Below are 57,671 nucleotides of genomic sequence, written 5' to 3' on the forward strand. Positions count from 1 at the left end.
TCGGCGCAAAAAGTCTTCAAGATTAGCTATTTAATCTTCTACTTTTTGAATTTTTGAGCAACAGCTTGCCTGAGATTCAAAGGTGGCTACTTTTAGCTGCGCTCATTTTTTAGTCTAAACTACAGTCTTTAGAAAGATTGATTCTCCCGCCTTTATCCAAATTGATAGACATTTGCTCTCCTGTTCGCAACATCTTTGATATTATTTAACAATTATACGCCAAATTTTAAATGTCAAGTATCATATGTCTTCTGTTTGAACGATTGATTTAGGAGCGATCGGCACATGGCGATGTCAATTCACGGATTCATCTTGTAAATGTGCCAAAATCCGATCGACCGTTTCTGGAACCGTGAGATGGGTTGAATCCAGCCAATAACCGAGATGAGGGGTTTCGGTGCGGAGGATGCGATCGAATTCATAAACCATGGTTTCGTTGGCATATCCAGTCTTCGATCGTGCTGCATCCCGTGCCGCTACAACCTCTGCCGAGGGACACAGGACGATCGCGCGCAACGGCACATCATGAAACGAGGCAATTACCTCAGCTAGTGCCGAACCAATGATAATGTCTTGATAGACAACGGTAAAGCCAGCCTGGAGATATTGTCGCGCTGCCATTGCTGCCAGGTGATAGCGCAATTGAAGTTGCTGATATGCCTCTGCTGACAAATTTAACGTCATTTGGGCCTGCCCATTCACAATTAGGCGACGAAAGATATCCCCGCGCAGGTGAATACTTTTGGGAAACCTTTCGGCAAGTGATTGGGCAACACTTGATTTTCCAGCAGCCATATTGCCAGTAATTAAAATAATTTGTGGCTGATGATTTGCAGGTTGTTGATTGCTATTCATGATTTTAAAACGTAAACCTTTGTGAATAAAGACTGCTAAAGTAGGTTGATAATTTGCTTTTGGTACTCATCTTCAGTCATTAGTTCTTGCATACTTTCCACCCTGTCTAAAAACACGATGCCATCTAAATGGTCGTGTTCGTGCTGAAAAATCCGAGCTACAAAATCAGTTAATTCTTGTTTGTGAAGTTTGCCGTCTCTACAAGTGTATTCAATTTCGATCGCCCTGCTTCTCGGCACTAACCCCCGTATCCCCGGAATACTCAAACAGCCTTCCCAGTCTTTAACTTTTTCTGTCGATGCAGCGACAATCCGGGGATTGATCATCGCTGTCGGTTCCATGTGCGGCGCTTGGGGATACCGCAGGTTGGGACGGGATGCGACGATAAACAGCCGATCGCACATCGCAGCTTGAGGGGCGGCAATCCCGACTCCGTGCGCGTGTTGGACGGTAGCAATTAGGTTGTCGATTAGCTGTTGAATGCGATCGTCCTTCACGTTTTCGACAACTTGCGACGGTTGCCGCAGTACGGGATTTCCTAATTGTGAAATTTGCAATATTTCTGACATATTAATTGGTTATTTGTTTGTAGTGAGGACTTCAGTCCTCAGCAGAATTTTACATACAAAGAAGGACTTAAGTCCTTACTACGAACCTTACAAAGAAGGACTTAAGTCCTTACTACGAACCTTACAAAGAAGGACTTAAGTCCTTACTACGAACCTTACAAAGAAGGACTTAAGTCCTTACTACGAACCTTATCAAAGAAGGACTTAAGTCCTTACTACGAACCTTATAAAGAAGGACTTAAGTCCTTACTACGAACCTTATAAAGAAGGACTTAAGTCCTTACTACGAACCTTATCAAAGAAGGACTTAAGTCCTTACTACGAACCTTATAAAGAAGGACTTAAGTCCTTACTTGGAACGGTTGGTTAATTTAACTGTTGACTGTCAACAATTTACTGAACTTTTTGAACAGGTAAACTCCCCGGCTTAACACTCAAATTAACTATTTGCCCGTTGCGGTTGATTTCCACTTGCAAATTGCCGCCAACTTTCGCATTTTGCACGAACTCCTGAACAGCTTCCGACTGAATAATCGGCTGATTGTTAATCTTTTGAATCACATCTCCAGCCCGCAAACCTGCGGCGGCTGCGGGAGAGTTAGGAACCACACTCACAATCGCCACACCCCGATCGACTGCAACTCGCAGATTGCTGTTAGCATTGCTGTTAATTTGCTGCTTCACCTCTGGAGTCAGTGTCGCCATTTCAATGCCTAAATAAGCGTGTTCGACTTTCCCCGTCGAAATCAGTTCCTTCGCCACCTCTTGCGCCGCCTGAATCGGAATCGCAAACCCCAATCCTTGAGCACCTTGAATAATCGCCGTATTCATCCCGATAACTTCCCCCGAAGCATTCAGCAGCGGGCCGCCGGAATTCCCCGGATTGATTGCAGCGTCTGTTTGAATAAAACCAATGCGCTTGTCGGGTACGCCCACCTCGGTACTCGATCGCCCTGTAGCGCTAATTATCCCGGCTGTCACCGAATTGTCCAAACCCAAAGGATTGCCGATCGCGATCGCCCATTCCCCAGACAGCAGCTTATCAGAATTGCCGATCGTCACCACAGGCACATCATTCGCCTCAATCTTCACCACAGCAACATCCGTCACCTTATCCGCCCCCAACACCCGCCCCTGATAGCTGCGGCCGTCCTTGAGGGTGACATTTACTGTATCTGCGCCCTCCACAACGTGAGCGTTAGTGAGAATCACGCCGTCAGTCCCGATCGCAAAACCAGAACCAGTACCCCGTTCGATTCCGCCCCGCCCGCCCGAATTTGGTTGTCCGCCAAAAAAATCCTCCGGCGAAATCCCTCTATTTCCTGGTTTCACCTTGCGCGAAGCATCGATCCGCACCACAGCCGGGCCCACTTTGGCCACCGCAGCCACAATAAAATTCACATTAGCCGCATCCCCCGACAAGGGAACAGACGGCAAGACTTTGCTAGCTTGAGGCTTCGTACTAGCAGGCACTTGCAATCTCGGTTGCAGGGTTGTTTGTCCCGCATCCCCCGAATTTGCACGCAATTGAGAAACTGATAGTCGATCGCCCAACATGGCGGCTGCGGCTCCCGTTACCAGCAGCAATATGTAAATTGCCGGTTGCTTCCAAAATTTGCCAGTAGAACTCTTCATCGCTACGTTTTAAGGCTTTCGGGCCAAATTTAAATACTTGCCTAGCAGCTCTTTGATACCTGCTATATCCACAGAGCCACAAACAAAATTTTTGGGCGATCGGTAGACTTTTATAAACTGTAACATTCGGCTTCTCATTTTGGATTTTCGATTGAGAGCTGTCACAGGTCAACTGTCAGCTAAGAGGGCAGGCCCGCACCATCCACTGCCCCTACAACGAACTGTCAACTGTCAACTGTCAACTGTCAACTGTCAACTGTCGGTCTAGCTTCCCAACCACGAACTCGACTAAACTGAAATGTCTGGACTAGAGAATCTCTTGAATGCCGATCGGCAGAGGAAAGCAGTGGACATTACGCTCGAAAGTCTGTGGAATCAGATACTTGAACGTCTCCAGGTACAACTTAGCAGACCTAGCTTTGAGACGTGGATCAAAACTGCCACGGCCGAACAACTCGAAAATAACTGTTTGATCGTCAGCACCCCCAACCCCTTTGCTCGCAATTGGTTGCAAAAATACTACGTCAAAACCATCGCCGACGCAGTTGAAGAAATTCTCGGCTATCCCGTAGAAATCTACTTGACAATTGCCGGTGGTACCGAAACAGGTGGCAGCAACGACTCCGCCATGATTTGGCCCTTTTCGCCGATCGCCGATAGCCCCGAAAGCCACTCGCTACACCCCCCTAAACCTGCCCATTTAAACCCCAAATACGTATTTTCCCGCTTTGTCGTCGGTTCCAACAACCGCATGGCCCACGCAGCCTCCCTTGCAGTAGCCGAGTCTCCGGGCCGAGAATTCAATCCCCTATTTTTGTGCGGCGGCGTTGGTTTGGGCAAAACTCACTTAATGCAGGCGATCGGTCATTATCGCTTAGAAATCGACCCCAGCGCCAAAGTTTTTTACGTTTCAACTGAAAAATTCACCAACGATTTAATCGCAGCCATTCGCAAAGATAGTATGCAAACTTTCCGCGATCACTATCGCGCAGCCGATGTTTTATTAATAGATGACATCCAATTTATAGAAGGCAAAGAATACACCCAAGAAGAGTTTTTCCACACTTTTAATACATTGCACGAAGCCGGGAATCAAGTGGTTTTAGCTTCCGATCGCCCGCCGCAGCAGATTCCCCGCCTGCAAGAGCGCTTGTGTTCCAGATTTTCGATGGGATTAATTGCCGATATTCAATTGCCAGACTTGGAAACACGCATGGCAATTTTGCAGAAAAAAGCCGAATATGAAAACATGAGGCTGCCGCGAGATGTCATAGAATATATTGCTTCTAGTTACACTTCCAACGTGCGGGAATTAGAAGGTGCTTTAATTCGAGCCGTAGCATATCTTTCTATTACCGGTTTGCCGATGACTGTGGAGAATATCACTCCGATTTTGAACCCGCAAACTGAAACCGTAGAGGCGACACCCGATGCAGTCATTGCAGTTGTGGCTGAGGTGTTTGATGTTTCTGTGGAAGACTTGAAAGGTGTTTCCCGCAGGCGAGAAATTAGCTTTGCCCGTCAAATCGGGATGTATTTAATTCGGCAGCATACCGATTTAAGTTTGCCGAAGGTTGGCGAAGTTTTCGGCGGCAAGGATCACACGACAGTGCTTTACAGTTGCGACAAAATTGCTCAGTTGCGGAATACCGATCCGACTTTAGCCCAAACTTTGCGTCAATTGAGCGATCGAATTAACGCTGTCAGCCGCAAAAGTTAAGAAGAAGAAAGAAAGAAAGAAAGAAGCCATGACAGGATTCGGACGAATGCATCTCAATGAGTGCAAATATAGCGGTTCTCAGAAAGATTCGCGGACGTTGTTGGGCTTGGGCCCTCTTGGTTTAATTGGTTATATAAGCTGTCAGTTATACCTCATCTTTTTGAGAAAGGCTATATACTCGTAGGGGCGAAGCATTCCGGCAGTAAATCTCTGATTCTCACTAATAAATTGTGTGCCGGAATGCTTCGCCCTTGCAAAGTAGAGATGCACCCAAGGCTGTTCTATTATTACAATTTTACAGCCTGCGGTAAAGACGCTAACCAATCTTCCCAGAACTTTGCTGCTTGAACTGATAAATGTCCAGCATAACGAATCGTATCCTCTCGAAGTTTAGCGACTGTGAGATCGGGCGTTGCTCCAATTTCACACGCATGACCAATGAACCACCGTTCTAATCCTTGAGCTGTGACTTCTGGATGAAACTGCAACGCCAATCCTCCTTTTTTCCATGAAAAAGCTTGGTTTTGATAGATCGCGCTAGCCGCTAAATGAGTGCTATCAGTAGGCAGATCGAAGGTATCTCCATGCCAGTGGAGAACGGCTATTTTATCTCCTGCTAAGTGAGCGAGTGGTGTTTGCTGACCTGCTAGACTCAAGTTTAGAGGAGACCATCCAATCTCTTTTTGCGCTCCAGGATAAACCTTCGCTCCTAAAGCACGAGCCATCAACTGTGCTCCTAAGCAAATTCCTAGCGTAGGCAAATCGTTAGCCAGACGATATTCTAATAGACGTAACTCATCAATTAGAAACGGATAATCCTGCTCATCGTAAGCTCCAATTGGGCCTCCCAGAATTATCAGCAGACTTGTGTTGCGATCGATCTGAGTCAAATCATCCAATCCAGCTTCTAAATATCTGACTGTGTAGTTTTGCTGATTCAATACTTCAGCTAAACTTCCCAGATCCTCAAAGGCAATATGTCTAATGACAGTGGCGTGTTTCAAAGTAGTCATCCTTAAATCAATTCGTAATCTGCGAAAACTTGCTCAATTGTACGATCGTCCAACACTCCAGCGGCGGCAAACATTTTTAAGGTTGGATTGGCAGCTTGTTGAACAAATTTAGCAATTTGGCTGGGTACGTAAACCTCTTCTAGAATTCCTTCCGAATCCTTTGCATTAAAGCCTAAGCGCCTCAGAATACTGTATTCGAGTTGGCGATCGGGAGCCAGAAATGCCCATACCAGTTGTGGCAGTAATTGTCCCATTTCCTCTTGCTCATAGGATGCAAGGCTTTGCCAAAGGACGGGGAACAAGCCACGAAAATAAACGCTGTGCAACGCTTCGTCAGCCGCATGATCGCCGATAACCGCACGGACAATAGGAGAGACTTGAGGATCGTGGGGAACATTGTTAAGAACCTTTGTCACCAGAGTTTCTGAGATTGTGACAAAAAACAGTTGAATGAGATGGGGCGACAGCCGAGTTTGATGTTCAGCAATAATTTTCTCGATGATGCGATCGAAGTGTGGACGACCAATAACCGATCGATCGAGTCCGAATGCCTCCTCCACCTGAGTTGAAAATAATTCAACAAAGAGAGCGTGTCCTCCTTCATCGCAATAAATTCGCAGAGCATCATTGCGCTGAAGCGTGCTTAAAAAAATGGGTGCATTTCCTTGAGCCAGACTGCTGCAAACAGGATTGACATGACTCAATTCCAACAAAGTTGTGAATTGTAAATGGGCAAGGAGTCGATAAGCTAGAACCGTTACCCGATGAGTTGAATCTGACGCAATGGCAGGATGATCGGCTAACGGGACGAGATCGGGAGAAAAGGGTAAACCTTCAATGTTACCTTCCCGAAGAGGTTTGTTCCGTATCCAACTTGATTCATTCCATCGGCCCAAAGGGCTTTTGTAGTTTTCCTGAAAGATAGATGCACCTAGCTTGTTCACTGTCATCATGAAAAAGTTCCTTGACATTAAGGGAAACAACGTTACAGACAATCAATGTTTACAATTCCTAATCAACTCCGTTTCATTAGTAACAAACATTTACTACTATATATGATGTGGCGTCATTGGAGCTAACTAATGCTCCAATTAAAGATATTTTGAGTGTACCATTGCTGGAATATTTCGTCTTGTATGATTTCTAACGAAAAAGGATACTAAAAATCTAGCGATACCAATCCTAGTATCAACACAACGCCCAAATATATGGTGCTTTGTATGGGCAAACCCTCTAGTGGTTACTATCCATAGGATGCTTACCCTTAGTCCTAAAAGTTTCGTTGAAAGTTCGAGATTTATTAAGTAGTCCGAACTGTACTTTTGCCCTTTGTGGCAAATTGGTACACAAAAAATATCCAAGATTGGCTCATTACATAAGTCCATTACTTAGGTATGATGGCATCCATTGCACAAATTTTTCTTATGAGTTTGATAGATACGCCCTATTTAGTTTCAATTCAAGTGGGTTTGCCTAGAAACCTAGGGACAGAAAGCGCTCTTAATCCAATGGATCGTCCTTGGTTTACTGGATTTTTTAAAGAGCCGATCGATCGCTCTGTATGGCTAGGGAAAACGAATTTAGATGGTGATGGACAAGCAGATTTACTCCATCATGGCGGATCTGAAAAAGCCGTACTTGCCTACGCGACTGAACATTATCGCGAATGGCAACGGCAATTAATGCTTCCAGAGTTAGGCTATGGAGCATTTGGAGAAAACTTCACAATCGTTGGACAAACAGAGTCGTCAGTCTGCATTGGTGATACCTATGAAATTGGTGATGCTTTAGTTCAAGTTTCCCAACCCCGTCAGCCATGCTGGAAATTGTCGCGACGATGGCGCATCAAAGATCTCGCGTTGCAGGTGCAACAAAACGGTCGGACTGGCTGGTATTTTCGGGTTTTACAAGAAGGATATGTAGCACCAAACCAAGTTGTCACTTTAGTCGATCGCCCTTATCCACAATGGACGATCGCCCGTGCTAATGAAATCATGCATCAACAGATCAAAGATCGCGAACTGGCCGCCTCCCTAGCTATATGTCCACTGCTGGCTCCCAACTGGCAACACACCTTAGCAAATCGAGCCAATCGAGGCATCAATCCCGATTCTAAACCTCGGTTGATTGGTGAAAATGAATAGGTGAATTTAGAGGATTAAACCATATGGTAGTAATAAATATGTAGTGAATTTTAATTACTGTAATTGAATTCATAGGATATTTTTATAACTCACACAATCAATTTTTGTGACTTTAATATTTTTTTGCGCGCTCGAATGTAGATTTAGTTACACTTAGGCTATCATAAGTGACTATTACTTCCATCCTTGATATCTACCAACACTTATGGAATTCTCTACCTCCTGTATATCGACAATGTGCTGTTTGCTATACGGATTTTTGGGGCGCATATGCTTGTATTTTTCCAAGCAAACGCCATCAGCCAGTTGGTAAAGACAGTGGAAAAACTAATCACATTTAAAGATTTAATAATACTTTGCGCCAACGTGTTTCTCGTTTAGTAAGAAAGACTCTTTCATTTTCTAAAAATTTAGAAAACCATATTAGTGATATTTGGTATTTCATCCATCATTACAACTATATTTTGAGCTAATAAAATCTAATCACTACATATTTATTACTACCAATCTCTGGTTATCACTAATAAATTATCTGTCGGAATGCTTCGCCATTAAAAAATACCAGATGCACCAGATCATTATCAAGAACTGGCTCTCCGATCAGTTCCACAATAAAGCTGATTAAACTCATATGGAGGCGCGAATTATTAATTTCCTCCGTCCAGGGAACTCTGTGCTAGATTAATTGGTCTAATGTCACGATCTAATTAGTGGCTATTTTTATGTACCAATATGCTGCATATCGATTTAGATAAGACCTCTAAACATCTTCCGTATTACCTACAAATATTGGAGCAGATCCGCAATGCGATCGCCTCTGGTACACTAACTGCTAATACACCGCTACCTCCCAGTCGTCAATTGGCGATCGAATTGGGAATTGCTCGTCGAACAGTTGTTCTAGCGTATGAAGAACTGTGTGCACAAGGGTACTGCACAGGCAAAGTAGGACATGGTACTGTCGTTACTCAAATTCCAGTCTTACAACCAGAAGACAAGATTCGCAACACACAGGGATTTCCGAAGTGGTTATTAACTGAAGCCTCCTATACCTTTCAAGCAGTCGATCGCGATACAGACAAAATTTGCTTCACACCAAGCCTTGCTCAAGTCGATCGCCTACCACTCAAGACTATGCAGCAAACATTGAATCAGATGATTCGCCAAGCTATTCCTGAATTGAGTCATTACAAGAAAGATAATGGAGATTTAGAACTCATTCAGGCACTCTGTCAAAAGGTTCTACCAACGCGAGGTATTCAAGCTGAACCGAATCAAGTTTTAATTACTCATGGATCGCAGCATTCCTCTTCTCTCTTGAGTATCTTGGTTGCGCCTTATGGTGGCAGCATTAGCTATGGGACTCCCGGTTATCTAACTATTCCTCAAAATTTCATCACGCGAGGTATGAAAGGAATTGCTTGTCCCGTAGATTCGGAAGGAGTTCGCTTAACTGAGGATGCCTATTCTGCTCGAATCCACTACGTGATGCCCGAACATCATTTTCCTCAAGGTGTAACTCTGTCGCCCAGTCGTCGATCGGCTTTGTTGCAACTAGCTGAAGTACAGGATGCCCTGATCGTTGAAGATGATTACGATAGTGAGTTTTATTACGATCGGCATCCATTACCTGCATTAAAAGCTGGAGATTTTGGAGGACGAGTCGTTTACATGGGCACTTTTTCCAAGCTATTGTTTAATAGTTTACGACTAGGGTATATTGTGGCTCATCCAGAAATTATTCGGCGCCTAGTTGATATTCGGTGGCAGTTGGATGGTGGGACGAGTTTAGTCTTGCAACGTTGGGTCGCGAAACTGTTAGAATCTGGAGCAGTGGAACGTCACCTGCGACGGATGCGAATTCATTATCGTCAGAAACGAGACTCGATCGCTACGTATTTACGAGAGTTGTTTCCAGAGTGGAGTTGGCAACTCCCTGGTGGTGGTATGCAGTTTTGGATTAAGCTTCCACCTAATCAGCCCGCAGACGAGATTGTGGATCTCGCAGCAGAACGAGGAGTGGGTTTGTGCTCAGGGGCAGCTTATTTTGAGCCTGATACAAAAGAGGCAAATTGTTATTTGGTGCTTGGATATGGCGCAGTTACAGAATCTGAAATTCATCAAGCATTCAATATACTTAAAGGTTTGAGGCATTGATGGTAAACAATGATGTCCTCACTAGAATTAGCTGGATGCTTAAGTAGGGAGGCGACTTTTTTGTTAAACAGATTCTATGATATCGAGGTTTGGCGACTGTAATATCAGGCGTTGCTTCAATTTCAAATATATCTCGGCTGAATAAGCTGTTTCGCATCTAAATTGTATTTTTCGGGCGGGCTTTCTGGCCCACCCCACAGAACTTTTTTTAAACTTGACTATACAATTTAAATGCACTTCAGCTTGTCTTGCTCGAATGTAACGATCGCCAATTGTAGGGAAACGCTACACCGTCGTGTCCTGACTGTGGGTAATCTCAAATCCGGTGGCATCGGATTTGAGATTAGCTGTGGAAAAACCTGTGGACAAATCACCGTAAGTTTGTGGAAAATATCACGGATGCTTTTAACCTGGACATTCTTCGATATCATCGACACCCTAAACATCCTTAACTCTCTGGCTGAAAAAAGTTTTTGAGGATCGAGGGGCGGGCGATCGACTTTTTCCAGCTTTTCCACAAGTTTTCCACAGGCAAAAAGCAACTACAAGCCTTTTCAGACAAGCATTTAATTTTGTTTTCCACAGTTTGCACAGAGCGAACCCCAGAAAAATAATTCAACAAATTAAAAATGAATCTGGTGCTGTGTGTACACCTACACACAGAAAAACCGAGCCACCTACTTTCTGTGATACGATTTGTTTCTATCTCAAATCCGGTTAATTAACCTTCATCTCATGAAATTGGTTTGCACCCAAAGTGACCTCAACGCCAACCTCTCGTTGGTAAGTCGGGCCGTTCCCTCCCGCCCGACACATCCCGTACTAGCCAACGTGCTCTTAGTAGCGGATGAGGAAAATCAGCGGGTTAGCTTAACAGCTTTCGATCTCAGTTTGGGTATTCGCACCAGCTTTGCAGCAGAAGTGACTGGCGGCGGTAGTTTTACCATACCCGCGAAATTGCTCAACGATATAGTTTCCAGACTCCCAAATGGAGAGATTACTTTAGAAGACGAAGCCGGAGATACCGTCGCTTGTCTCACTTGCAGTTCTGGCAGCTATCAAGTCAGAGGCATGGGCCCCGAAGAATTCCCAGAATTGCCCGCAATCGAAGCAGGAACAATCCTGAAATTGCCGCCCGAAGCCTTGATAGAAGGACTCAAAGGAACTTTATTTGCTACTAGCCCCGACGAAGCAAAACAGGTACTGGCAGGCGTGCATTTAAAGGTACTGAAAGATTGCTTAGAATTTGCAGCTACAGACGGCCACAGATTGGCAGTAGTTCAAACTGCCAACGAAAAAGCAGAAGGTGAAGAAACCGAAGAAGAATTTGAGGTGACTGTACCCGCTAAAGCATTGCGGGAAGTAGAAAGAATGCTGGTGATGCGACAGTGGACTGAACCAGTCACCCTACATTTTGAACACGGTCAAGTAGTGTTTGAATGGGCCGAGCAGCGCCTGACAACCCGCACCTTGGAAGGGCAATATCCCGCCTACCGACAGTTGATTCCGCCCTCTTTTGAGCGGCAAATTACTCTTGAGCGGCGATCGCTCTTAGCAGCAGTCGAAAGAATTGCAGTGTTTGCCGACCAAAAAAATAATATCCTCAAATGTAGCATCGACGAGGAAAATCAGGAAATCACTTTGTCAGTAGACGCCAAAGATGTCGGCTGCGGTAAAGAGTCAATGCCGGCACAGATTTCGGGAGAAAGCATAGATATTGCTTTCAACGTGAAATACTTAGTTGACATTTTGAAAACGGCTCAATCTCCCGAAATTCAACTGCAATTAAATGGTGCTCTTGCCCCTGTAATTTTTCAGCCTTTGGGCGGAGTCAATGCCACATTCTTAGTAATGCCTGTTCAGCTTCGACCTTAATTGCTCGAAGAAGGTACGTTGTTGCGCTTCAGCGCTCTATATGAAAGAGCGCTGAAGCGCAACAACATACCATTTATTCTTTTTAGGTACGTAGTTGCGCTTCAGCGCTCTTTCCGGTATCACAAGAGCGCTGAAGCGCAACAACGTACCTTATTTAAATTAATGGCAACAAGATCTCAAATTCCGTACCAGTACCGGGCGTTGAATGCAAATTCAACTTACCTTTATGCTTCTCCGTAACAATTTGATGAGTAATTGCCAACCCCAAACCAGTACCTTTCCCCGCTGGTTTAGTAGTGAAAAATGTCTCAAAAATCCGCCGCTGAATTTCGGGCGCAATTCCCGGCCCGTTATCGGCAATTCTGATCGCTATCCAAGCATTATTGGGATTTTTTCCCGCTGCTTCTGGGCTGAAGTCTCCATTTGGGCTGGCGGACGATAGCAATTTTGCATTTTGTCGTAGCTTGCGGGGCCCGACGCCATCGCCCAAAACATAATTTTGGATTAATTCTGAACTTACGCAGTCTCCGTCAGCACTGTTTATTACCTCAGTTTGAATAGTAATCGCAGGCACAAAACCTTTTGTTCCTTTTAGATCTTCCAAGGCGTCCATCGCATTGCTGACAATATTCATAAATACCTGGCTCAACTGACCAGAATAACACTTCACCAAAGGTAAATTTCCATAGGTTTTAACTACCTTAAAACCGTATTTGAGACGGTTTTTCATAATTAGTAGCGTACTGTCAATACACTCGTGGATATTAGATTCTTTCAAGTGGGTTTCGTCCATGTGAGAGAAGGTGTGCAGGCTGGTGACAAGTTCCGTCAGTCTCTCGGATGAAACCTTCATACTTTTGAGTATTTCCGCCCAATCTTCTTGTAAAAAATCAAATTCTATGTCTTCTTTGAGTTCGTCAATTTGTGCGCTAGGGCCGACAATTTGTTCGTAAGCAGTCAGCAATTGCAAGATGTCTTTTGAGTAGTTTGATAAAAAACCGAGATTTCCGCTGATGCAGGTGACGGGGTTTCTAATTTCGTGGGCAACTCCAGCAACCATCTGCCCCAAACTGGCTAGTTTTTCGGTTTGAATTAGTTGAGATTGAGTTTGCTGTCTCAGTAATTTTGTTGCTAGTTCGTGAATATTAGATTGGGCTACTAGCAGTTCGTGTACGTCTACCAAACTATAATTTTGAGGCGACACTTGAACGACAATCGGTTCATAAAGCAGTTCTTTCGATCGCAGCAGCGACTTCCGGGCTGCATCCACGATTAAAGTATTGCTGGGGAAAATTAAAGTCTCAGTTTGGGCAAAGCGGTACAAAGCCCTCACAGGCCGCTTTAAAAATAATTCTCGCCCAAAAGGACGGCTGAGAAATTCTAAAAATCTCCGCCGGGAAATCATCCCCGCAAATTCACCTCGATCGGTTAAAATGACTCCCGGTAATAGCGGATTAGCTTCTAACATCTGGGAAATTTGTATTCCCAAATCCGTAGCTTCTACGTTAAAAGCGTAAAGCGACAATTCCACGAGAGTAGAGTCTAAAGAAAGTTCTCCTAAGTCAGCCTGGGAGAGGGGTGGGGCTGGTCTTTCTATGCACGAGGTATTTAACATAAATTCATCAGTACGCTTTTTTGGGGTTCTATTTGCCAACAGATATTTAGCCAGCAAAGCTCAGTCGATGAGTAGCTGAGTGCTTTCGCCGACATTCTTCTGGTAAACGGAATTTTCAATTACATAAAAAACTTAGGGTGGCAAATGAGATTTTACCACTTTAAGTATTAGGCAAGTTCGAGTATGACCGAGATAGATGCGCCCTGGCAATTATGCCTGACTTTATTTTATATTGACTTTAGGAATATTGACGCTTGGTCGGAGTATTTAACTATTAATTAACCTTGGGTTGAAATCTTAACCTGTTGTTAACAGTAACCCGCTCTAGCAATCCTCGCATCATTTAAAGCTCCCGGTTGCCCGCATAGATAGGGCGTAGGCACGGGGTACCACCCCTACAAATCTTTATGAATCATTTAGGGATTGCGATATTAGCGCTCGCTGAATAAAAGTAGAAAGCTTGCCAGATAAAGGGTTAAAGCTTTCTAGGCTCTACAGGAGTTCAAGTTATAGAATTATACAGGCTCAAAACCCTTGCACTTTCATTCTTAGTTTCTGGATAAATTTGGGAATGCAAGCAATAAACCTACTATTTTTTAAGCTGTGTAGCCTCGTTTTTCCACTACGTACACTTTTTCAGCAAGCCCTATATTACTAGACTTCTTGCAAAAGTCGGGAATAGGGAACAGGGAACAGGGAACAGGGAACAGGGAACAAGAATTGATGCAAACAACACCGCAAAAATATTTTGGCAATCTTGTCTACTGAAAATCATAATTAATTAACGATAGAGGAAAACTATAATTGTGCGATCGCCCGACAAGGCACCGCACTCATTCAGTTGACAGTTGACAGTTGACAGTTGACAGTTGACAGTTGACAGATAACATTGACGATCTTAGCAAAAAGTTTCAACTGAATCTTAACTTAGGGCTGTGAAGCAGGTATGATCGACAGGGGATCTGCCGAAGACGTGCAACTAGATACAAATTTACCAGTAAGTGATTGATGCAACCAGCCCTCACGAATCAGTTAAACAATGCTTTTACCCTTTTTCTCAGCTTATTAGTAGAAGCAATACCTTTTCTGCTGCTGGGAGTTTTATTCTCAGGTTTGCTGCTGGGTTTTGTAGACGAACGCAAACTCGTATCCCGCATCCCGCGAAACCCGCTGCTGGCGGCTTTGATGGGTAGTTCGATCGGCTTTTTGTTTCCTGTGTGCGAGTGCGGTAACGTCCCCGTAGCCCGCAGGTTGCTAATGCAGGGAGTCCCCGCACCAGCCGCGATCGGCTTTTTACTCGCGGCGCCTACCATCAATCCCGTGGTAATTTGGGCGACTTGGACGGCTTTTCGCGATCAGCCAGAAATTGTAGTTTTGCGGGTAGTCTTTTCTCTGTTGATAGCCACAATTATCGGCTGGGTGTTCAGCGTCCAAACAGACTTGCGGCCTCTGTTACACCCCTCTGTAGCCCGGGCGATTCCCCTTCCAAAACCCGAGTTTTCCGAAACAGAACTCGCCCCAGCCGAAACTCCGCTACTGTTGCAGTCGGGAACTTTTATGCTCGGTCAGGGCGGTGCAGTGCCGATCGAATCTTTGCTACAAGACCAGCGACAGCCCTTAAAAACAGGCAAAACAGAAAAAACCTCGAAACGTTCCTCCATGTTCCACCCCGTTTCTAAAGAGCGTCTGCGCCTGCTTTTAGATACTATGGTACAGGAGTTGCGGGAATTGGGAGGAGTGTTGGTTGTCGGAAGTGCGATCGCCGCCATCATTCAAGTTGGCGCACCCCGCGAACTAATTCTCAACCTCGGCCAAGGCCCCGTTTCCTCGATTCTGGCCATGCTGCTATTAGCCGCAGTCGTATCGATTTGTTCTACGGTAGATGCTTTTTTTGCCCTTTCTTTTGCTTCCACATTTACCAGCGGTTCGCTGTTAGCATTTCTCGTTTTTGGCCCGATGATTGACCTCAAAGGCATCGGTTTAATGCTGTCTATTTTTAAAAGTCGCTCTGTAATTTACTTAATGGTTTTGGCCGCTCAGTTAACCTTTTTAATGACCCTCGCTGTCAATTTGTATCTAGGTTAATAAATTAGCCCGGACGCCTAACAATAGATTCCCAATTTCCAATTTCCCCTGACTAATTTCCCCTGACTAATAACGTGAGATCGCAGGGACAGCACTACTGACAACTAACCACTAAGAGGGCGGGCACGGGGGCACCGCCCCTACCAACTACCAACTAACAACTAGCAACTGACCAATGCCCAATGCCCTGTTTGGCCAATGCCCTGTTTGGCCAATGCCCCATGCCCCATGCCCCATGCCCCATGCCCCATGCCCCATCCCTCCGCTTCGCTTCGCCCAATGCCCCATGACCAATGACTAAAAATGAATTTAAAGAAAATTAGCCCGTGGCTGGACGCCCTAGCTATCTTAGCGTGGGGAATATTGCTCCTCAAATATTGGATCACCGGGAAATTAAGCATTCTGATTCACCCGAATTACTTTGGATTGACTCTAGCAGCCGGAATCAGCTTAATGATTATTGGCGGTTTAAAAACTTGGGAAATCATCAAAGTCGATCGCGCCAACAAGCAATCCCGGACATCCTCAACCAAAAAATCTGCCAGAAGTACAGAAGTTGAACACATTACTTTATTTCCCCCCAGTATCGGCAGCACCTTAATGTTGAGCGTCGCATTGATCGGTTTAGCGGTAACGCCACGCACATTTACCAGCCAGACAGCACTCGAACGAGGCCTCACCGAATCCGTGCCCATCACCAGACTGCAACCCCAAGAATTTCGCAATACTACAAAACCCGAAAGGCGATCGCTCATCGAATGGGTGCGGCTGTTAAATTTCAATCCAGAACCCGATACATATAGAGGTCAAAAAGTCAAGGTACAAGGATTTGTGATTCACCCGCCCAACGTAGCAGAACAATATATGTGGATCGGGCGTTTTATCATTACCTGCTGTGCGGCGGACGCCTATCCGATCGGGTTGCCTGTCAAATTAGCGATCGGTCAAAGTCGCACCGCCTTCGCCCCAGACAGTTGGCTAGAAATAGAAGGAGAGACGATCGTAGAAGAACTGCAAGGCAAGCGCAAATTAATTATTCAAGCATCCTCCCTCCGACCTATTCCCGAGCCTAAAAACCCTTATGATTATTAGACAGCCAGCAAGTTGGAGATTAAATTTTACCTTGGCGATCGCGAGATGGGCATCCCGCCAATCAGCCAGTGTAATCTCGCGACTTGAAATCTGTAGTATTTGAGATTGTGGGATGGGCCAAAAGAGCCCCTCCTCCGTAGGGCAATTAACACAAGGTAAAGTCAGCTATAAAAGTAGCAGCAGCATCCTGTATGAGTTGCCAACAGGAAATTCAGCAACTAGACTCGTAATTAGAAAATAAGTTCTCCCTATATGTCATCTGAAAAAAAATTAGCGATTAAAGGTGCTTTCTGGACGATCGCCAGCTATGGAAGCAGTCAAATTATCCGATTCGGCAGCAACCTAATCCTGACGCGCCTGCTGTTGCCAGAACTATTTGGTCTAATGGGTCTAGCCTACGTTTTTATAGCAGGTGTCCACCTATTTACAGACATTGGTCTTGGCCCAAGTATCATCCAAAACAAGCGTGGAGAAGAGCCAGAATTTCTCAACACCGCTTGGACAATGCAAGTTATTCGCAGTGTTTTTATTTGGTTTTGTTTAATTTTAATCACCTGGCCAATCGCTACTTTTTATCGAGAACCCCGTCTCCTGTGGTTGATTCCGATCATAAGTATAAGTACTCTCATAGGAGGATTTAAATCTACTTCCGTATCCATTCTCGAACGCAAAATGACAGTTAAGAACGTAGTAATATTTGAATTGACCATACAGGTCATTTCTACTACAGTCATGATTGTTTGGGCATGGTTCGATCGCAGTATCTGGGCTATCCTCGCAGGGGGTTTGACAAGCTCTATAGTGGAATTAGTATGGAGCCATTTTTTGATTCGCGGTCATTCAAACCGTTTTGCTTGGGATCGAGAGGCAGTTAAAGAAATATTTTCGTATGGAAAATGGATATTTTTGTCTACAATTTTATATTTTCTGTGTTCCCAAGCCGATCGCCTAGTTCTCGGAAAAATATTTAGTTTAACAATGTTGGGCATTTACGGCATTGCTTTTACCCTCGGCGATATGCCTCGTCAAGTAATGGTCGCCCTCGCAGGCAGGGTAATTTTTCCTTCTATTTCGATGCTAGCAGACTTGCCTCGCGAAGAATTGCGCGCCAAAATTCTCAAAAACCGCAACTTGATTCTGATCCCTTTAGCCCTAGGCTTAGCAATTTTTGTCAGCTTTGGAGATCAGATAATTGTAAGTCTGTACAGGAAAGAGTATATGGCAGCATCTTGGATGATGCCAATCTTGGCTTTAGGTATTTGGCACACGACTATCCACAATTTGATGGGTTCTTGTTTGTTAGCGATCGGGAAATCTCAGTACGCAGCTATGGGCAATCTGGCCACTTTCTTGAGTATCGCTATCGGCATCCCAGTAGGATATCATTTTATGGGTAATTTAGGTGCTGTGATTGCTGTAGCTGTCGGTGACATTCCTACTTATTTAGTAGTTACCTACGGTCTTAGGAAAGAAGGGCTAACTTGTTTTTGGGAGGACATGAAGTTGACAGCAATGTTTTTAGGGACACTAGCAATCATACTTTTTGTGAGAAAGTCTCTGGGTGGCGGACTACCGATAGATCGCATTTCACCTGAAGATATAAGACGGACTCATGACATATTTGTCAGTACAGTTCAGAGCGCAATATTCTGACCTCTAAAATATGTATGTATTTCCCATAAAATCCTGAGAAGCAATTCGTTGAATATCCATAAGCCAAGTGTATTGATATTTAAGTCACTTCTCAGGAGGTAAGTTTAATTGAGTTATGGACGCACGACAAATTTCAAAAACCAGTTTTTTGACCAAAAAAGAGGTAGCAGCCATTTATATTGCTAAAAAAATAGGTTTCTAAGAGTCGGGAGTGCGTCCTGGACTGTAAAATTTAATAGGGAAAAATTGGCAGTTAATTTTCAGCAGGAAGAGGAGAGAAAGATTTGTGAGTATTTTTAACAAAAAAATTAATCCTTCAACCTTCGCTATTGGGCAATTCAAACAGCCGATCGACCGGGTAGCGATTTTCCTCATCCTACTGCTGAGCGTCTTAATGGGACTGCTGCTACTGAGTGGCGATCGCACAGCGCCCAGAGTGCGAGACTTCACTTGGGAGAACAAACAAATCGGCGCCGCAGATACCGGCTTTATTCTCAACTTCTTTCGGCCGATGAACCACTCCACCGTCGAGGAAAACTTAAAGCTAGAACCGCCCCTCCCAGGTAAATTCAGTTGGGCCGGCAGGCGCATGGCCTACACCCTCAAAGATCCAGCACCCTACGGCGTTACCTACACCTTAAAACTCGCGGGCGCCACCGACAAGTATTTTGGAGAAAACAACCAATACAAAGGAACGCAAATTCAACCGTTTAGCAGTTCCTTCCGCAGCCGCGATCGAGCTTTTGTTTACATCGGCGTTGAAGGCGAAACAGAAAGCAGATTAATGCTAGTCAATCTCACCAGCAGCGACTCGAAACCGATACCGCTGACTCCCAAAGATTTAGTTGTCACCGATTTTAAACCGTATCCCGACAGCGATCGCATTTTATTCTCCGCCACAGATCGATCGATCGCCCGTACAGGCGGCACCCTAAATCAAGAACTATTTACAGTCACCACCGGCCTCAATCCCCAATCCCCCGGAGAAGATCCCCAACCAGCACAACCAGCAGGTAGAATCGACAAACTCTTAGACTCCAAAGACTACCAAAACCTCAAATTCGACCTCTCAGCCGACGGAAAAATCATCATTATCCAGCGCGTCAACCGCCGCAATCCCGGCGATTTCAGTCCTTGGATTTTGGAAGAAAAAGTCGCGCCCAAACCCTTGGAGAACCAACAAGGCGGAGATTTTATGATTCGCCCCGACAGCAAATCGATGGTAATATCTCAAAAACAAGGATTGGCGATCGTCCCCCTCAAACCAGAAGCAGATCCAGTAGAATTTTTGCCAAAATACGAACAAGTATTGGGGATGGCCCGCGACAACTCCGCCGCCGCCTACGTTAAATACAACAGCGACTACACTCGATCGCTCTTTATTTTAGACAACCAAGGCGCAGAACAAGAAATACTGCGGATTCCCGGTAGCATCATCGCCGTTTATTTCGATCCGCGCAAAGACAAAGACAACCAATTCCAGCGTCTCTACTGCTTGCTAGCCGAACGCCTCAAAACCGCAAGCTACAAAGAACAGCCTTTCATCGCCGCCATCGACCTCAAAAAAGAGGGCACTCGTTTGGTAGGAACCATCAAACCGCTGCTAGTTTTGCCCAACCAATTAGATACCCAAATCAGTTTATCTCCCGACGGGCTGGCATTAATTTTCGACCAATCAGTCACAACAGCAAAACCCACAGCAGCAGACACTCCCCGCAACGATAGCGGACAGTCGATCGCCACCAGCCGCCTCTGGCTGCTACCCTTATTAGAAATACCCGCAGACAACTCTCCCGCAAAAGTACAGCCAGAAGAACTGCCCTTTGCCGGCTATCACCCCCGCTGGCTCCCGTAAATCAATTTTAGATCTTAGATTTACAATAGTTCGGACAGCACGCACTAATTCTCAGAAACCTCGTTGCTGCGTAGATTTTTCCTTGCCAAACCTCTTATTGTCCTAGAAACCTGGTTTTTGAGCGTCAGTCATAATATTTTAAATCCACAAGCGTCAGTCCTAAGATGGTGGATTTTATATTTTAGATTGAGCCATACTAAATCGATCGCAAAAACTTAGAAACCCAATCCCTAGCCTGCCATCTCAAATCTCAAACCTCAAAGCTAAAATCTAAAATTACCATGACTCCCGAAGAAATTAGTAATACCCTTAAAGACTTATTTGGCGAAAATGTTGAGACGCCTGCTGCCACTTCTTGGCAAGTCCAAACCCCTAAATTTCGCCTCTTAGTCCTGCTTTCAGAAGACGGAACTTGGTTGCGGACTTTGCTACCCATCGCCGATGCTCAAGAAGCTCAACCTTTTTTCGAGAAACTGCTAGAAGCTAACTTTGACACCACCCTCGAAACTCGCTACGCCATACATCAAAACGTTTTGTGGGGAGTGTTTCAGCACAGTTGCGCTACACTCGCCGCCGCCGATTTCTCGGCCGCCATCACCAGACTGCTAGCTTTGCAAGAACAAGGTTTGTCCGACTTTTTCGGCGGTTTAATCGAAAGCCGCATCCGTCAAATCATCAAAGCAGCCAAGATGCAGGGACAATCCATAGAAACGACCCTTCAAACTTTAGATCGTTTTTACGCAGAGGGATTGATGGGCGAAATGGAACTCGGGCGAGAGTCTCGCGAACAGACTCTCGCCACTTGGCGCTATCAGCTAGAACGCCTCTGGCCCGAGGTGGAACCCTGAGAGGATTTGAGATTTGAGATTTGAGATTTGAGATTGCAGATTGCAGATTGCAGATTGCAAAAAACAGAGCCTTGTAAGACGGCAGTCGGAGTTGGGAAGTTCCCTAAAGTTCCATTTATTTAGAGTGGTAGGGCAGCAACGCCCGACGGTTAGGACTTTCTTAATTCCTGAAACCCTTGCATTCGATTGCTTCTTGCTTCTTGCTTCTTCCGATTTTTGCCTCCGCCCCAGTCTTGACCCTTAAGGCGCGGATTGGACGATCGCCATCCGCCCCCTATATCCCTCGATCCATCCCCGTATATTCACCAATTGCCCGCTATCGCTGTTCTCCAATTCCCTACCATCACCCAAAAATGGTATAACGCATAACCAAAGTGCCTTAATGATTTTTTAAGATTTCCGAAAACAGGCGATCGCATGGTATATCATGGTAAAAAGTTAATAACAAAGCTCCGTAAGTTCCACAAAAGCTTCGATCGTTTAACATTGATTCAGAAACCAAATCTTTATAGCAATCCTAAATGATTCAGATAAATTTGTAGGGGTAGTGGATGGTGCGTGCCTACCCCCTATCTATCGGGCAACCGGGATCTTAAAGATCCCCTACAAAAATTATGCAAATGATTTAGGATTGCTATACCAGACAATGCCAGGGCGATCGAGTTTTCCCATCCGGTGCTGCTGTAATTTTTTAAATTAATAATTACCCACCACCAATTACCAGTTACCAATAAATAGCAACTAAAGTTATCCATCATACAAAATTTAACAGGAGTTTCATCTATGTTGGCTGTGCATCAGATTAGCTCGGAGTTATCAGTGTTACACATACCTGCAATTTGTACTTGGAACATCTCCTTAGAATCAACTCTCCTGGACTTGCCTCTCTACAACTGCCAAATAGAATTAACTCAACAGGCAAAAGAAGTAGCCCAGGCTTTTGAAGAAAATTCCATGCTTCCAGGCGTCATGTTGACAAATATGGGTACTTTTGTCGGCATCATATCCAGGCGTCAATTTTTTGAAAAAGTTAACCGTCGCTACGGGTTAGAAATGTTTTTCAAGCGACCGATAGAGGTATTGTACAGATTTTCTAGGCAAGAGCTACTGGTGCTTCCTAGCAGTAAATTAATAGTAGAAGCCGCCCAGGAATCGCTTTACAGACCAGCAGAATTAGTTTACGAACCTGTAGTAGTCGAAGTTGCACCCCATACCTACAGACTGTTAGACGTACACCAATTAATGGTTGCTCAATCAATAATTCATCAATTGACAAATAAATTGCTCCACGAACAAACCCAAGCCAAACTTATCCAAACCGAAAAGATGGCGAGTCTGGGGAGGATTGTAGCAGGTGTAGCCCACGAAATTAGAAATCCGCTGAACTGTATTTGGGGAAATTTGACTTTTCTGCTGTCCTATTTTGAAAATTTGCTTCAGCTAATGTCGGTTTATGAAGCAGAATATCCGGAACCGTGTCCCCGAATTGATGCCATCAAAGAAGAAATAGAATTTGATTTTTTACAAGAAGATTTGCCAGTCACCTTAGAAGGCACGAAGTGGGGAGCCTCACAATTACTAAAAATAGTCAACGGTTTGCACCACTTCTCTCACATGGATGAGACAAAGCCCGTGGATATAGACATTCACGAATGCGTGGAGATTACAATGTTAATCCTGAAAAACCGCTTTAAAAATGGCATAGAAGTGGTAAGAAAATACGGCGAACTGCCGCTAGTTAACGGTTACTCGGGTCAATTGAGTCAGGTATTGTTGAATTTGTTAGTTAACGCTCTAGACGCCCTGACAGAGTATGCAGCCGATCGCGAACTAGATACAGAGTGCGCGGACAACTGGCAGCCCCAAATCCAAATTACGACTAAAGTGGTAGAAACCGCAGAGGGCAAGTGGGCCGCCATTGCGATCGCCGATAACGGGCCCGGCGTTACCCCAGAAAATCAGCAGCACATATTTGACACATTTTTTACCACTAAACCAGCAGGCAAAGGCAGCGGTATGGGCCTGGCAATCAGCCATCAAATCATCACAGAAAAGCATGGCGGCAAACTAAAATTGCGATCGCAGCCCGGCCAGCACACCGAATTTGAAATACTCCTGCCGATCGTTGGCAAAACATGATTAACTCAAGAACAGCCTTCAGGTTCGGCCATCCAAGTTAAGCGCGATCGGCTAGCTTAGTAGTTAAGTTCTCATTTTATTTTCCCAGCGTGTTTCGGCAACTAAAAGTTCCAGTGGCAAATACATTAAGTCCCAAACTCCTCGGCCCTTCACTCTCCGAAGGCAGCCATCAAGATCTTTCCCTAGAGTCTACCCTCCAAGATTTGCCCCTGTATCAATTTCAGGTTAAATCGAGCTGCTTGGCCCTAGTAGTTGCCGAAATCTTTGAACAGAATCGCCCAATCCCGGGAGCCGTATTAATAGAAGCAGGAAAATTGGTCGGGATGATATCCCGCAGACAACTGCTGGAATATTTGCTCAAACCCCAAGGCCCCGAGCTATTTTTGCACTTACCGCTGAAGGTTATCTACAGTTACGCTCGCGTCGAAATATTATTGCTTGCAGAGAGTACAACCATTTTGGCAGCCGCTCAACAAGCTCTGCGTCGATCGCCCGAATTGCAGTCAGAACCAATCGTAGTCCAAATCGACTCCCAATCTTACCGGCTCTTAGATCCTCACCAAAGAACTGGGTCTGAAGCCCCGTCCTTCGCTTGACGGCTTTAATTCTCTAAACTTTGGTGATTCTATTAGGAAGGTGTGGTACGATAGAGTAAATCAAATAGCAAGGAATAATGAAAGCAAGGTATCAGTACAGAATATATCCAGCCAACCAACAACGACAGAGCTTGGCTCAATTGTTTGGTTGTGTTCGAGTAGCCTGGAACGATGCTCTTGCACTTTGCAAGCAATCAGAGAGAAAGCCTAAATCTTCCGAACTCCAGAAAATAGTGATTACTCAAGCCAAGCAAGCTGAAGAAAGAGCTTGGTTGAGTGAAGTCTCGGTAGTTCCTTTACAGCAATCTGTAGCGGATTTGGAGACAGCTTTTAAGAACTTTTTCGACTCCTGTAAAGGGAAAAGAAAGGGGCGTAAAGTTGGGTATCCTAAATTCAAAAAGAGGACTAATAGTCAGTCTGCAAGATTTACTCTTCGTGGTTTCTCTATAAAGGAGAACGGTGGTGTCTATTTAGCCAAAATTGGAATTGTCAAGCCAGTTTGGTCGCAAGAGTTGCCATCAAGCCCTAGCTCCGTTACGGTAATCAAGGACTGTACTAATCGGTACTTTCTGAGTTTTGTAGTAGAGATTCAGCCAATTCAAACCGAGGCATTGTATCCAAGTATCGGGATTGATTTAGGAATTAAAACCTTTGGAGTAATGAGCAATGGGGAGAAAGCTGAAAGTCCTAGCTATAAAAAGTTAGACCGCAAAGTCCGCAAACTGCAACGCAAGTTAGCTCGTCAGCCAAAGGATTCAAAAAGAAGAAATGTAACTCGAATCAGAATTGCTAAATTTCATAATAGAATTGCCGACACCCGTAAAGACTTCCTGCACAAACTATCAACCAAAATAGTCAACGAAAACCAAGTGATTATTTTGGAATATTTAAACGTGTCGGAAATGGTAAAGAATCGGAAGCTTTCAAGGGCAATTAGTCAACAAGGATGGAGAGAATTTAGGACTCTCTGTGAAGCCAAGTCGAAGAAGTTTGGCAGAGAATTTAAAGTAATTAGTAGATGGGAACCTACTAGCCAAGTTTGCTCAGACTGTGGTTTAAATGGGGCAAAATCGATTTGTCTATTCGTTCAGTGCTTTGTCTAAGTTGCGGCAATGTTCAAGACAGAGAGTGCGATTCGTTCTGGAGAAACCCAGCAATGGGGGGATTCCAGGCATCTGTAGGGTAACTAATCAGGTTGAGTTCGCACTTAAATCCCTTACAGATGACAACTTAATATCCATGTGGGTGAGAATTAGTATCCTAGAACCCTCAACTCCCACCCTCCAAGCGCAGGAGTGAAAGCACTTCCCCGAAGGTAGCGACTAGCCATCAATCCTTCAAGCGGGGAAGAAAGACGGCACTGTAGGGAGCCTTACCCGACACCCGTCAAGCAAGTACCCATGAATAACGAAAGTGAAGATGCGTTGACTCATCAATACTTGTAACCAGCGAAATAAGGTCTGATACGCTGGGAGTCGTAAAAAGGCAAGGTCAGGGAATCAATAGTGTCTCAACTAAGTGATTAGCGCTTCCCGTAAACCTGGTGAAGAGCATCATTCTGAAAGGTACAACCAATGAATATTAGGAACGAAGTAACCACCCGTATGCTCTCTGTTGAAAGTCGAATCAAGAGAGTAGGTGCTAACCGGATGCTGCGGATTGGAAAGATTGAGTCAGAAGCGAATGCCTTGAGTAATTTCAAGGATATGCCAACAGACTCACGGTGATACCGAAGGTAAAGCCAACAGTAGTAGTCAATAAGTCATGAACACGGCAAAACCGATGTATGAATGGAACCAACTCCCCTGGCGTAAGCTAGAGCGGGAAGTGTTCAAACTACAAAAACGGATTTATCAAGCCTCTAGTCGTGGAGATGTCAAGTTAGTTCGCAGACTCCAAAAGTTGTTGATGAAATCGTGGGCTGCAAAAGCTATCGCGGTGCGTAGAGTAACCCAGGATAACCAAGGGAAAAAGACGGCTGGTGTGGATGGCGTCAAATCACTAACCCCAAAGCAACGTCTACACCTGATAAACAACCTAACTCTGGGTTCTAAGGTCAAACCAACCAGGCGAGTATGGATTCCCAAACCTGGAATCGAGGAAAAAAGACCTTTAGGAATACCTACCATGAATGACCGCGCAATTGCAGGCGCTTGTTAAACAGGCCCTAGAACCTGAATGGGAAGCGCGTTTTGAACCTAACTCATATGGGTTCAGACCAGGACGCTCATGCCACGACGCGATTGAAGCAATTTTTATGGCAATTAACAAAAAGCCGAAATACGTGCTTGATGCAGATATTGCTAAATGCTTCGACCGCATTAACCATGAAGCGCTGCTCAGAAAACTCAATACATCCCCCACCATTCGCCGACAAATTCGAGCCTGGTTAAAAGCGGGGGTGATGGACAATAGGCAGCACTTTGAAACATCTGAGGGTACGCCACAGGGAGGTGTCATCTCCCCACTACTGGCTAATATTGCCCTCCACGGGATGGAATGGCGGATTAAAGACTACGTGGAAACCTGCGACCTTAAAAGGTCAGATGGAAAATATCAACTTCCTTCAAGGGACAAACGTAATTCAGTCTCAATCATACGCTATGCCGACGACTTTGTAGTTCTCCACAAAGACTTAACCGTCGTATCTGGATGCAAGGAGATAATCTCTGAATGGTTAAAAGACATGGGTTTGGAATTGAAGCCAAATAAAACCCGATTAGTGCATACTCTTGAAGAACATGAGAATCAAACACCAGGATTTGACTTTCTGGGATTTCACGTTCAACAATTCCTAGTTGGTAAGTATATAACTGGGAAAGACTCAAATGGAATACCCCTAGGCTTCAAAACCATCATCACCCCAAGCAAATCCAAGTGTAAACTACGCTACAACCATATCAAGGAAGTAGTTAAAACCCACAAAGGCACCTCACAGAAGAGGTTGATAGAGAAATTAAATCCTATCATTCGAGGCTGGGCAAATTACTATTCAACGGTTTGTAGTAAAAAGGCATTCTCAAAAATGGATGCCCAGATTTACACCTTACTTGAATCTTGGGCAAAACACCGCCATAGAAATAAAGGCAAAAAGTGGATAGCCAAAAAATACTGGAAATCAATCGGCGGTGATAACTGGGTCTTCGCAACCAGGGATGGGAAAAATCCCATCCGGTTACTCAAACATAGTTCCACCCCAATCAAAGACTATGTGAAAGTTAAAGGCGATGCGTCACCATACGACGGCAACCTGGTTTATTGGAGTTCAAGAATGGGTAAAAATCCCCAGATGCCAAAGCGAACAGCATCGTTGCTCAAACAGCAAAAAGGGAAATGCGCCCACTGCGGACAATACTTTAAAGATGGAGATGTAATGGAGCTAGACCATATCATCCCTAAATCTAATGGTGGAAAGGATGAATACAAAAATTGGCAATTACTCCATCGTCATTGTCACGATACAAAAACTGCCAGTGATGATAAATACGGCAATCAATCTGACTGCAATAGTGTCAAGCCTAAACAACTTTCTACCTGGAGATGGTTCTGGGATGAAGACACATTGGTAATGAGGTATGTATGACAAACACCGTATCACTGAGGAGCCGTGTGATGGGAAACTATCAAGCACGGTTTTGGAGAGCAGCGACTCTCGTGAGGGAGTCGCTGACTTTAATTGAAAATGCTGCTAGAAATATAGAAAAAGTCGGGATGGGGAATCGCCACGACTCTAAACGGACGCAGAGGGAGAGTAAGACTACGAAAGGTAGCATCACCCTGTGAAGCGTCAAGAATCACTGTGGCTTTAGCGGGCGTGAGTATTTCAAGCACTAAACATCGCCTACTGGCAAATTCGCGGCATAGAAACTCAAGTCCGCTACGAAAGAGCCCAAACTCAAATGATTCAAAGCGAAAAAATGGCTAGCTTAGGCCGTTTAGTCACCGGAGTAGCCCACGAAATTTTAGATCCGGTAGGCTTCATTTGGGGCAATTTAACCTACGTCAGCGAATACAGCAAAAACTTAATGCAGTTGCTCTCAGTTTACGACGCACACTGTACCAATCCCCCGCCAGAAATAGCACAGCTAAAAGAAGATATAGACTACGACTTTTTGCAAAACGATTTCCTCCGAACAGTTACCAGCATCAAAGCCGGAGCCGAACGTTTGAGCAAATTAGCAAGCAGTTTGCAAAACTTTTGCCACATCGACGATGTGTATCCCAAACCAGCCGACTTGCACGCCAACATAGATATAGCGGTTCTCAGAAAGATTCGCGGACGTTGTTGGGCTTCAGCCCCCTTAGTTTAAGCGGTTATACAAGCTGTCAGGCATACCTCATCTTTTTGAGAAAGGCTATAGCATACTTTTGCTGCTCAAAAGTCGTTTGAGCGGGGAAATCAGAGTAGTCAAAAACTACGGCTACCTGCCGCCAGTTCCGTGCTATGCAGGACAGCTAAACCAAGTATTTATGAATATCTTGACCAATTCTATTAATACATTAATTAACGAAGCAGTCGGTCAAGAATTGGCAAAAGAGTTCAAAGGTGGAGTAATAAAAGACTTCGAGCGCCAGCCTCAAATTGAAATCACAACTCAAGTCTGCTGTCCCGAACCTGCGAGCGATTTGGATAAACTACACGTTCGCTGGGTTTCGATTCGCATAGCAGATAACGGCCCAGGAATGTCACCTAACAAGTACAATAAAATCTTAGAATCATTCTCTACCGAAAAACGTGCCCTCAAAGAAACCAGCTTAGCCGTTAGCTATCAAATCGTGACCGGCAAACACGGCGGGGCCTTCAGAATGCGATCGCAATTAGGCATCGGTACCGAATTTGAAATCTTGTTACCCTTGGCTTAAAGAAGTCATTGCTTATTAGTTATTGGTTATTGGTTATTGGTTATTAGTTATTAGTTATTAGTTATTGGTTAATTCTAATAACCAATGCCCAATGCCCAATGCCCAATGCCCAATGCCCAATGCCCAATGCCCAATGCCCAATGCCCAATTACCTCTTACCATTATCTAACTGAGTGCCGCATATTTTACAGAATTTAGCATTAGCATCATGTACAGACAAACCGCAACCCGTACAAACAGTTTCTACCTGATTAGCACTTTTAACTAACTGCTTGATCAAATCCCCCAATTGCCAAGGAATCAGAGCAATTCCAGTCAAAATCATCAAAATAGTCAGAAAACGACCTGATTCCGAAATCGGAGTAACATCGCCAAATCCCACCGTAGTCATCGTGACAACCGAGAAGTAAACAGCATCCAAAAAAGTCCCAAAACCTTCAGGATTTTCGGGATGTTCAACTTGATAAATCAAACCAGAATAAACAAAAATTATCGCCAGCAAAGTAAACAGAATTCTGGAAAAAATCACTCCATCTTCGCTGCTGATGCGAAGCACTGAATTTTTCAATTCCAAAAAGCGGATGAGTCTGAGAATTCTAAACCAGCGAAAAATCCGAATAAAACTGACATTGACAAATCCCAAAAAGAATGGTAAAATCACCAGCAAATCGACGATAGAGAAAAAACTAAAAATAAACTTAATTTTATAGTCAGCGCACCAAAGCCTCAGTAAATACTCGATAGCAAAAACAACTAAAAGGGCGGTGTCGAGAGTTTGTAATTTGATTCTAACGGATTGGGAAATCGGATAAGTTTCGGCGATAAAGCTGGCGGAAGAGAGGAGAATTAGTCCGGTAATAATTAAACTAACGGTTCTCCCTGTGGGTGTTTCAATATCTTCTAGATAAAATGCAATTTGTTTCCGGTTTAACATAAATAATCTGGATTGTAGGCTGGGTAGGGACACAACATTGTTGTATCCTCTTTAACTAATAGCTTAAAATATTTAAGGCGCTAATTTCAAATATCAGGTAATTATTGAAGATGACTATCGAATTAACGAAGGGTGAAAGATTTAATCTTTCTAAGGAAGCTCCTGATTTCTATAAAATTGCGATCGCCCTGGGGTGGCAAGTCAGCCAGACAGCACAAAACTGCGACATTGACGCATCTGTTTTTATGTTAGGCGCTGACGGTCGAATTCCCGATGAAAAGTATTTTGTATTTTACAACAATCTGACATCGCCGGACGGTGCGGTGCGGCATTCTGGAGACAGCAGGAATGGACAAGTTGAGGGAGATGACGAGACAGTTTTTGTGGATTTGAGTCTGATCGATGCTGATGTTGAGGAAATTGTGTTTGTTGTGACTATTCACGAGGCACAGGCAAACAATCAAAATTTTAGTCAAGTCAGAAATTCGTTTATCCGGCTTTACAATCTCAAGAGTGGTAGCGAACTGGTTCGGTATAATTTAACAGAGGTTTTTTCGCAAGAAACGGCTTTAGAGTTTGGACGTTTGTACAGAAAGAATGGCGAATGGAGATTTCAGGCTGTAGGACAAGGATATAATGCTGGATTGCAAAGTTTTGTGGACAAGTATTATGTTGAGAATAAGGTGAAAAGTACCGAGGATGTGGCTCAGAAGCTTGATGATGCTGAGATTTTGAGGCTTTTTAGCGATCGCGTGGATCGGTTATTGCGAGAAGAGGCGATCGAGGAGACACCGATTCCAGCATCTAGCGAATCGGTAGAACAGCCGGCTGCTACTCCAGTGAATGCTGAGACTGTGGAATCTGAGGAAGAGGAAAAAATAGATGATTCTGCACTAGAAAATCTGGAAGCAGCTATCACTGCTGAGGAATTTTGGAAACGGTATGAAGAGGGGGAGCGAGATTTTACAGGGATTAACTTAGCGGGAGTAGATTTAAGTGGAAAAACTCTCGACTCTAATGTCAGTCTAAGTCAAGCAAACCTGATCGGAGCCAATCTAGCAAATGCCAACTTGACTAGGGTAAATTTGATTGGAGCCAACTTGCAAGGCGCAAATTTGAACTCAACAAACTTGCATAGTGCTGATTTGATTGAAGTTAACTTCAGTGGAGCTAACTTAACCAAGATAATATTGTATTCTGCAAGACTAATTCAGGCAAATTTTAGTCAAGCCAACTTAAGCGAAGCAAAGTTAGATAGCGCAAATCTGACTACAGCAAACCTGAGTAAAGCCAACCTAGTGCAGGCAAGTCTAAGTAGTGCTAACTTGACAGGAGCCGATTTAAGTCAATCGAAGGTAAGTAAAATCAATCTAAGTTATGCAAATCTCAGTGGCGTCAATTTAAGTGGGGTTAACTTAAGTGGTGCCTGCTGTATAGGCGCTAACTTGGATGGTGCTAATCTCACAGGGGTAAATTTGATTGGGGTAAACTTACAAAGTGTTAATCTGATCGGGCAAAACTTGAGTGGGTTTAATCTCTCTGGTGTTAACCTACATGGAGCAAACTTAAGTGAAGCAGACTTAACTTCTGCAAACTTGTGCGGGGCAAATTTGAGCAATGCAAATTTAGAGAAAACTAACCTGAAGGAAGCTAAACTGGTTGGAGCAAATCTGGCTGGAGCAACACTCACAGGCGCAATTATGCCAGACGGCACAACTCACAAATAAATTAATGTTTGTACTAAGGACTTTAGTCCTTAGAAGAAGAAGGACTAAAGTCCTCACTACGAGCCTGTTTGTACTAAGGACTTTAGTCCTTCTATTACTTAGATATACTTGTTCATTTGGCTTGTTCCATGAGTTCGGTGAGACTTGTAAAAATACGATCGCACTCTGAAGAAGCTTTGCGAACCTTGTCAACATTCAACATTTCTAACAGCTTGGAAGCGTGCTGTATCTTTTGATATTCGCCTTTCGATTTGGTGTCGCGGCTAGCTGCTTTCAGACTTGGTTCTAACAAATCCTTTTCAATCATCTCTACATTCCTATTTTTAGGAATCGCATTTTCTTTAAATCCCTGCCCGTAAAATCTTTTTAAAGTATCAATATCGGCCATGAACCAAGCTTCCATCGCTTGAACCATGAGATAGCAATGAGTGTCATCCACCCCAGGCGAATCCCAATTATCCCTCAATTTCAAATGCTCCCAAGGCGGCTGCTTTACAGGTGCTTCTGAGTCAACTAGAAGGATGATAAAGGCATTTGGGTGATCTGCCAAGGCATTCTTGAAATCCCTGAAAGCATTATTCCGAGAACCGCAAACAGTGATATTCCACTTGATTTGCTTGCTGCGGGCCACCTGCACAAGTTCTTTGAAAAAACTGCTAAATCCTCCTCGGAGCAATTGCTTTGTATTCTTGCCATCGCCACCGCCTTCGATGTAAATGCGAACCTCCTTTACCATCGGTTTCCCCCGATTTCTCCCATCCGCCAGAGGTCTCCCAAAGTGTAATTTTCAAGCCATTTTTTTAGTCGTTCTGGATCGAGACGGTTCAGGTGACTTCCTCTATCATCCCGATCGCATATTAAGACAGACTCAGGACTCAGCGCCGACACCAAAGCATCCGAATGAGTTGTGACAATCAATTGCGTGCGCTGTGAGGCTTCGATTAGCATTTCAGCAATCGCAGGCAGAATGTCGGGATGCAAGCCAATCTCCGGTTCTTCTATACAAATAAGTGGCCCAGGAGTTGGATCTAGGAGTAAAGCTATTAAGAATAAATAACGCAGCGTACCGTCTGATAAACGAGTTGCGGGAATTGGCTGAATTAATCCTGTTTCGCGGATAAATATCTGGACAGTACCGCCATAAATCTTGATGCTCAGTTCTTCGGCTGCATCGTAAAACAGTTTTAATTTTTCAATAATCTCCCTGCTTCCTAATTGATACTGTAAGTTGTTTAAAACCAGTCCTAAATTACCACCATCTTCTAAAAGTGGATGTTCTGGCAAGTCAGTTTGCTGAGCCTTTCTCGATACTGAATCTCTCCCTGTCTGCCAGTTACGATATAAACCAATATCTGCAAATTTATTTCCCAGATATGATAGTTCTGGATATTGTTCTGGATCTTTTCTTTGAGATAAGATAGATTGATCGGGAATGATATCTTCTCGCCGCAGAGTCCGCAGCTTTCTTGTTTGCTCATTGTCCTCTGTAACGTTGATAACTGGGCGCCCCCAATTATTATGACGGTAATAAAAAAATGGCTCGCTTTCTGAACTATCGCGCGGTTTCATATCTTCTATAGCTTCGTCCACTACCTCAAGTCTCTGACCGGCTGTGGTAAAACTAATCTGATAGCGCAGTGGCATCGCTCGTTCTGGGTAATCTAAAATAGCCTCAATTTTTGCTGTGGGAGTACCTTTTTCACCTTTCCACAGAAAATCGCTGATACCACCTCCTTGACGAATCGGAACAAGTAAGTCTGTAGGTGTGGCCTTCAACACTCCCATCGCTTCGATCAAGTTAGACTTGCCCGATGCGTTAGTACCAATCAACACGTTTAATGGTTGCAATTCAATTGTTTCCGCCTCACTTCCATAGGAAAGGAAGTTTTGCAGTTGCAGGGAGTGAATAAATCTTTTGCCTTCCACCTTGTCCTCCTATCCCAATTCGGAACTATTGTAGCTTGCGAAAGCCTTCGTTTTTAGTCCTGCAACGGTCTTTGACCCATTACAATAGGTTCAGGAAAAAATCTTTACAAATAAGAACTCATGCAGCTCAAGTCCACAACCCGCCATATTCGCATATACACCGCCATCCTCGAAGACAACGAACTCGTACCCAGCAACGACCTTTTGACGATCGACATTGACCCTGATAACGAACTCAACTGGAACGACGAGTCAGTCAAACAGGTATATGCCAAATTCGACCAACTCGTAGACTCCTACGAAGGCGAAGACTTGACTGAATACAACCTCCGCCGCATTGGTTCGGAATTGGAACACTTGGTGCGATCGCTCTTACAAAAAGGCCAAATCAGCTACAACCTCAACAGCCGCGCTGTCAACTACAGCATGGGACTTCCTCAAGTTGATGCCAAAGTTCACCTCTAAGGGGAGAGGGAGAGAGGGAGAGGGGGAGATTAAGAAAATCTTCCCTCTTCCTTCTTACTTCTTCCTATCCGTTACATCCCGCACATTGCGAGTAAGGCCGAACGTCCTTTTTCCTATCCGTTACATCCGTTACATCCGCTACAAAATCCATTGCCGAACTTGCTCGATCAATCTTCCTCGCTCCCCGCCGTTTCTGCGTCTTTCCCGCTATTATTGGGAGTTACCGCACAATTGGGATCGCGGTGCAAAAACTGTTTTACCGCAACTTGGCGGTTGGTCATAAACTGACCCCAAGCGCCCGGAAATAGCCCATCCAAGGTTTCCACCAGCGCCCACACCTCAAGATTCATCACTTGGTAATAAAAACCGTGGGAATGCTTAATCTTAGTCAGCATTTCGTCTACCTCGACGGGAGGGAGCAGCTTTGGCTCGGGCAAATTCTCGGGAATGGTACTGGGCTCTTGTACGGGCATGGTTATATACTTAACTGCTTGCAGAGGCCGATCGATTTTAAATTTTAGATTTTAGATTTTAGATTTTAGATTTTAGATTGATACCACAGATGAATCTGGGGGCTTGAACTAATATCTAATTTTTTGTGCTGCTTGCGACTCCTGTCGGGGGCTGGCATCGGTATGCGGGTAAGGTTAAATTTAACTAGAGTGGCGAAACTCAGGCACTAGGCACCGATCGCCCTGCGCGACCAAAGTGAGAATTGATACTTATTTATACCTGCTGGCTCAGGGGACTTCTACGTACCTGCATCCTAGCATTACAGTTAGTTAAAGTCTCTATTCCCGCTCAAAGTCGCGATTGCTTAGGAAATTGGCACGATCGGGAATATGGTAAAAACATCGATCCCTCCAGCTTCCTGACTTCGGTTCCGTCGCGCCCGGGTCAAGCTATGAAAGCCGATCGCCAGATTTATGCGGGCGCCCACAAAATGGTAGACTGTTTTTGTCAGTACAAGACATTAAAACCAACTGCTGGACTGGGGGAAACTCACGCCTAAAACATTATCGGGAGAAATAACAGAGCACCGAAAAGTGCTAGCTTGGTGAGCCTAGGAACCTGAAAAATCAGGAAATTAGCACTGTAAAGTCTTGAAAATCCCCGCGTGCTGAGAAAGCGGGGGTGTAAAACAATCGCCACGTATCAACCCATCGAGGTTCAAGCGCTAGAATAGTTCAGATCAGCACTGGGCCCAAAGGCGTCAGGAACCCTTATGCAAAACTCTGTGCCAAAACACTATTTGTGGGCTGTAGGTGAAGGGATCAAAGCGTGTAAGCCGGGCGATCTGATCGCGGGTCGCTATTTGGTCAAGCGCGATCGACTTCTTGTCGATACTCAACCGGAACAGTTGCCCGAAATGCCCGAAGAGATTCCGAGTTCGATCGCTCCTTATCTGAGACTGTTTGCCTATCAGTTGCACGTACCTCAAGTATACGGACTGGTATCGTCCCGGATCAGCAAGCTCTCGGGAGATATCTGGCTGCTGGAAAACTCACCTATTTTAAAGGTGACGGAATCATTAATGCCGGAATTGGCGGACACCTGGAAAGGGGCCGCCGCCATGCGACAGCTAAATTGGCTGTGGCAAATTGCCAAAGTTTGGCAGCCGTTTATCGCTCAGGGCGTGGCTGCGACGCTGCTGACTCCGGAACTGCTGCGGGTGGAAGGGCAATTAGTTCGGTTTCTGGAATTGCAGCCCGATCGCAAACCGCCTAGTTTGTCGCAATTGGGCAAATTGTGGCAGCAGTGGATCGATGATGCTCACCCAGCAATCGCCAATTTTTTGCGACAGCTTTGCCAGCAAATGGTCGCCGGTCAAGTGCGCCACGGCGAACAACTGATGAGCCAATTGGATAAAGCTCTGGCAAAATGCGGCCGATTTTACGATCGGACTGTGGAAATTGCCACGGGCACGGATGTCGGTAGAGCGCGGGCTCACAACGAAGATGCTTGCTATCCGCCCGATGGTACGGTGTTTTCGGGAATTCCGGGATCGGAAGCTTGTGCGATCGTCTGTGACGGTATCGGCGGACAAGACGGCGGCGAAGTCGCTTCGGAATTGGCGATTACTGTGCTGCGGGACAAGTTGCTGCAAATGCCCCTGCATCAAGCTAATTGGGATCCGCTGAGCCTGACTTCCAAGTTGGAACGGGCAGCTTGTGCTGCTAACGACAAAATAGCCGGTCGCAACGACACGGAACACCGCCAAGGTCGCCAGCGCATGGGTACTACCCTGGTGATGGCTTTAGCGCACATTCACGAGCTCTATGTCGCCCACGTGGGAGACAGTCGAGCCTACTGGATTACCCGCACCGGCTGCTATCAAATTACTCTCGATGACGATGTGGCTTGCCGCGAGGTGCGTTTGGGCTACTCCCTCTATCGGGATGCTTTGGAACAAGTGGCCGCCGGAGCTCTGATTCAAGCTTTGGGCATTACTTCTTCCAACACTCTGCACCCGACGGTGCAACGTTTTCCGGTGGATGAGGATTGCGTTTTGTTGCTGTGTTCCGACGGTTTGAGCGATAAAGACCGAGTTGAGCAATGTTGGGAAGATGAGATTTTGCCGATTCTCGACGGTAGCATTACTGTGGCGAAGGCGCGCGATCGACTGATCGAGATTGCTAATACTAGAAACGGTCACGATAATGTCACTGTAGCTTTGATTCACTGTCAAGCACATTTAAGGGAAGAAAGCAATACTTTGACAGAATTGTCTGTCGCACCTTTAGAAGTGCCGATGGAACTAATTGCTGACAGCGAGGATATGCCAACCGATTTGACGGAAAGCCCCAGCCTTAGCGATACGAATTCTCAAGTGAAAACGCAGTTAGTACGATCGCCGGAAAAAGGCAAAAGTCTATTTACGCTGCTGGTGAAAATAGTATTTTTGTTGGGTTTGGGGGGTGTATTTGCTTATTTTTTCATTCCTCCGGTGGGTCGGGCGATCGATACTGCCGGGGAGTCGCTTTTTGGGAAACGCCATTTAACTAATCCTATAAACGGGCCGGGGAAAACAGTAGAATCTGTACCTACTGGGAGCAAATCTTTAGAAAAAGGGACTTTTATAGAGATTAAAAGTTCTGCGACAGGGGAATTAGACCCATTGGGCGATCGCCTGGATTTGCGAGTCGCCATCGGTGAGTCGCCCGTTAAGGGAACAGTCCCCGCCGGCAGCATTTTGCAGGTAACAAACAAACAGCTTACGCCTCAAGGCAACTGGCTGGAATTGAAAGTTTGTTCGACTCCTGAAATAGGGCGATCGAACTCTCCCAAGCCCAACTTAAATAAGGATTTTTCTACTGTTTCAACACCAGCAGTCAGTCCATCTCCGGCATCCGCAACTGCCTCGCCCTCTCCGGCATCCGCAAATCCTTCGCCCTCTCCGGCATCCGCAAATCCTTCACCATCTCCGGCATCCGCAACTGCTTCACCATCTCCGGCCTCGGCAAATTCCTCTCCATCTCCGGCATCCGCAACTGCCTCGCCCTCTCCCACCGTTAAACCAACAGTGGGAGTAGAAAGCGCCAAATTGCAAGCAGGGGATATCGGATGGATTCAAGAACAAGATGCTATTTCTAAGGTAGCAACTAATCCGAGTCCCGACCCGAATCAACAGGGGAAATGCGTTGTTGTTTCTGACTCAAACCCCAAAACTAATTAAACTATTAAGGCTTGGTTTTCAGTTGACAGTTGAAAATTGACCGTTTGCGGGCTACCTTTCCCTAAAAGGAAGAGGATTCAAACAGTGGATAATTTGGTTTTATTTCCCCCCTAAAAGACTGTCATATAGCCCTTCTCAGATAGGTGAGGTACGTTGTTGGGCTTCAGCCCTCTTGTGTTATATAGTAAGCGAGGTCGCATCAAAAACTCCTTTTAAAGTCATACCTCATCTTTCTGATAAATGCTATAGCTCAATCGAGAATGAGAACAGCTATGTCGGCCAGATTTGATGCAGTTACCAATAAATATTAAATGAGTCGGGCGGATTTCAGTAACAATTTTTGATTGATATTCACAATCTCTATAAAACGCCCTCAACGAGGGAAAGAACTTTTTAACACAATACGGTTTACTTAAAATTGTCATTGCGAGGAACGAAGCAATCTCCGTATCTATTTTTCATAGCAGTTTACCCCCAGGACTGTATACCAGTAAACGGTATTGCTTTTTAACAGGCAATAGAACGGACACGATATTAAAATTTTAGATTTTAGATTTTAGATTTGGCATAATTAAATCTAAAATCTAAAATAGTTGGAAACTTATTAGCCTAATTTCTTAGAGACTTCTGCAAGTTTAGTGACCATTTGGGCTACGGCTTTGTCAACTGCTGCGCTCAAAAGTCCATCTTCATTGCTACTGCCGGAATTGCCACCAATGCCTCTGACAGAAAAACTCGAATCGCTTTTATCTGCTTCTCCTACTGCTTTGGCGGTGGCAAGAATGTCTCCGGAAGCTGTTCCGATTAACCGCACGTCTATTTGCACGGTAGCTTTAGTTTTTTGGGAACCGCCACCGATACCCATGAAACTGCCGCCGCCGGATTGTCTGTCGATATTAAACTTGGTAATAGTGCCGATAAGTACGGCGTCAACTCCTAGTTTTTTGCCAATTTCGGCTGCGGTACCGGCATCCATTGAACCGCTACGATTTTCTTGTTTGAGGACTTGTTCGAGTTTGCTGCGATCGACTACTGTGTAAGTGCCGTTGTTGACAAGCTCGTTGATTAGCATTTCGCTGATGCCTTTAGCTGCGCCGACTCCTCTGTAGGAACTGTAATAGCTGTTGGTGGTGCCGTAGTCGAAATCCATGACTACTAGGCGCTTTTTGGCGGTAGCTTGGGCTAGTTGGGTTGCGGGTTTGATGGTGTCTGGTGTGGCGATCGCATTTACTGAAACGCCGACTAGCATTAGGGTAGCTAGGGAAATGCTGGTTAAGCGAGATATGGTAGTTGTTTTCATGAATTTTTCGTCACAATGATTCTGTGCAGACTCTAGAATAGTGCACCCAACCGCCGGATGTCAGGTGTGCTGGCGATAATGTTGGTGTGGGCGATCGGACTTTACTTTATTCTGACGCTAAAAATCTTTAATTTTTGTTAATTAACGGCAGATAAAAATAGAAACAGAGCAAGACTTTGATCAATGTTTCAATCCCTAATATTCGATACTTTCTTACCAGAAAGAATTGGTTTAAAGCCCCAAGCCCGATCGGGGAAAAATTAAAAGAAGACGATTCATTACTCCAATCCTCGGACTTCCATGTCAAGTGCTGTCAACTGTCAACTGTCCAGGGCTATTTCATTCTCAGGACGATCGCGATTTTGTAGGGGTAGTGGATGGTGCGTGCCTACCCCCTCTACCAACTCGGAGGGCGGGCACGGGGGCACCGCCCCTACAAGAGAATGAAACAGCCCTGGTTAACTGTCAACTGTCAACTGTCAACTGTCAACTGAATGAAGCCCCAGCCTCCATAAAACCCATCAACCAATTAGCCATCGTCGCCCTGCGAGTCTGTCTCGGCCCGAATTCCCCGATTTTATAGCCCTTAAATCCCAATTTTTCCTTTAGCAACTGCTTGTTTTCAGGAAGAGTCGATCGCGTCAATTTCACTGTCGCGGGCCTAGAATCAATAAAATCCGGCGGTTCTGGATAATCTTCGCGCCACTCGCTAGCAACATTATCGCTGTTCCACTTACCAGTCTCCGCATCGAGGCGGTAGCCCAGATACAGCCAAACTAATTTGTTGACAGCAGCATCGTCCATTTCTTCGTTGAGGATGGCCCAAATAGTTTCGTTGTTCAGCGGTGGCAATTCAGACATAATTCGACTTGGAGTGCGATCGACAATAACAACAATGTGAACTACCCGCACTAAATCGAAGCGATTATAGTGCAGGCTTCTAACATCACGGGGGAATGCCTCAGAACCGACTTGCGTCCTTTCGTTGGTCTTACTTCCCCTCCCTTAGCAGAAACGGCTGTTCCATCCGTTTGTAGCATTCTGATACCTTCCGCCCTGATATTTGTTGCTGCATTACCATCGCGATCGTGACGAGTGCCGCAATTAGGACAAATCCACTCTCTAACATCGAGTGGTAACTTATCGATTTGGTAATAGCAGTTAGAGCAAAGTTTAGAACTGGGGAACCATCGGTCAATTTCTACTAACTTCCCACCTTTTTTCTCTAGCTTGTAAGCTAATAAATTAGTAAAAGTTCCCCATCCAGCATCAGATATTGCTTTAGCTAAATTGTGGTTGCGTACCATGCCTTTGACATTAAGATTTTCTACAACAACAACTTGGTTTTCGTTGACGAGTTTTCTTGATAACTTATGCAGAAAATCCTGACGGGATTTAGTTACCCGATCGTACACTTTAGCTACAGTCTTTTTGGCTTTGTTTCTTGACTTACTTCCTTTCTGCTTTTTAGCTAGCTTCTGTTGCTTGCGTTTGAGATTTTTTTCGTGTTTAGCTAAGTGCTTAGGATTGCTATATTTAGAGACTTTAGTGCCATCACTCGCGATCGCAAAATGAGCCAATCCTAAGTCAACTCCAATTATTTTACCCTCAGTTGAAACTGTTGGGTTTTCACCCTCAGCCTCGGTCAATATTGATGCAAAGTATTTTCCTGATGGCTCTAAACTGACCGTTACAGTTTTAATTGTTCCTTCAATATTCCTATGCAGCTTAGCTTTGATTTTGCCGACTTTGCCAGGAAATTGAACAAGCCCCTCAAATACTTTCACGTTTTGAGGGTACTGGATTGACTGCTTGCCATGTTTTGATTTGTAACGGGGGAATCTAGCACGTCCTGCAAAAAAGTTTTTATAGGCTGTTGTTAGATTGAGCGTCGTTGATTGCAAAACTTGGCTGTAACATTCAGACAACCATAAAGTTTCTTCTGCTTTTTTGAGTTCGGGTAAAAAGGCGTTAAGTGCTGATTGACCGAGGCTTTTCCCGGTTTCTTTGTAAGTCTCGATCGATTTATTCAAAGCGTAATTCCACCACCATCTAGCACAACCAAAGTGCTGAGATAGCAGCACCTGTTGTTCCGGCGTTGGATAAAGTCGAACTTTGACCGCTTTGTGCAACATCTTAATACCTCCTTACTGCATTATACACAAAGCAGTAACGAGATCGGGAAGATTTGGAAATTCCGACAGCGACAATTCCGGTGCCTTTCATCCCACCGCCCGCACCGGGTACAGTTATAGCGGGGGACTTCCCGGCGAATAGTTAACCTATGGCGGTCTACCCAAATGGTAGGTTCGGCGCGGCAAAATCTGGATTTATTGGTGTTCGCATTCGATCGCCCCGCCGAACCACCCTACAATACTACTTACTCAAAAGTCCGTCCTTCTCGGCCATCGAGATCATCAAATCAATGACGCGGTTAGAATAACCCCACTCGTTGTCATACCAGGAAACGACCTTAAAAAACTTAGAATTCAGTTCAATACCCGCACCTGCGTCAAAAATGCTCGATCGGGCATCGCCCTGAAAATCTGTCGAAACCACCGCATCCTCAGTATATCCAAGAATACCTTTCAGTTCGCCCTCAGAAGCTTTCTTCATAGCTTCACAAATTTCTTTATAGCTAGTTTCCTTCCCCGTTTTGAAAGTAAGGTCAACCACAGACACATCAGGAGTCGGCACCCGCAAAGCCATACCAGTCAATTTTCCTTTCAATTCCGGCAACACCAAACTAACAGCTTTCGCTGCACCAGTCGAAGAAGGAATAATATTTTGAGCCGCACCGCGTCCTCCCCGCCAATCTTTTTGGCTGGGCCCGTCTACAGTTGGCTGAGTAGAAGTCATCGCGTGAACAGTCGTCATCAAACCTTCTTCCAAACCAAAATGATCGTTGATAACTTTGGCAATTGGTGCTAGACAATTAGTAGTGCAGCTAGCATTAGAAACAACAGTATCTTTTGTCGGGTCAAATTTGTGGTGGTTGACGCCTACTAGAAAAGTTGGAACTTTTTCTGGATCTTTAGTCGGTGCGGAAAGTATTACTCGTTTTGCTCCCGCCGTCAAATGTTTTGAACCGCCGTCAAAATCAGTAAACAATCCGGTAGATTCTACAACATAATCCGCACCCGCTTTACCCCACGGCAACTCAGTCGGATTTCTAATCGAAGTGCAGGGAATAAAATGTCCGTCAACGACAATCCCGTCTGGTTTCCCTTCAACTTCGCCGTCATAAATACCGTGGGTAGAGTCGTATTTGAAAAGATAAGCTAGGTTTTCTGGCGAAACTAAGTCGTTAATACCGACAAATTCGATGTTCGGGTTTTTGATGCCGGCACGCATGACTAGCCGTCCGATGCGACCAAATCCGTTGATGCCGACTTTTAATGCAGCCATGTTTAAACTCCTATTGAAAATATCGTTAGTCGATCGCGCGTTAGCGAAGCCCGCCCCTACGGGGGCTACGCCAACGAAGAGTATCGCCTGTTGTGGCTTAGAATTTACCACGCTAACGGATTTGGGCAACTGATTCTTTTCTATATCTTAAGAATTCTGAATTAGGTGCGGGCAGCGAAGGGCAATTAATCCTGAAATGACCGCTGGCTAATGATGGCTGATGATTTTAAAATTGTAAAATTGCTATAATCAACACAGATTTTTCTCACATTATCGTTGATTAAATTACTCTAAATTAATTAAAAAAAACTTATGTAAAAGCTCAATCTGCTTTATGCAGGAGCAATGGCTGATTTTCATAATGTGAAATGGCTAGATATTCAGAAACCCGATTTATCAAATAAACCGGGTTTCTAATGGCAGTTGACTGTTGGTAATTGTTATATAGCCTTTCCTAAAAAGATGAGGTATGCCTGACAGCTCGTATAAATCCTTAAACTAGAGGGCTAAAGCCCAACAACGTCCGCGAATCTTTCTGACAAAGACTATATCTGCCAATAATCAGTAACTACTGACTAATGACTAATGACTAATGACTACTGACTACTGTCAACTGTCAACTGTCAACTATCAACAGACTACCCGACGCACTTAGTAGTGAGCAATTCTACTGCATCCGAAATAAAACACGCCCCGCCAAACTTATTTAGCACCGGTCTAATATTTTCTGCAACTGCCGATATTTTATCGGGTTCGCAGAAAGCCAGCACATAAATATTATCCAGCATACTCATTGCTAAATCGTCCGATTTGCGTCCCCTAGTGGTTTTGCCGGCGACACCGCGAATCACCGAATAACCAGGGACGCCAGCTTTGTCTAAACCGTCTAAAATCTTTGGGAGCTCCACCGAGTTCGCAAAAATTTCTATCCTTTTAACTGCGTCCATAAGTTCACATCCAAAACATATTGATTGCGTATAAATACATGGGAATGCCTACAACGATGTTAAACGGAAACGTCACTGCTAAGGCTGTTGAAATGTAAAGGCTGGGGTTAGCTTCGGGAACTGTCAGCCGCATTGCTGCTGGTACTGCGATGTAAGAAGCACTCGCACACAATACCGAAAATAACAGGCTATCTCCCTGCGGCATTCCGATTAATTTTGCTATCAGTAAACCAACTGCTGCATTAACTATGGGAATTAGGATTGCAAAGGCGATCAGGAAAATTCCTGTTTCTTGCAAATCTTTAATTCTGCTAGCAGCAACCAGACCCATGTCTAGCAAGAAAAAAGTCAGAACGCCGTAAAACAAATCTTGAGTAAACGGACTCATAACTTCCCAACCGTGTTCTCCTGTCAGAATGCCCATAATGAGGCTGCCGACTAGCAGAAAAACTGAACTGTTGAGGAAGGCTTCTTGCAGCACTTCTGACCAAACTATTTCGCGTTTTCCTTCCTCTCCACCGAAGACACTTACCAGAATTAGACCGACGATAATTGCAGGGGATTCCATTAATGCTAGCGCTGCTACCATGTAACCATCAAAGTCGATTCCTAATTCTTTTAGGAACGAAGTTGCGGTGATAAAGGTGACGGCGCTGATGGAACCGTAGGTGGCTGCGATCGCTGCGGCATTGTAGGAGTCGAGTTTGATCTTCAGTATGAAGAAAGTATAAACTGGTACTAGCGCTGACATCAGCATCGCTGCGAAGATTGTCAGGGCGACTTGCTGGTTGATTCCGCTTCGGGACAGTTCGACGCCGCCTTTAAATCCGATCGCAAACAGCAGGTACAGCGAAAACAGTTTCGGGATGGGTGCAGGAATTTCTAAGTCAGATTTTAGGAAAATCGCCAGCATTCCCATGAAAAATGCTAATACTGGTGGATTTAAGATATTTGACGCTACGAGGCTTAAATCCACGATCGTTCACTCCCATTTCTGATTTTTTTAATATTACTTCACAAATAATTGTTACACGAGAATGGATCAATGGTGCGATCGAACTCTGGGAATGGCGATATATATTCCTAAAGACGGTTGCAGGTTGACAGCGTACACCCACAACAGAGTAAGGTGTGCGCTGCCAACCCGCAGCCTAAGTATTTTTCCCTAACTAAGCAGTTGCCAAATAAGACTCTAGAGCTTCGGAACCGCCGATCAACTTGCCGTCGATAAAGACTTGCGGCACGGTTGTAGCCCCAGTCACCGCCCGGAGCGATCGGGTTGTGACATCCCGGCCCAAGACGATTTCTTCATAATCCAAGCCCTTTTCAGTCAGCATTACCTTAGCCTTGGCGCAGAAGGGACAGCCCATTTTTGTAAACAGCGAAACTACCTTCGGCTTAGCTGCTGCGGAGTTGATGTAGTGCAGCATCGTCTCGGCATCGGAAACCTTGAAAGGGTCGCCCGGTTCCTCCGGTTCAATAAACATTTTTTCAACCAAGCCATCTTTGACTAGCATCGAATAACGCCAAGACCGCTTCCCAAAGCCTAAATCAGTTTTATCTACCAGCATTCCCATGCCTTCGGTAAACTCACCGTTACCGTCGGGAATTAACGTCACATTGTCTGATTCTTGGTCTTTTGCCCACTCGTTCATCACAAAAGTGTCGTTGACGGAAATACAAACGATTTCATCTACGCCATTTGCTTTGAAAACTTTCGCCAATTCGTTGTAGCCAGGGAGGTGCGTTGACGAACAAGTCGGAGTGAATGCTCCCGGTAGAGAAAAGACTGCTACAGTTTTGCCTGCAAACAAATCATCGGTGGTGACATCCACCCACTCGTTGTCCTTGCGAGTGCGAAACGTGACTTTGGGTACTCTTTGACCTTCGTGGTTCGTCAGCATGATTTTGAATCCTTGGGTACTTGGGTTAAATTTCCTTGCTTGCTATACCGTACTCATAACGAGTACGACTTGTCAAGAGGGATCTGGTTTTTTCTTGAAACTCCGGGGCGTGGGAGAGTCAGTGCCTTGTCTTGGCGACAGCTTGGCGAGCAGATTTATTAAAACTTGCTGTTTAGCATCGATCCTGCTTCTGCAAGCTTCGCTAACGCAAATTCTCTCTCCATGCCTTTGCTGCTGCTAGCGGATGAGGATTTTTGACACATTCTGCCAACATCTCGATATCAAGTTCCGGTAGCAATTCGCTTTGGGTAATTAATTCATAACCGCAGTTAGACACAAACTCAACCGGAATCTCTTCTCGCAAATGGTAGATCGAAAATCTCTCATTTCGCCAGAACCAAACCTCTTGCACATTCAACCTTCTATAGAGTTCTAGTTTATCGATGCTGCCACTGGTAACAATCACTTCAATTACCAAGTCGGGAAATTCTTTATCTGTGCCAATACAGTAAGCTTCATCCGGTTCAGTACCGCTACTTTTTTCCTCTTTTCGCAGAGTTGTAGACCCAAAAGGGAAATATTCAATATCAGCTTCTACAAAGTAAATTTCCAGCAAATTTCCAATGCGAGTTTTACCATTTTCATGGCGGCGAGAAGGTGACATAATTTCTAAAACTCCATCTAAATAAGTAACTCGATATCCCGCAGTATCTCCAATTCTATTTAGCAGTGTCTGGTATTGTTCCCAGTTCACTGTATCCGTGATGTAACGCTCTTCAGAATCTTGGCGTTGGAGTGCTTGTTCTTTAAGTAATGTATCTAGCTCGATTGTCAGCATTAGTATTACCTCATTACAAGTTGTTCTAATTTTAGCAGACGGCGGTTGAAACCGCGTCTTGTCAAAGGATATCAGCCGGACGCAAACTGAAGAGAAGGGTGCATCTGTGTTTTGCTTTTAATGCCGTGCGAGTAGATATTGTAGGGTGCGTCAGCGATAAGCAGAATTTTCTGGTGAAGAGCCAGAAGTGGCTGACGCACCCTACTACAAATCAAACTAAGAGGGCTGAAGCCCAACAACATACCTCATCTTTATGAGAACCGCTATCTTATTCCCAATCAAACTTTCTACCCAAAAACTCTTCTAATTCGTGATTGTAAGGTTTAAAATAATCGCTCAACAGTTCGCGGACTGACTCATTTACCCGCTGATAAGAACCAGGATTAGCATTTTGGTATTCAGATAATTGATATTCCGGCAACTCTAAAAAGGCTAAAACATGATTGACAGTTGTCGCCGCACCTGCATACAAATCTTCGCTTTTCAAAATTAACAACTGTTCTCGGGGAAAGAAAGCCAGCCAGTTTTTAATAAATTCTATATACCTACCGCGAGCTAAGTAATTCCCAGGCTCCTCACCGATGATGTATTCTGGGTTTTGATTCAGCCGTTCGATTTCGTCGCTAATTGCCCGATCGAGCGATCGCCCTTCCCAGTTTAAGCCCTTTAAGCGGTAAAAATGAGAAATCGCGCGATCGACCGGATTTCGCAACAGCACAATCAGCTTCGACTCTGGACACGCGCTGTAGAGACGTTCCGGCGCTTCCCGAAAATCAAAATAGCTCGGACTTGCCTCACCCGTGATAAATTCCCCTCCCTGTGGGATTGGGGGAAAATGGGCCCAATACCAATCAATCCCTCTGTGAAAGTGCCAGGAGAAAAAATCCATCTCCTTTTTAATCGGACTCAAAATTTGCGGGTGTTCAGCTAAATAAGTGTACAGAGAAGTCGTGCCGCACCGCTGAGAGCCAATAATTATAAACTTAGCACATTTGACTGGTTTTAAGTTCCTATTTTGTGGAACAGACATATTGCTTGTCTCTGTATTTTGTGGCACAGGCATCTTGCCTGTCTCCATATTTTGTGCAACAGACATCTTGCCTGTTCTCTTACTAAGAATAGATGCAAAACTTTGTTTGTAACTAACAGTTTGATAACAGCTAATTGCGTCGGCAATTTTGCCTTGCCTAGTCAAAACTTCTCCCAAATTTAAATAAGGCCAAAAAGCCTCCGGTTGAGCATCAACAACTTCTCGGCAAAAGTTCTCAACTCGATCCAGCTTGTTTTGCTCAATCAAAACTTCCCACAAATTGTAATAAAACCACCAAGGAAGATCGGGATTTATTGCTATCGCTTGCAAAAATGCCGCCGCCGCTTCCTCCCCATATTTTTGCTGGCTCAAAACCGCACCTAAATTGTAATAAGACCAGCAATCATCCGGTTTTTGGGCTACTGTGGCGCGGGCTGAGGCTAAAGCGCGATCGCACTCGAGGGCTTCGGTAACGCACTTTTGCTGTTCCTGCAACAACCGCTCCAAGTCTGCTGGCGATACAGCACAATCTGGGATAATTGTCAAAATAATTTGGTAAATAATTGTTGCGCTTTTTGGGCGATCGCGCTGTGCTAACTTCTTTCCTAACTGTAAATAAAACTCCAAATTTTCCGGTGTAACTTGCAATTGAAATTGTTCTAATAATGACTTTGAGTCAGACATTGTTTGTCCGAGAGCATATCCCAACTTCTCGTAAATTCCCGGCAAATCTCCGTCAATATGAATAGCTTTTAAATAGGCGACAATAGCATCATCCCACTGTTTGAGTTTAGTTAAAGCCTCGGCTAAATTGTAAAAAGACCAAGGAAAATCTGAGTTGAGTGCAATCTCGCAGCGGTAAGCAGCGACAGCATCCTCCCAGCATTCGAGTTTCAGTAAAGCATCGCCCAAATTGTGATAAGACCACGAAAAATCTGGATTTAACTCAACAGCTTTTTTGTAGGCCGCTACAGCATCCTCCCAGTATTCGAGTTTTAACAAAACATCGCCCAAACTGTGATGAGACCACGAAAAATCTGGATTTAATTCAACAGCTTTGCGGTAAGCAGCAACAGCATCATTAAACTCACCGCTTTCTTGCAGGGAATTGCCCAACTTGTGGTAATCGTGACTATTCATGCACAACTCCTGCAATATTCATTAACTTCTCTAGCGAGTTCATATCCACCCGCATATCTTTATGTCCCGAATATTTATGAGTTTGGTCATCAAACAATTCAGCAATTAAATAGTAATGTTCTAACTCACACAAATTACTAATAGTCCAAAAGCAAGTTGGCACATAAATAGGAGAAAAAATCTCAATTACTTTAGTTCCTGGGCTGCAAAAAACTAAATTAGTCAATCCACCTCCGTGAGGGGCGACAACTACCTCAGCCGCAGCCAAACAGGCTGCTTGTTCCGCTACCGACATCATTTCTAACTTAACTGTACGAAACCCAATTTTTTCTAGATAGGCGACAACCTCTTCGTCATTGACTATTCGCCGATAGGATGCTCGATTTCGACTGATATAAATTCGTTTTGAATATTTTGTATTTTGGGAATTATCTTGATTTAAAAATATTCGTTTTAGATATTCGCATTTCCATTTAGAGGTTCCCGAAGCACCATCACAAATTGAAGGAACTATTAATTTATCCGCTGTAAAGTGAGGCAGGTAGCGACTTTCTAAAATTTTATCTAGTGGAATTCCTAAAGTATTTAAACTTTCTTTTTCATAAGCCAAATCCCAAGCATTAACAACAAACTTATCAATAGTGTCTATCAATCCGCAGCGCTGCAAAAGCTCGAACCGTGTAACCACATCAAACATCCAATGAAAATAAGCTGCGCCTCCCCAGCGAGCAGATAAAAAAGCCACATTTCCCTCGACGTGTTCGGGGAGAGGCAATTTGTCGGAAGTTATGACTAATTCAGGACAACCCGTTGAGATATCGGGAACAAGTTTATTGTCTGAAGTAATGGCGGCGGTAGTAGCAATATCTGCCCAAGCTCGTCCTTTTGGTATGGTAGCAACAAAAGATTTTTTGATATTAAATTTTTCATCTTTCCAGCATTTGCTGTTGGTGTGGATTGTTTTGGAGTCAGATAAATTGATTTCACTGGCAGGATAGATGTCTGTGCAAGTAATCCTCGGATCTGACTCTGCTGCTATCACCAAATCATCTGTAAATCCACAGTATTTTTTGAGAAAACTTAACGGCAAAAAATTATAGCCAAGTTTGAGGAGGTCGGCTTCATTCACTTCTCCTTTTTGTTCTAAAGCATATGTTAGATGATAGTAAACTCCAAACAAATCTGGTTTGATTTGCAGGGTTTGAACAAAATTAGATATTGCCCTATCCCACTGCTGTTGTGCCATTAAACTCAAACCCAATCCTTCGTAACACCAAAATGATTTGGGATCTAGATTGATGCCTTGCTCGTAAATTGCGATCGCCCTTTCCAGTTCTCCTTGCTCCCGCCAAGCATCGCCCAGCTTCTTGTACAGCCAACTGTGCTCGGGTTCTAGCTCAACAGCACGACCAAAAGCAACGGCAGCTTCCGGCCAATTTTGTTGTTTTTCTAGAACTTCCGCCAAACTATTGTACAGCCAACCATCGGGATTTAATTCAACAGCTTTGCGGTAAGCTGCTGCCGCATCTTCCCAATTTTCTAGTTCAATCAACGCCTTACCCAACCTCTCGTAAGACCAATAAAAATCCGCATTTAGTGCAATAAATTTGCGGTAGGTTGTCGCAGCTTCCTCCCACTCAGAAAGCTGCATCAACATATCGCCTAAACCGCTGTAATTCCAGCAAAACTCGGGATTTAACTCAATAGCTTTGCGGTAAGCAGCAGCGGCTTCGCCATATCGATCGAGTTCCTGCAACGTTTCTCCCAAAAAGTGGTAAGCCCAACTAAAATTAGGATTTAGCGCGATCGCCTGTTGGTAAGCGATCGCAGCTTCTTCCCACAACTGCTTATCTTGCAGGCATTTACCCAACTTGTGGTAAGTTAGATAATTGCCCGACTTAATTGCGATCGCAGTTTGATAGCAGGCGATCGCCTCATCCAGATAACCGCCACCTGCTGCAATATGCCCCAACTTTTCCCAACCTTGACACAAAACTGCTTGCTCTTCGCCCAAACTTTGATTCCCGGTTTTTTTGACAATCAGTTGATAGCCTTTGTGCACTACTTCTAACTGACTTCCAAACATTTCCAGAAAAAGATCTATCCCGATTTTAGTATTTTGCTCCGGATTGTCGGGATAGGTAAACTCATAATCGTCAAAAATCATCAATCCCCCAACTTTCACCACCCTCCAAGATAAAATCGCATCTTGCAGAGCGCTGGTGGCTTTGTGACAACCGTCAATGTAAGCAATATCGTAAGCTTCTGAATCCAAGGTTACTAACACTTTCTGAGAATAACCTTGCAAGGGAATTACTTTGTCGGCGGAACCCGTTTTTGTTATATTGCCATGAAATTGTTCTTGGAAATACAAGTCAATACAAGTAATATTTGCTGTCGGATGAGTTAAAATATTATCCAACAACCAGCAAGCAGACATTCCTTGCAAGCTGCCAATTTCTACCACTTGAAAATCCGCGATTCCCGCTAAATGCTGCAAATGCAGTTTCCAAATGTGAATATTGTGAGTAAACCAATCTTGGGTAAATTGATAATTTTTGGCCGCACACTCAGGCCAACCTCTCAATTCAGCGGCTTTTTGGTGGAAAACCATCGCTTCTTCCACTTGTCCTAATCGCGGTAAAAGATTTCCCAAGTCGCTGTAAGGCTTAGAATTAGTCGGATCTACTTCTATTTGACTGCGGTAAGTGGCAACAGCTTCTTCCAATAAGTTTTCCCGAATTAAGGCAAATCCTAAATTAGAATAAAACACCAGAATATCCGATCTGAGTTCGATGGCTTTGCGGTAGCTACTAATAGCTTCTTGCCACATTTGTTTGTGAGCTAAAGATTCCCCTAAGTAATTGTGTGCCCAATAGGAATCACGATCTATTTCCAGCACCTGACGGTAACATTGAATAGCCTCATCAAATTCGCGTCTTTGCGCGAAAAGATTTCCCAAACCCATATAAGAGCGAGCGTAATTCGGATTGATTTCGAGGCTTTGTTGGTAACAGGCTATTGCCCGATCGCCTTCTCCTCGCTCCGCCAAAGTTTGACCCAAGCTGTGGTAAGATTCAAAAGAATCTGGATTGATAGCAATGGCTTGTTGGTAATTGGCGATCGCCTCATCCCACCGTTTCTGTGCGACCAGCATTTCGCCCATATTGTGATAAGCTGTTGCCAGTTGCGGGTCTAGTTCAATTGCCTGCGAATAACACTCAGTAGCGCGATCGAGCTTTCCCAATTCAACTAAACTATTTCCCAGAGTGACGTATTCCTCAGCCGTTGCCCAATTCGGCTCGATCTTGAAAGCTTGATACCAACAGTCTGCCGCCTCTGCTCGCCGATCCAACTGCATCCAAATTTTCGCCAACAGCCGATAAGCCGCGGCAAAATTCGGTGCTAGGGCGATCGCTTTTTCACAACTGGCGATCGCCTTTTCCCACTGTTTTCCTTGAGAATACAGACTGCCTAGATTAGCATACACTTCCGGCAAATTCGGATTGCGATCGAGTGCCGCTTCATACCACTGTTTAGCCTGCTCGACTTCACCTTGAACCTGCATTACCTTCCCAAGAGTCTGACAAGCCACCGCCAAATTCGGTTCAATTTTCAGCGCTGACTCGCAAGCAGCAACTGCCTCATTCAACCTTCCTTCAACCAAATAAACTTCTGCTTGCCGATTCAAATCAACCGCTGCTTTTTCCATCTTCTCAATCGAGGGCATAAATAAACTTACTCCAGACGCCAGCTAACCCAAACCAACTACTTCAACCATCCTTTTCAGCGAACTCAAGTTCACCAAAATATCCTCAGTCAGCGAATTTTGATACATTAACTGTCTAATAGGATAACATTCAAAAGCCTCACCAGCTAAAAAGTAATGTTCCAACTGCAAATATTGACTGATTCCCCAGTAATAATGACTGATATAATGAGGCGACACCAACTCAATTACTTTAGTTCCAGATTTACTAAAAATCGTATTTGTCAACCCGCTTCCGTGGGCAGCAACTATCACCTCAGCATGGTAAAAATGAGCAATTTGCTCTGCCAAAGACATCGACTCAGGTAAAATAGAAACAAAGCCCGATTGTGCCAAAACCTCAACCACATCTTCCTCGTTCAAAACTCTGCGATATCTGGCTTTGCTGCGACTGATGTAAATGCGCTTTGGATAACTTGAACCAGGTATAATTCCCTTGAGAAACTCCCGCCTCAAAAAATCGATCGCCCATCCGGACGGCCAGCCCAAATATCCCGCAAAAGAAGGTACAATTAACTCTGTTGCTTGCAGGTGAGGAATGCGATCGCTCTCCAAAACCTTTTCTTGTGGAATTCCCAGAATCCTGAGACTTTCGCGCTGAAATTCATGCTGACAACTGTTCACCAAAAACCAATCAATTTCCGCCAAATCCCTACCGCTGCGTCGCAGCAATTCTATCCTCGGCAAAACGTCCACCATCCAGTGAAAATAGACATTTCCCGACAAACCAGAAAGCACCGCCACCCTGCCGTCAATTTGCTTTAAAGGTGGAAAGGATTCTAACTTAAAAACGCTGTGTTTTCTGATATCATGCTTCTCGCATCCCGGCAACAAACCCGGATAATCTCTCGACACATCAGCCAATAAATAATTGTCAGGAGTAATGACAGCAATCGCTTTGCAAATCAGCCAATAATTTTGCTGCGGCACAATCCAAACTCGCCCGTTGGGAATCTGTGCCACAAAAGTTTTTGGGGTTTCCACAGGTATCGGCTGCGAGTTAGACAAACGGCAAACTCCCCAACCCAAATGCACCGGATCGAACCACTTAGAAATTCTGTGCAAACACAGCCCGCAAGTTAAACCGGCACAATCGGAATTTGCCAACTGCGAATTAACAGAAAATTTAGAAGTCGGAATATTTTCTGCCCTGGCTTCTGTTGCAGATTTCCAAACAATTTCCACATAATTGCCAGCATCCAATTTAGCATTAACCAGCCAATCCCAACTCGATAAATAAATACCGCGCGGATGTTCTAAAGACTTGTCTTCTGAAGATATAAACCTCTGTCTGCCCCACTGTTTTGGCTGTCCGTACCCGTGCAATTGCAACTCTAAAACCTGTTCGTAATAATCGATCGCCCGTTCCCAATGTCCCTGTTTCTCCAGCAGTTTCGCCAACTCAAAATAAACATGAGGTAAAGCTGGTTGAATTTTCAAAGCCATGCGGTAAACGACAATTGCCGCGCCGAATCGGTGCTGCTGGGCCAAGCAATTTCCCAGTCGCCAGTAAAGCTCTGCATTTTTGGGCTGAATTTGCAAAGCTTTTTGATAATAAGCAGCGGCTGATTCATATCCGCCATACTCTGTTAAAGCATTCCCCAAATGCAGGTAAATTTCTGCTAAATAATCGCATATTTCAGCAATTGGGAATTGGGCATTGGGAATTGGGAATTGGGCATCGGGCATTGGGAATTGGGCATCGGGCACTGGGCATTGGGCATCGGGAATTGGGCATCGGGCATCGGGAATTTGGAATTGTTTAAATACTTCCCTCTTCATTCCATCCGTTACATCCGTTAAATCCCGCACATTGCTCGTTGCCGAACTTCCCATCAGTGCTGTGAGAAATCGATCGCACGCAGCGATCGCCCTTGACAACTCATCATCCTCTACAGCAGCAACTTGCCTCGTTTCTCCCAAACGACAGTAAGCCTCAACAAATTCTGGCTTGAGAGCTACCGCCTGCTTGAAATAAGGCATGGCTTCGGCAATTTTGCCCAAAAACATCAAAGAAAATCCGGCGTCTGTATAGCCGGAAATATGTTGGGGATTGAGTTCGATTACCCGATCGAAACAAGCAACCGCCGCCAAATGTTCCCCCTGCAATTGCCAAGCTTTCCCTAGATTGTAGTGAGCCAAAACCATCTCCGGCTCTAGCTCGATCGCGCGACGGTAATATGCGATCGCCTTGAAGGGACTTTTTTCGTGGAACACCTGGCCCAAATTATTGTGCGGCGTCGCCCACTCCGGCTTAATCTCGATCGCCCGCTGGTAAATCTCGATCGCCTCAGCAGGGCGATCTTCCTTCAGCAAAATCACGCCCAAATTGCTGTAAGCTTCCACATAATCCGGCTGGAGGGCGATCGCCTGACGGTAGCTATCAATTGCCGCTTCTAGCTGATTATTTTCATTTAAAACCACAGCCAGATTGAATACAGCAAGTAAATAATCGGGTTTTTGGGCAATCGCCTTGCGGTAACAGTCGATCGCCCCCAACAAATTACCCTGACTGTGAAAAACATTTCCCAAGTTATAATTTAACTCCGGCCAGTCTGGCTTCAACTCCAGAGCTTTGACGTAGTGAAAAGCCGCCTCATCCAGCCAGCAATACTCGCTGTAAAGTTGACCCAAGTAAGCATGGGCCAGCACAAACGTCGGCGAAATCTCCAAAGCTTGCACAAAAGCATCTCTTGCTGCCGTCGGATCTCCGCTCGCTTCGAGGATTTCGCCTAAAGTGGTGTAAGCTAGCGGCGAAAATGGCTGTAGTTCGATCGCCTGATGGCAAAAATCGATCGCCTGACTTAACTTTCCCTGGTTCAAATAAACTTGGGCTTGCCGGATGTATTCTTGAGTGGTCATTGCTTGCGGTGCAGTTGCGGTTGCTTTACCGCTTCAGGAAAACTTATAAATTCTGATTTTAAAACTTTGATCTTTTCAGACTATCTATATTTTAGGCGATCGGGTCGTTCGTAGTGCGGACTTCAGTCCGCAATATGCTGCGGACTGAAGTCCGCACTACGAACAGTTTTTTGTTATAGTAATCGATCGCACATGATGTCAGAAGGCAAAATAAAATATTAATTCGGTCGATCGCTCTCGATCGATTTTTTTAAAATACTCTTGCTTTACTTGAGCCCTTGAATATTTCAACCTCACCCCGCTGTTGGCAGAATGAGGTTGAAATCCTTTCAAACGATCGGCTTTTGTGAGAACAGCCCCGGATAAAATCCGGTGTCGCCCCACAACCGCCAGTTGTTTTAGAACACCTCGAAATTGTTCGAGGTAATAGTCAGGCCAGTCTGCAACTGAGCAACCTGTAGCACTCCGTTGCCACTGTTGAAGAACAACGCACCGTTTGTGGGGTCGTAGATCAACTTGTTAGTGGTGGATCCTGGGCTGCTGGCGCTGAAACCAGAAACGACAACAAACTCGCTGGTATCGACGCTGTTGCCCAAAGCACCGAACACCCCGCCGCCGGTCGTCTTCAATCTGATCTTATCTTCAGCAGGCGTAAAGTCAGTGATCGTGTCTACGCCGAAATCGCCGCCAGCACTCGCGAAGTAGAACGTGTCGCTACCAGCACCGCCAGTCAGGACATCGCTGCCTCTGTCGCCAGATACGAAGTCATTACCAGCGCCACCATCGACAGTATCGTTGCCTTTACCGCCCCAGATGGTATCGTTGCCATCGCCACCGCTGACAGTATCGCTGCCTTGGCCGCCAAACAGGGTATCGTTACCAGTTCCGCCGAGTACGAGATCGTTGCCTTGGTCTCCAGAAACCAAGTCATTGCCAGCACCGCCGTCGAGCTGGTCATTCCCTTTGCCGCCAAAGATTCTATCATCGCCGTCACCACCAGAGACAGCATCGTTGCCACTGCCTGAAACGAGGGCATCGTTACCGCTGCCGCCGCCGAGACTGTCATTGCCGCCACCGGAAAAAATGATGTCGTCCCCACCGTTACCGGCGATGACATCATCGCCCCCAAAGGTCAGGATGATATCGTTGAGATTGCCTGCACTTAATCTGTTTGCGGTTCCGAGACCGACAACACTAGAGCCGCCAGCTCCTGGTAGAGAAACTGCTGGTTGTGTTGGATTAGTTACCTGTGTCATTTACACTCCTCCTAAAAGATGAATCACTTTTCTACAATACACTTTTCCCTCCAAAGGGATTCAATAAATCGAACCGGACATCGGTTGAGACCCTAATTGACCCGGCTGCTATAAGCTGTCATGTAATTTAATTTGTCAGCAGGGAGCCGGGAACCGCGAGTTGAATCTGGTATTCGTTGAGCAGCAAGTATCAGTTGTTTTCTGCCTTGGACTCTCGACTCCATCACTCCCTCCTCTAGCACGAAAATATTGCACTTAAACGTTTGTGAGTCTACCATACGTACCTTGGGTGCGGCTACTTATTTTTTAAACTGTAGCCAGAAATACACATAGACCATTTGTTAATGGGAGTATGCTCTCAAGATTGAGAAATTGCACCGCAGTCCTTGGCAACTACCGATCGCCCGAAAGTTCGATCGCCCGCAATCGAGCTTGAACTGAGTTGCGATTTTTCAGTAGACTCTGAATCACGAGACTTTTAAGTTCCGCCCAGAGTTCCCGAAAAATAAAATTTGTTGAGCAGCACGTTATTCCCTGGAAATTCAGCCCATCGGCTTGATACTCCCCACCGATGAATCGGGGGGATTCTTGATTAAGACCACAAAGGGACTTTCAAAGGCGTTAACAAGGCACCTCTACCCACTCAGCTTGAACGAGTCCAAACCTTGCGTATACTTTTAGCTTTTTATACTTTCAGAGTCCATCGCAACGCCAGATAGGTACGCTCAATAATTCACTGTTACTTGTTTGGTCAGGCTACGGTCAAGCCGAGACGAACCAACTCAGGAGTTTCACCTTATTAAATTATTTCAACACGTAGATGGTTATTCTTAATCGCTGTAATTAGTGTATCATTTCAATTAAATCTGTGCAAGCATTTTAAGGCGACTAAATAAGTCGCAGCCACGTTCCGGACCATGTCTAAAGCCAGGGGCTTCCCGCTCGTTTTTCGGTGAACCCCCAGAGTTATGATTTGAGATTTTTATACTCTAATATTATTTATATTTTGGCGATCGATATCATTGCCGTCACCGCCCAAACCAGTATCGTTACCCGATCGGCCAAGTACGGTGTCATTGCCCCTATCTCCGGAGACGAAATCATCCCAATCAGCGCCGTTGAGGAGATGGAAACCTTTACCGCCGAAGAGAGTGTCGTTGCCGTTGCCACCATAGACTACATCGTTGCTTGTACCATCCAGATTGACCCGGCCGCTATAGGCTGTCATGTACCATTTTTAATGGGACTAGGCTCTTTGATAGAACTTGCACGCCCGATGGTTAATTAAATAATGTTCGATCGCACAAATTGCGATCGTCAGGATTGCGTAATAATTAACAGAGTGCCATTTCTTAGTACGCTTCAATCAACCTGACTGTTGAGTTCAAATATTAGTTCCGCCCAAAAAACAAAAAAACTTGATTGGTCTCCAAATCCTTAAGCAGCAAGGTTTTAGACGCAGAAACCAGCGATCCCCACAAGTTATCTGTGGGAATGGCCCGTGCATAAGATATTTTTTGTCCTGGGAAGCACCTCAACACCGCCTTGCACAACAAATCAATAGCAGCCCTTTGTAAAAGTATCAGTGCTGCCTAAGTCTTAGGTAAGTTGGAATACAGCTATATTTAAAAATTTAATTTTATAAATTATAGTTTTCAGCAATTATTTATTGCTAATTGCTAATTCCGACGCGATCGATCGCAATAAATTAACAATTAGCAATTTCCCGAAAAAATCGTTGGCATTCATAGACAAGCTGTACTATTTACCCGCTC

At 44.8% G+C, this 57,671-nt stretch carries 44 protein-coding genes and 3 pseudogenes (1 of these 47 running past the window's edge); 21 read left to right on the forward strand and 26 right to left on the reverse strand.

What is annotated here, in order from left to right; genetic code table 11:
* Positions 1–294: 294 nt before the first annotated feature.
* The 3 genes from QZW82_RS23535 to QZW82_RS23545 all read right to left on the reverse strand — a co-directional run bounded on the left by QZW82_RS23535 (position 295) and on the right by QZW82_RS23545 (position 3,059).
* Entirely contained in the window at positions 295–855 is a 561-nt protein-coding gene (locus QZW82_RS23535) for an AAA family ATPase (protein WP_293153672.1), read from the reverse strand.
* A 35-nt stretch (positions 856–890) separates the two neighbouring features.
* Positions 891–1,424, reverse strand: a complete 534-nt coding sequence (def, locus tag QZW82_RS23540; protein ID WP_293153675.1) for a peptide deformylase — start codon at positions 1,422–1,424, stop codon at positions 891–893.
* Positions 1,425–1,817: 393 nt separating this feature from the next.
* Positions 1,818–3,059 (reverse strand): HhoA/HhoB/HtrA family serine endopeptidase, encoded by a 1,242-nt coding sequence (locus QZW82_RS23545; RefSeq protein WP_293153678.1) that lies wholly within the window; start codon positions 3,057–3,059, stop codon positions 1,818–1,820.
* A gap of 346 nt (positions 3,060–3,405) precedes the next feature.
* Here QZW82_RS23545 and dnaA point away from each other — a divergent pair, with 346 nt between their 5' ends.
* A complete protein-coding gene (gene dnaA, locus QZW82_RS23550) occupies positions 3,406–4,779 on the forward strand; it encodes a chromosomal replication initiator protein DnaA (protein WP_293153804.1) in 1,374 nt (457 codons plus the stop codon).
* Positions 4,780–5,066: 287 nt separating this feature from the next.
* On the opposite strand, the gene QZW82_RS23555 is transcribed toward dnaA, so the two are convergent.
* Together QZW82_RS23555 and QZW82_RS23560 are read right to left on the reverse strand one after the other, a co-directional pair.
* A complete protein-coding gene (locus QZW82_RS23555) occupies positions 5,067–5,792 on the reverse strand; it encodes a glutamine amidotransferase (RefSeq protein ID WP_293153681.1) in 726 nt (241 codons plus the stop codon).
* A 2-nt stretch (positions 5,793–5,794) separates the two neighbouring features.
* Positions 5,795–6,745 carry a diiron oxygenase gene (locus QZW82_RS23560; protein WP_293153684.1) on the reverse strand — a complete coding sequence of 317 codons (951 nt, stop codon included), beginning with the start codon at positions 6,743–6,745 and terminating at the stop codon, positions 5,795–5,797.
* Between the two features lie 555 nt (positions 6,746–7,300).
* On the opposite strand from QZW82_RS23560, the gene QZW82_RS23565 reads away from it, so the two are divergent.
* From QZW82_RS23565 to QZW82_RS23575, 3 genes and pseudogenes are all read left to right on the forward strand, one after another.
* Positions 7,301–7,936 carry an MOSC domain-containing protein gene (locus tag QZW82_RS23565; RefSeq protein ID WP_293153687.1) on the forward strand — a complete coding sequence of 212 codons (636 nt, stop codon included), beginning with the start codon at positions 7,301–7,303 and terminating at the stop codon, positions 7,934–7,936.
* Between the two features lie 320 nt (positions 7,937–8,256).
* Positions 8,257–8,409: pseudogene (locus QZW82_RS23570) on the forward strand (IS1 family transposase); the annotation flags it as partial.
* A 259-nt stretch (positions 8,410–8,668) separates the two neighbouring features.
* On the forward strand, positions 8,669–10,093 hold the full coding sequence (locus QZW82_RS23575) for a PLP-dependent aminotransferase family protein (protein ID WP_293153690.1): 1,425 nt from the start codon (positions 8,669–8,671) through the stop codon (positions 10,091–10,093).
* A gap of 227 nt (positions 10,094–10,320) precedes the next feature.
* On the opposite strand, the gene QZW82_RS23580 is transcribed toward QZW82_RS23575, so the two are convergent.
* Positions 10,321–10,611, reverse strand: a complete 291-nt coding sequence (locus QZW82_RS23580; protein WP_293153693.1) for a hypothetical protein — start codon at positions 10,609–10,611, stop codon at positions 10,321–10,323.
* 217 nt (positions 10,612–10,828) lie between these two features.
* On the opposite strand from QZW82_RS23580, the gene dnaN reads away from it, so the two are divergent.
* Positions 10,829–11,968, forward strand: coding sequence for a DNA polymerase III subunit beta (gene dnaN / locus QZW82_RS23585; protein ID WP_293153696.1), 1,140 nt, complete (start codon positions 10,829–10,831; stop codon positions 11,966–11,968).
* 154 nt (positions 11,969–12,122) lie between these two features.
* On the opposite strand, the gene QZW82_RS23590 is transcribed toward dnaN, so the two are convergent.
* A complete protein-coding gene (locus QZW82_RS23590; RefSeq protein ID WP_293153699.1) occupies positions 12,123–13,583 on the reverse strand; it encodes an ATP-binding protein in 1,461 nt (486 codons plus the stop codon).
* 1,008 nt (positions 13,584–14,591) lie between these two features.
* On the opposite strand from QZW82_RS23590, the gene QZW82_RS23595 reads away from it, so the two are divergent.
* The 12 genes and pseudogenes from QZW82_RS23595 to QZW82_RS23650 all read left to right on the forward strand — a co-directional run bounded on the left by QZW82_RS23595 (position 14,592) and on the right by QZW82_RS23650 (position 28,714).
* Entirely contained in the window at positions 14,592–15,668 is a 1,077-nt protein-coding gene (locus QZW82_RS23595; protein ID WP_293153702.1) for a permease, read from the forward strand.
* Between the two features lie 303 nt (positions 15,669–15,971).
* Positions 15,972–16,760: a TIGR03943 family protein gene (locus QZW82_RS23600; RefSeq protein WP_293153705.1), complete on the forward strand. Its 789-nt coding sequence runs from the start codon at positions 15,972–15,974 to the stop codon at positions 16,758–16,760.
* A 252-nt stretch (positions 16,761–17,012) separates the two neighbouring features.
* The gene (locus tag QZW82_RS23605) at positions 17,013–18,413 is read left to right on the forward strand and encodes an oligosaccharide flippase family protein (protein WP_293153708.1); all 1,401 of its coding nucleotides are present in this window, start codon (positions 17,013–17,015) and stop codon (positions 18,411–18,413) included.
* A 286-nt stretch (positions 18,414–18,699) separates the two neighbouring features.
* A complete protein-coding gene (locus QZW82_RS23610; RefSeq protein WP_293153711.1) occupies positions 18,700–20,268 on the forward strand; it encodes a hypothetical protein in 1,569 nt (522 codons plus the stop codon).
* 281 nt (positions 20,269–20,549) lie between these two features.
* A complete protein-coding gene (locus QZW82_RS23615) occupies positions 20,550–21,116 on the forward strand; it encodes a hypothetical protein (protein ID WP_293153714.1) in 567 nt (188 codons plus the stop codon).
* 783 nt (positions 21,117–21,899) lie between these two features.
* On the forward strand, positions 21,900–23,255 hold the full coding sequence (locus QZW82_RS23620) for an ATP-binding protein (protein WP_293153717.1): 1,356 nt from the start codon (positions 21,900–21,902) through the stop codon (positions 23,253–23,255).
* Positions 23,256–23,368: 113 nt separating this feature from the next.
* The gene (locus QZW82_RS23625; RefSeq protein ID WP_293153720.1) at positions 23,369–23,851 is read left to right on the forward strand and encodes a CBS domain-containing protein; all 483 of its coding nucleotides are present in this window, start codon (positions 23,369–23,371) and stop codon (positions 23,849–23,851) included.
* Positions 23,852–23,928: 77 nt separating this feature from the next.
* On the forward strand, positions 23,929–24,954 hold the full coding sequence (locus tag QZW82_RS23630; protein ID WP_366665085.1) for an RNA-guided endonuclease TnpB family protein: 1,026 nt from the start codon (positions 23,929–23,931) through the stop codon (positions 24,952–24,954).
* A 661-nt stretch (positions 24,955–25,615) separates the two neighbouring features.
* Positions 25,616–27,434, forward strand: a pseudogene (gene ltrA, locus QZW82_RS23635) (group II intron reverse transcriptase/maturase).
* Positions 27,431–27,634 carry a hypothetical protein gene (locus tag QZW82_RS23640; RefSeq protein WP_293153723.1) on the forward strand — a complete coding sequence of 68 codons (204 nt, stop codon included), beginning with the start codon at positions 27,431–27,433 and terminating at the stop codon, positions 27,632–27,634. The pseudogene ltrA and the gene QZW82_RS23640 overlap by 4 nt, the downstream one beginning before the upstream one ends.
* A 47-nt stretch (positions 27,635–27,681) precedes the next feature.
* A pseudogene (locus QZW82_RS23645) lies at positions 27,682–28,116 on the forward strand (sensor histidine kinase); the annotation flags it as partial.
* Between the two features lie 103 nt (positions 28,117–28,219).
* The gene (locus tag QZW82_RS23650) at positions 28,220–28,714 is read left to right on the forward strand and encodes a HAMP domain-containing sensor histidine kinase (protein ID WP_293153726.1); all 495 of its coding nucleotides are present in this window, start codon (positions 28,220–28,222) and stop codon (positions 28,712–28,714) included.
* 148 nt (positions 28,715–28,862) lie between these two features.
* On the opposite strand, the gene QZW82_RS23655 is transcribed toward QZW82_RS23650, so the two are convergent.
* Positions 28,863–29,648, reverse strand: coding sequence for an ion transporter (locus QZW82_RS23655; protein WP_293153729.1), 786 nt, complete (start codon positions 29,646–29,648; stop codon positions 28,863–28,865).
* Between the two features lie 110 nt (positions 29,649–29,758).
* Between QZW82_RS23655 and QZW82_RS23660 the strand changes: the two genes are divergently transcribed.
* Positions 29,759–31,375: a TerD family protein gene (locus QZW82_RS23660; RefSeq protein ID WP_293153732.1), complete on the forward strand. Its 1,617-nt coding sequence runs from the start codon at positions 29,759–29,761 to the stop codon at positions 31,373–31,375.
* Positions 31,376–31,487: 112 nt separating this feature from the next.
* Here QZW82_RS23660 and QZW82_RS23665 read toward each other — a convergent pair whose 3' ends face one another.
* Entirely contained in the window at positions 31,488–32,111 is a 624-nt protein-coding gene (locus QZW82_RS23665) for a DUF4276 family protein (RefSeq protein WP_293153735.1), read from the reverse strand.
* Entirely contained in the window at positions 32,105–33,301 is a 1,197-nt protein-coding gene (locus tag QZW82_RS23670) for an AAA family ATPase (RefSeq protein WP_293153738.1), read from the reverse strand. Before QZW82_RS23670 ends, QZW82_RS23665 begins: the two co-directional genes overlap by 7 nt.
* Positions 33,302–33,421: 120 nt before the next feature.
* Here QZW82_RS23670 and QZW82_RS23675 point away from each other — a divergent pair, with 120 nt between their 5' ends.
* Entirely contained in the window at positions 33,422–33,766 is a 345-nt protein-coding gene (locus QZW82_RS23675) for an NAD(P)H-quinone oxidoreductase subunit M (protein ID WP_293153741.1), read from the forward strand.
* A gap of 167 nt (positions 33,767–33,933) precedes the next feature.
* On the opposite strand, the gene QZW82_RS23680 is transcribed toward QZW82_RS23675, so the two are convergent.
* A complete protein-coding gene (locus QZW82_RS23680) occupies positions 33,934–34,239 on the reverse strand; it encodes a hypothetical protein (RefSeq protein WP_293153744.1) in 306 nt (101 codons plus the stop codon).
* 242 nt (positions 34,240–34,481) lie between these two features.
* Between QZW82_RS23680 and QZW82_RS23685 the strand changes: the two genes are divergently transcribed.
* Together QZW82_RS23685 and QZW82_RS23690 are read left to right on the forward strand one after the other, a co-directional pair.
* On the forward strand, positions 34,482–34,778 hold the full coding sequence (locus tag QZW82_RS23685; RefSeq protein WP_293153747.1) for a hypothetical protein: 297 nt from the start codon (positions 34,482–34,484) through the stop codon (positions 34,776–34,778).
* A gap of 213 nt (positions 34,779–34,991) precedes the next feature.
* The gene (locus QZW82_RS23690) at positions 34,992–37,442 is read left to right on the forward strand and encodes a protein phosphatase 2C domain-containing protein (RefSeq protein WP_293153750.1); all 2,451 of its coding nucleotides are present in this window, start codon (positions 34,992–34,994) and stop codon (positions 37,440–37,442) included.
* A 604-nt stretch (positions 37,443–38,046) separates the two neighbouring features.
* Here QZW82_RS23690 and QZW82_RS23695 read toward each other — a convergent pair.
* The 15 genes from QZW82_RS23695 to QZW82_RS23765 all read right to left on the reverse strand — a co-directional run.
* A complete protein-coding gene (locus QZW82_RS23695) occupies positions 38,047–38,742 on the reverse strand; it encodes a CsgG/HfaB family protein (RefSeq protein ID WP_293153753.1) in 696 nt (231 codons plus the stop codon).
* 486 nt (positions 38,743–39,228) lie between these two features.
* Complete coding sequence (locus QZW82_RS23700) at positions 39,229–39,603, reverse strand: DUF1823 family protein (protein WP_293153806.1); 375 nt, start codon at positions 39,601–39,603, stop codon at positions 39,229–39,231.
* 50 nt (positions 39,604–39,653) lie between these two features.
* A complete protein-coding gene (locus QZW82_RS23705) occupies positions 39,654–40,877 on the reverse strand; it encodes an RNA-guided endonuclease TnpB family protein (RefSeq protein WP_293153756.1) in 1,224 nt (407 codons plus the stop codon).
* 241 nt (positions 40,878–41,118) lie between these two features.
* A complete protein-coding gene (gene gap, locus QZW82_RS23710; protein WP_293153809.1) occupies positions 41,119–42,150 on the reverse strand; it encodes a type I glyceraldehyde-3-phosphate dehydrogenase in 1,032 nt (343 codons plus the stop codon).
* 638 nt (positions 42,151–42,788) lie between these two features.
* Positions 42,789–43,097: a P-II family nitrogen regulator gene (locus QZW82_RS23715; RefSeq protein ID WP_293153759.1), complete on the reverse strand. Its 309-nt coding sequence runs from the start codon at positions 43,095–43,097 to the stop codon at positions 42,789–42,791.
* A gap of 4 nt (positions 43,098–43,101) precedes the next feature.
* The gene (locus QZW82_RS23720; RefSeq protein ID WP_293153762.1) at positions 43,102–44,073 is read right to left on the reverse strand and encodes a sodium-dependent bicarbonate transport family permease; all 972 of its coding nucleotides are present in this window, start codon (positions 44,071–44,073) and stop codon (positions 43,102–43,104) included.
* Positions 44,074–44,266: 193 nt separating this feature from the next.
* Positions 44,267–45,001: a glutathione peroxidase gene (locus QZW82_RS23725; RefSeq protein ID WP_293153765.1), complete on the reverse strand. Its 735-nt coding sequence runs from the start codon at positions 44,999–45,001 to the stop codon at positions 44,267–44,269.
* Positions 45,002–45,203: 202 nt separating this feature from the next.
* Positions 45,204–45,839 carry a Uma2 family endonuclease gene (locus QZW82_RS23730; protein WP_293153768.1) on the reverse strand — a complete coding sequence of 212 codons (636 nt, stop codon included), beginning with the start codon at positions 45,837–45,839 and terminating at the stop codon, positions 45,204–45,206.
* 268 nt (positions 45,840–46,107) lie between these two features.
* Positions 46,108–48,009: a tetratricopeptide repeat protein gene (locus tag QZW82_RS23735; protein ID WP_293153771.1), complete on the reverse strand. Its 1,902-nt coding sequence runs from the start codon at positions 48,007–48,009 to the stop codon at positions 46,108–46,110.
* Complete coding sequence (locus tag QZW82_RS23740; RefSeq protein WP_293153774.1) at positions 48,002–51,739, reverse strand: tetratricopeptide repeat protein; 3,738 nt, start codon at positions 51,737–51,739, stop codon at positions 48,002–48,004. Before QZW82_RS23740 ends, QZW82_RS23735 begins: the two co-directional genes overlap by 8 nt.
* A 24-nt stretch (positions 51,740–51,763) precedes the next feature.
* Positions 51,764–54,640, reverse strand: coding sequence for a tetratricopeptide repeat protein (locus QZW82_RS23745; RefSeq protein WP_293153777.1), 2,877 nt, complete (start codon positions 54,638–54,640; stop codon positions 51,764–51,766).
* A gap of 398 nt (positions 54,641–55,038) precedes the next feature.
* Entirely contained in the window at positions 55,039–55,896 is an 858-nt protein-coding gene (locus tag QZW82_RS23750) for a calcium-binding protein (RefSeq protein ID WP_293153780.1), read from the reverse strand.
* A 92-nt stretch (positions 55,897–55,988) separates the two neighbouring features.
* Positions 55,989–56,174 (reverse strand): hypothetical protein, encoded by a 186-nt coding sequence (locus tag QZW82_RS23755; RefSeq protein ID WP_293153783.1) that lies wholly within the window; start codon positions 56,172–56,174, stop codon positions 55,989–55,991.
* Between the two features lie 704 nt (positions 56,175–56,878).
* Complete coding sequence (locus tag QZW82_RS23760) at positions 56,879–57,124, reverse strand: hypothetical protein (RefSeq protein WP_293153786.1); 246 nt, start codon at positions 57,122–57,124, stop codon at positions 56,879–56,881.
* Between the two features lie 545 nt (positions 57,125–57,669).
* Positions 57,670–57,671 carry a 2-nt sliver of a hypothetical protein gene (locus tag QZW82_RS23765; protein WP_293153789.1) on the reverse strand. The gene runs 175 nt beyond the window's last position, so just 2 of its 177 coding nucleotides fall inside the window; its start codon lies beyond the right edge, outside the window; only part of the stop codon is in view: it crosses the right edge, with 2 bases visible at positions 57,670–57,671.

The sequence above is a fragment of the Microcoleus sp. bin48.metabat.b7b8b9.023 genome (assembly GCF_013299185.1).
GTDB lineage: Bacteria > Cyanobacteriota > Cyanobacteriia > Cyanobacteriales > Microcoleaceae > Microcoleus.

Excerpts from the sequence above, each read along its gene's own strand:
- QZW82_RS23605 (WP_293153708.1), top strand. The coding sequence starts at position 17,013 with ATGTCATCTGAAAAAAAATTAGCGATTAAAGGTGCTTTCTGGACGATC.
- QZW82_RS23700 (WP_293153806.1), bottom strand. The coding sequence starts at position 39,603 with ATGTCTGAATTGCCACCGCTGAACAACGAAACTATTTGGGCCATCCTC.
- QZW82_RS23675 (WP_293153741.1), top strand. The coding sequence starts at position 33,422 with ATGCAGCTCAAGTCCACAACCCGCCATATTCGCATATACACCGCCATC.
- QZW82_RS23655 (WP_293153729.1), bottom strand. The coding sequence starts at position 29,648 with ATGTTAAACCGGAAACAAATTGCATTTTATCTAGAAGATATTGAAACA.
- QZW82_RS23660 (WP_293153732.1), top strand. The coding sequence starts at position 29,759 with ATGACTATCGAATTAACGAAGGGTGAAAGATTTAATCTTTCTAAGGAA.
- QZW82_RS23730 (WP_293153768.1), bottom strand. The coding sequence starts at position 45,839 with ATGCTGACAATCGAGCTAGATACATTACTTAAAGAACAAGCACTCCAA.
- QZW82_RS23535 (WP_293153672.1), bottom strand. The coding sequence starts at position 855 with ATGAATAGCAATCAACAACCTGCAAATCATCAGCCACAAATTATTTTA.
- QZW82_RS23640 (WP_293153723.1), top strand. The coding sequence starts at position 27,431 with ATGACAAACACCGTATCACTGAGGAGCCGTGTGATGGGAAACTATCAA.
- QZW82_RS23760 (WP_293153786.1), bottom strand. The coding sequence starts at position 57,124 with ATGACAGCCTATAGCGGCCGGGTCAATCTGGATGGTACAAGCAACGAT.
- QZW82_RS23665 (WP_293153735.1), bottom strand. The coding sequence starts at position 32,111 with ATGGTAAAGGAGGTTCGCATTTACATCGAAGGCGGTGGCGATGGCAAG.
- QZW82_RS23735 (WP_293153771.1), bottom strand. The coding sequence starts at position 48,009 with ATGAATAGTCACGATTACCACAAGTTGGGCAATTCCCTGCAAGAAAGC.
- QZW82_RS23690 (WP_293153750.1), top strand. The coding sequence starts at position 34,992 with ATGCAAAACTCTGTGCCAAAACACTATTTGTGGGCTGTAGGTGAAGGG.
- QZW82_RS23630 (WP_366665085.1), top strand. The coding sequence starts at position 23,929 with ATGAAAGCAAGGTATCAGTACAGAATATATCCAGCCAACCAACAACGA.
- QZW82_RS23595 (WP_293153702.1), top strand. The coding sequence starts at position 14,592 with ATGCAACCAGCCCTCACGAATCAGTTAAACAATGCTTTTACCCTTTTT.
- QZW82_RS23705 (WP_293153756.1), bottom strand. The coding sequence starts at position 40,877 with ATGTTGCACAAAGCGGTCAAAGTTCGACTTTATCCAACGCCGGAACAA.
- QZW82_RS23740 (WP_293153774.1), bottom strand. The coding sequence starts at position 51,739 with ATGCCCTCGATTGAGAAGATGGAAAAAGCAGCGGTTGATTTGAATCGG.
- QZW82_RS23555 (WP_293153681.1), bottom strand. The coding sequence starts at position 5,792 with ATGACTACTTTGAAACACGCCACTGTCATTAGACATATTGCCTTTGAG.
- QZW82_RS23615 (WP_293153714.1), top strand. The coding sequence starts at position 20,550 with ATGACTCCCGAAGAAATTAGTAATACCCTTAAAGACTTATTTGGCGAA.
- QZW82_RS23600 (WP_293153705.1), top strand. The coding sequence starts at position 15,972 with ATGAATTTAAAGAAAATTAGCCCGTGGCTGGACGCCCTAGCTATCTTA.
- def (WP_293153675.1), bottom strand. The coding sequence starts at position 1,424 with ATGTCAGAAATATTGCAAATTTCACAATTAGGAAATCCCGTACTGCGG.
- QZW82_RS23680 (WP_293153744.1), bottom strand. The coding sequence starts at position 34,239 with ATGCCCGTACAAGAGCCCAGTACCATTCCCGAGAATTTGCCCGAGCCA.
- QZW82_RS23750 (WP_293153780.1), bottom strand. The coding sequence starts at position 55,896 with ATGACACAGGTAACTAATCCAACACAACCAGCAGTTTCTCTACCAGGA.
- QZW82_RS23590 (WP_293153699.1), bottom strand. The coding sequence starts at position 13,583 with ATGTTAAATACCTCGTGCATAGAAAGACCAGCCCCACCCCTCTCCCAG.
- QZW82_RS23755 (WP_293153783.1), bottom strand. The coding sequence starts at position 56,174 with ATGGTAGACTCACAAACGTTTAAGTGCAATATTTTCGTGCTAGAGGAG.
- QZW82_RS23560 (WP_293153684.1), bottom strand. The coding sequence starts at position 6,745 with ATGATGACAGTGAACAAGCTAGGTGCATCTATCTTTCAGGAAAACTAC.
- QZW82_RS23545 (WP_293153678.1), bottom strand. The coding sequence starts at position 3,059 with ATGAAGAGTTCTACTGGCAAATTTTGGAAGCAACCGGCAATTTACATA.
- gap (WP_293153809.1), bottom strand. The coding sequence starts at position 42,150 with ATGGCTGCATTAAAAGTCGGCATCAACGGATTTGGTCGCATCGGACGG.
- QZW82_RS23715 (WP_293153759.1), bottom strand. The coding sequence starts at position 43,097 with ATGGACGCAGTTAAAAGGATAGAAATTTTTGCGAACTCGGTGGAGCTC.
- QZW82_RS23745 (WP_293153777.1), bottom strand. The coding sequence starts at position 54,640 with ATGACCACTCAAGAATACATCCGGCAAGCCCAAGTTTATTTGAACCAG.
- QZW82_RS23725 (WP_293153765.1), bottom strand. The coding sequence starts at position 45,001 with ATGCTGACGAACCACGAAGGTCAAAGAGTACCCAAAGTCACGTTTCGC.
- QZW82_RS23620 (WP_293153717.1), top strand. The coding sequence starts at position 21,900 with ATGTTGGCTGTGCATCAGATTAGCTCGGAGTTATCAGTGTTACACATA.
- QZW82_RS23565 (WP_293153687.1), top strand. The coding sequence starts at position 7,301 with ATGGATCGTCCTTGGTTTACTGGATTTTTTAAAGAGCCGATCGATCGC.
- dnaN (WP_293153696.1), top strand. The coding sequence starts at position 10,829 with ATGAAATTGGTTTGCACCCAAAGTGACCTCAACGCCAACCTCTCGTTG.
- QZW82_RS23575 (WP_293153690.1), top strand. The coding sequence starts at position 8,669 with ATGCTGCATATCGATTTAGATAAGACCTCTAAACATCTTCCGTATTAC.
- QZW82_RS23695 (WP_293153753.1), bottom strand. The coding sequence starts at position 38,742 with ATGAAAACAACTACCATATCTCGCTTAACCAGCATTTCCCTAGCTACC.